At 43.3% G+C, this 57,671-nt stretch carries 54 protein-coding genes (2 of these 54 running past the window's edge); 32 read left to right on the top strand and 22 right to left on the bottom strand.

Annotated elements, in window-relative coordinates:
- Positions 1–274: the 3' portion of a pantetheine-phosphate adenylyltransferase gene (gene coaD / locus ACFQZE_RS07630; RefSeq protein ID WP_379355282.1), read on the top strand. It extends 266 nt beyond the left edge of the window; only the last 274 of its 540 coding nucleotides appear in the window; its start codon lies off the left edge, out of view; its stop codon occupies positions 272–274.
- 2 nt (positions 275–276) lie between these two features.
- Here coaD and ACFQZE_RS07625 read toward each other — a convergent pair whose 3' ends face one another.
- Positions 277–1,509: a nucleoside recognition domain-containing protein gene (locus tag ACFQZE_RS07625; RefSeq protein WP_379355280.1), complete on the bottom strand. Its 1,233-nt coding sequence runs from the start codon at positions 1,507–1,509 to the stop codon at positions 277–279.
- 104 nt (positions 1,510–1,613) lie between these two features.
- On the opposite strand from ACFQZE_RS07625, the gene ACFQZE_RS07620 reads away from it, so the two are divergent.
- Positions 1,614–2,687: a S16 family serine protease gene (locus ACFQZE_RS07620; protein WP_379355277.1), complete on the top strand. Its 1,074-nt coding sequence runs from the start codon at positions 1,614–1,616 to the stop codon at positions 2,685–2,687.
- Here the strand turns inward: ACFQZE_RS07620 and ACFQZE_RS07615 are convergent.
- On the bottom strand, positions 2,684–3,928 hold the full coding sequence (locus tag ACFQZE_RS07615; protein ID WP_379355275.1) for a nucleotidyltransferase: 1,245 nt from the start codon (positions 3,926–3,928) through the stop codon (positions 2,684–2,686). The two genes, ACFQZE_RS07620 and ACFQZE_RS07615, sit on opposite strands and share 4 nt — an antisense overlap.
- Before the next feature lie 157 nt (positions 3,929–4,085).
- On the opposite strand from ACFQZE_RS07615, the gene ACFQZE_RS07610 reads away from it, so the two are divergent.
- From ACFQZE_RS07610 to trmD, 19 genes are all read left to right on the top strand, one after another.
- Positions 4,086–4,607, top strand: coding sequence for a YceD family protein (locus tag ACFQZE_RS07610; RefSeq protein WP_379355273.1), 522 nt, complete (start codon positions 4,086–4,088; stop codon positions 4,605–4,607).
- Between the two features lie 32 nt (positions 4,608–4,639).
- Complete coding sequence (gene rpmF, locus ACFQZE_RS07605) at positions 4,640–4,813, top strand: 50S ribosomal protein L32 (RefSeq protein WP_116043433.1); 174 nt, start codon at positions 4,640–4,642, stop codon at positions 4,811–4,813.
- A gap of 224 nt (positions 4,814–5,037) precedes the next feature.
- The gene (fapR, locus tag ACFQZE_RS07600; protein WP_379355550.1) at positions 5,038–5,634 is read left to right on the top strand and encodes a transcription factor FapR; all 597 of its coding nucleotides are present in this window, start codon (positions 5,038–5,040) and stop codon (positions 5,632–5,634) included.
- Positions 5,618–6,607 carry a phosphate acyltransferase PlsX gene (gene plsX / locus ACFQZE_RS07595; protein WP_379355270.1) on the top strand — a complete coding sequence of 330 codons (990 nt, stop codon included), beginning with the start codon at positions 5,618–5,620 and terminating at the stop codon, positions 6,605–6,607. The genes fapR and plsX overlap by 17 nt, the downstream gene beginning before the upstream one ends.
- A gap of 9 nt (positions 6,608–6,616) precedes the next feature.
- Complete coding sequence (locus ACFQZE_RS07590) at positions 6,617–7,603, top strand: beta-ketoacyl-ACP synthase III (protein WP_379355268.1); 987 nt, start codon at positions 6,617–6,619, stop codon at positions 7,601–7,603.
- Positions 7,604–7,664: 61 nt separating this feature from the next.
- On the top strand, positions 7,665–8,603 hold the full coding sequence (gene fabD, locus ACFQZE_RS07585) for an ACP S-malonyltransferase (RefSeq protein ID WP_379355266.1): 939 nt from the start codon (positions 7,665–7,667) through the stop codon (positions 8,601–8,603).
- A 13-nt stretch (positions 8,604–8,616) separates the two neighbouring features.
- Positions 8,617–9,366: a 3-oxoacyl-[acyl-carrier-protein] reductase gene (gene fabG, locus ACFQZE_RS07580; RefSeq protein WP_379355264.1), complete on the top strand. Its 750-nt coding sequence runs from the start codon at positions 8,617–8,619 to the stop codon at positions 9,364–9,366.
- Positions 9,367–9,455: 89 nt separating this feature from the next.
- Positions 9,456–9,689 carry an acyl carrier protein gene (gene acpP / locus ACFQZE_RS07575; RefSeq protein WP_087572610.1) on the top strand — a complete coding sequence of 78 codons (234 nt, stop codon included), beginning with the start codon at positions 9,456–9,458 and terminating at the stop codon, positions 9,687–9,689.
- A 169-nt stretch (positions 9,690–9,858) separates the two neighbouring features.
- Positions 9,859–11,100 carry a beta-ketoacyl-ACP synthase II gene (gene fabF / locus ACFQZE_RS07570; RefSeq protein ID WP_379355261.1) on the top strand — a complete coding sequence of 414 codons (1,242 nt, stop codon included), beginning with the start codon at positions 9,859–9,861 and terminating at the stop codon, positions 11,098–11,100.
- Positions 11,090–11,791, top strand: a complete 702-nt coding sequence (rnc, locus tag ACFQZE_RS07565; RefSeq protein WP_379355259.1) for a ribonuclease III — start codon at positions 11,090–11,092, stop codon at positions 11,789–11,791. The genes fabF and rnc overlap by 11 nt, the downstream gene beginning before the upstream one ends.
- A gap of 136 nt (positions 11,792–11,927) precedes the next feature.
- Positions 11,928–12,728, top strand: coding sequence for a phosphotransferase (locus ACFQZE_RS07560; protein WP_379355257.1), 801 nt, complete (start codon positions 11,928–11,930; stop codon positions 12,726–12,728).
- Positions 12,729–12,889: 161 nt separating this feature from the next.
- Positions 12,890–16,465 (top strand): chromosome segregation protein SMC, encoded by a 3,576-nt coding sequence (gene smc / locus ACFQZE_RS07555; protein WP_379355255.1) that lies wholly within the window; start codon positions 12,890–12,892, stop codon positions 16,463–16,465.
- 49 nt (positions 16,466–16,514) lie between these two features.
- On the top strand, positions 16,515–17,525 hold the full coding sequence (gene ftsY, locus ACFQZE_RS07550; protein WP_379355253.1) for a signal recognition particle-docking protein FtsY: 1,011 nt from the start codon (positions 16,515–16,517) through the stop codon (positions 17,523–17,525).
- 177 nt (positions 17,526–17,702) lie between these two features.
- Positions 17,703–18,113 carry a putative DNA-binding protein gene (locus ACFQZE_RS07545; RefSeq protein ID WP_379355251.1) on the top strand — a complete coding sequence of 137 codons (411 nt, stop codon included), beginning with the start codon at positions 17,703–17,705 and terminating at the stop codon, positions 18,111–18,113.
- Complete coding sequence (gene ffh / locus ACFQZE_RS07540; RefSeq protein WP_379355249.1) at positions 18,092–19,480, top strand: signal recognition particle protein; 1,389 nt, start codon at positions 18,092–18,094, stop codon at positions 19,478–19,480. The genes ACFQZE_RS07545 and ffh overlap by 22 nt, the downstream gene beginning before the upstream one ends.
- Before the next feature lie 38 nt (positions 19,481–19,518).
- Positions 19,519–19,791: a 30S ribosomal protein S16 gene (gene rpsP / locus ACFQZE_RS07535; protein ID WP_379355247.1), complete on the top strand. Its 273-nt coding sequence runs from the start codon at positions 19,519–19,521 to the stop codon at positions 19,789–19,791.
- A 25-nt stretch (positions 19,792–19,816) separates the two neighbouring features.
- Positions 19,817–20,047, top strand: coding sequence for a KH domain-containing protein (locus ACFQZE_RS07530; RefSeq protein WP_379355245.1), 231 nt, complete (start codon positions 19,817–19,819; stop codon positions 20,045–20,047).
- An 87-nt stretch (positions 20,048–20,134) separates the two neighbouring features.
- Positions 20,135–20,659, top strand: a complete 525-nt coding sequence (gene rimM / locus ACFQZE_RS07525) for a ribosome maturation factor RimM (RefSeq protein ID WP_379355243.1) — start codon at positions 20,135–20,137, stop codon at positions 20,657–20,659.
- A gap of 3 nt (positions 20,660–20,662) precedes the next feature.
- Positions 20,663–21,412 carry a tRNA (guanosine(37)-N1)-methyltransferase TrmD gene (trmD, locus tag ACFQZE_RS07520; protein ID WP_379355241.1) on the top strand — a complete coding sequence of 250 codons (750 nt, stop codon included), beginning with the start codon at positions 20,663–20,665 and terminating at the stop codon, positions 21,410–21,412.
- Positions 21,413–21,466: 54 nt separating this feature from the next.
- On the opposite strand, the gene ACFQZE_RS07515 is transcribed toward trmD, so the two are convergent.
- On the bottom strand, positions 21,467–22,906 hold the full coding sequence (locus ACFQZE_RS07515; protein WP_379355239.1) for an S-layer homology domain-containing protein: 1,440 nt from the start codon (positions 22,904–22,906) through the stop codon (positions 21,467–21,469).
- Positions 22,907–23,109: 203 nt separating this feature from the next.
- Here ACFQZE_RS07515 and rplS point away from each other — a divergent pair, with 203 nt between their 5' ends.
- From rplS to ACFQZE_RS07480, 7 genes are all read left to right on the top strand, one after another.
- Positions 23,110–23,451 carry a 50S ribosomal protein L19 gene (rplS, locus tag ACFQZE_RS07510; RefSeq protein WP_379355237.1) on the top strand — a complete coding sequence of 114 codons (342 nt, stop codon included), beginning with the start codon at positions 23,110–23,112 and terminating at the stop codon, positions 23,449–23,451.
- Between the two features lie 94 nt (positions 23,452–23,545).
- The gene (gene lepB / locus ACFQZE_RS07505; protein WP_379355235.1) at positions 23,546–24,247 is read left to right on the top strand and encodes a signal peptidase I; all 702 of its coding nucleotides are present in this window, start codon (positions 23,546–23,548) and stop codon (positions 24,245–24,247) included.
- A gap of 14 nt (positions 24,248–24,261) precedes the next feature.
- Positions 24,262–25,152 carry a ribosome biogenesis GTPase YlqF gene (gene ylqF, locus ACFQZE_RS07500; protein WP_379355233.1) on the top strand — a complete coding sequence of 297 codons (891 nt, stop codon included), beginning with the start codon at positions 24,262–24,264 and terminating at the stop codon, positions 25,150–25,152.
- A 25-nt stretch (positions 25,153–25,177) separates the two neighbouring features.
- The gene (locus tag ACFQZE_RS07495) at positions 25,178–25,780 is read left to right on the top strand and encodes a ribonuclease HII (protein WP_379355231.1); all 603 of its coding nucleotides are present in this window, start codon (positions 25,178–25,180) and stop codon (positions 25,778–25,780) included.
- Positions 25,781–25,984: 204 nt separating this feature from the next.
- Positions 25,985–28,027: a hypothetical protein gene (locus tag ACFQZE_RS07490; protein WP_379355229.1), complete on the top strand. Its 2,043-nt coding sequence runs from the start codon at positions 25,985–25,987 to the stop codon at positions 28,025–28,027.
- Positions 28,024–28,335 (top strand): EscU/YscU/HrcU family type III secretion system export apparatus switch protein, encoded by a 312-nt coding sequence (locus tag ACFQZE_RS07485; protein ID WP_379355227.1) that lies wholly within the window; start codon positions 28,024–28,026, stop codon positions 28,333–28,335. The genes ACFQZE_RS07490 and ACFQZE_RS07485 overlap by 4 nt, the downstream gene beginning before the upstream one ends.
- Complete coding sequence (locus ACFQZE_RS07480; RefSeq protein ID WP_379355225.1) at positions 28,325–28,696, top strand: YraN family protein; 372 nt, start codon at positions 28,325–28,327, stop codon at positions 28,694–28,696. The genes ACFQZE_RS07485 and ACFQZE_RS07480 overlap by 11 nt, the downstream gene beginning before the upstream one ends.
- On the opposite strand, the gene ACFQZE_RS07475 is transcribed toward ACFQZE_RS07480, so the two are convergent.
- Positions 28,693–29,601 carry a YifB family Mg chelatase-like AAA ATPase gene (locus ACFQZE_RS07475; RefSeq protein ID WP_379355223.1) on the bottom strand — a complete coding sequence of 303 codons (909 nt, stop codon included), beginning with the start codon at positions 29,599–29,601 and terminating at the stop codon, positions 28,693–28,695. The genes ACFQZE_RS07480 and ACFQZE_RS07475 overlap by 4 nt on opposite strands.
- Positions 29,602–29,648: 47 nt before the next feature.
- Here ACFQZE_RS07475 and ACFQZE_RS07470 point away from each other — a divergent pair, with 47 nt between their 5' ends.
- Together ACFQZE_RS07470 and ACFQZE_RS07465 are read left to right on the top strand one after the other, a co-directional pair.
- Complete coding sequence (locus ACFQZE_RS07470; RefSeq protein WP_379355221.1) at positions 29,649–30,050, top strand: recombinase zinc ribbon domain-containing protein; 402 nt, start codon at positions 29,649–29,651, stop codon at positions 30,048–30,050.
- Positions 30,051–30,281: 231 nt separating this feature from the next.
- Positions 30,282–30,497: an alpha/beta-type small acid-soluble spore protein gene (locus ACFQZE_RS07465; RefSeq protein WP_379355219.1), complete on the top strand. Its 216-nt coding sequence runs from the start codon at positions 30,282–30,284 to the stop codon at positions 30,495–30,497.
- A 50-nt stretch (positions 30,498–30,547) separates the two neighbouring features.
- Here ACFQZE_RS07465 and ACFQZE_RS07460 read toward each other — a convergent pair whose 3' ends face one another.
- The 5 genes from ACFQZE_RS07460 to ACFQZE_RS07440 form a co-directional block, all read right to left on the bottom strand.
- Positions 30,548–30,850, bottom strand: coding sequence for a hypothetical protein (locus ACFQZE_RS07460; RefSeq protein ID WP_379355217.1), 303 nt, complete (start codon positions 30,848–30,850; stop codon positions 30,548–30,550).
- 86 nt (positions 30,851–30,936) lie between these two features.
- Positions 30,937–31,803, bottom strand: coding sequence for an N-acetylmuramoyl-L-alanine amidase (locus tag ACFQZE_RS07455; protein WP_379355215.1), 867 nt, complete (start codon positions 31,801–31,803; stop codon positions 30,937–30,939).
- A 108-nt stretch (positions 31,804–31,911) separates the two neighbouring features.
- On the bottom strand, positions 31,912–32,343 hold the full coding sequence (locus tag ACFQZE_RS07450) for a phage holin family protein (RefSeq protein ID WP_379355213.1): 432 nt from the start codon (positions 32,341–32,343) through the stop codon (positions 31,912–31,914).
- Positions 32,344–32,443: 100 nt separating this feature from the next.
- A complete protein-coding gene (locus ACFQZE_RS07445; RefSeq protein WP_379355211.1) occupies positions 32,444–35,848 on the bottom strand; it encodes a hypothetical protein in 3,405 nt (1,134 codons plus the stop codon).
- Positions 35,849–35,878: 30 nt separating this feature from the next.
- Positions 35,879–37,015: a hypothetical protein gene (locus ACFQZE_RS07440; RefSeq protein ID WP_379355209.1), complete on the bottom strand. Its 1,137-nt coding sequence runs from the start codon at positions 37,013–37,015 to the stop codon at positions 35,879–35,881.
- 128 nt (positions 37,016–37,143) lie between these two features.
- Here ACFQZE_RS07440 and ACFQZE_RS07435 point away from each other — a divergent pair, with 128 nt between their 5' ends.
- Positions 37,144–37,773, top strand: a complete 630-nt coding sequence (locus ACFQZE_RS07435) for a stalk domain-containing protein (RefSeq protein ID WP_379355207.1) — start codon at positions 37,144–37,146, stop codon at positions 37,771–37,773.
- Here ACFQZE_RS07435 and ACFQZE_RS07430 read toward each other — a convergent pair.
- From ACFQZE_RS07430 to ACFQZE_RS07400, 7 genes are all read right to left on the bottom strand, one after another.
- A complete protein-coding gene (locus tag ACFQZE_RS07430) occupies positions 37,770–40,538 on the bottom strand; it encodes a phage tail spike protein (protein ID WP_446786078.1) in 2,769 nt (922 codons plus the stop codon). The genes ACFQZE_RS07435 and ACFQZE_RS07430 overlap by 4 nt on opposite strands.
- Before the next feature lie 13 nt (positions 40,539–40,551).
- Positions 40,552–41,331 carry a distal tail protein Dit gene (locus tag ACFQZE_RS07425; RefSeq protein ID WP_379355205.1) on the bottom strand — a complete coding sequence of 260 codons (780 nt, stop codon included), beginning with the start codon at positions 41,329–41,331 and terminating at the stop codon, positions 40,552–40,554.
- 60 nt (positions 41,332–41,391) lie between these two features.
- Entirely contained in the window at positions 41,392–45,222 is a 3,831-nt protein-coding gene (locus ACFQZE_RS07420; RefSeq protein WP_379355203.1) for a Smc domain-containing protein, read from the bottom strand.
- A 213-nt stretch (positions 45,223–45,435) separates the two neighbouring features.
- The gene (locus tag ACFQZE_RS07415) at positions 45,436–46,389 is read right to left on the bottom strand and encodes a homing endonuclease associated repeat-containing protein (protein WP_379355201.1); all 954 of its coding nucleotides are present in this window, start codon (positions 46,387–46,389) and stop codon (positions 45,436–45,438) included.
- An 86-nt stretch (positions 46,390–46,475) separates the two neighbouring features.
- Complete coding sequence (locus tag ACFQZE_RS07410; RefSeq protein WP_379355199.1) at positions 46,476–48,161, bottom strand: phage tail tape measure protein; 1,686 nt, start codon at positions 48,159–48,161, stop codon at positions 46,476–46,478.
- A 69-nt stretch (positions 48,162–48,230) separates the two neighbouring features.
- Positions 48,231–48,842, bottom strand: a complete 612-nt coding sequence (locus ACFQZE_RS07405; protein ID WP_379355197.1) for a transporter substrate-binding domain-containing protein — start codon at positions 48,840–48,842, stop codon at positions 48,231–48,233.
- 84 nt (positions 48,843–48,926) lie between these two features.
- A complete protein-coding gene (locus ACFQZE_RS07400) occupies positions 48,927–49,349 on the bottom strand; it encodes a hypothetical protein (RefSeq protein ID WP_379355195.1) in 423 nt (140 codons plus the stop codon).
- Between the two features lie 224 nt (positions 49,350–49,573).
- On the opposite strand from ACFQZE_RS07400, the gene ACFQZE_RS07395 reads away from it, so the two are divergent.
- Entirely contained in the window at positions 49,574–50,098 is a 525-nt protein-coding gene (locus ACFQZE_RS07395; protein WP_379355193.1) for a helix-turn-helix domain-containing protein, read from the top strand.
- 32 nt (positions 50,099–50,130) lie between these two features.
- Here ACFQZE_RS07395 and ACFQZE_RS07390 read toward each other — a convergent pair whose 3' ends face one another.
- The 6 genes from ACFQZE_RS07390 to ACFQZE_RS07365 form a co-directional block, all read right to left on the bottom strand.
- Positions 50,131–51,339, bottom strand: coding sequence for an acyltransferase family protein (locus ACFQZE_RS07390; RefSeq protein ID WP_379355191.1), 1,209 nt, complete (start codon positions 51,337–51,339; stop codon positions 50,131–50,133).
- Between the two features lie 114 nt (positions 51,340–51,453).
- Entirely contained in the window at positions 51,454–54,858 is a 3,405-nt protein-coding gene (locus tag ACFQZE_RS07385; RefSeq protein ID WP_379355189.1) for a fibronectin type III domain-containing protein, read from the bottom strand.
- Positions 54,859–54,876: 18 nt separating this feature from the next.
- Positions 54,877–55,209: a hypothetical protein gene (locus tag ACFQZE_RS07380; RefSeq protein ID WP_379355187.1), complete on the bottom strand. Its 333-nt coding sequence runs from the start codon at positions 55,207–55,209 to the stop codon at positions 54,877–54,879.
- A complete protein-coding gene (locus tag ACFQZE_RS07375; RefSeq protein WP_379355185.1) occupies positions 55,209–56,315 on the bottom strand; it encodes a hypothetical protein in 1,107 nt (368 codons plus the stop codon). Before ACFQZE_RS07375 ends, ACFQZE_RS07380 begins: the two co-directional genes overlap by 1 nt.
- A 21-nt stretch (positions 56,316–56,336) precedes the next feature.
- Positions 56,337–56,834 carry a hypothetical protein gene (locus tag ACFQZE_RS07370; protein ID WP_379355183.1) on the bottom strand — a complete coding sequence of 166 codons (498 nt, stop codon included), beginning with the start codon at positions 56,832–56,834 and terminating at the stop codon, positions 56,337–56,339.
- A gap of 49 nt (positions 56,835–56,883) precedes the next feature.
- Positions 56,884–57,671, bottom strand: partial view of a hypothetical protein gene (locus tag ACFQZE_RS07365; protein WP_379355181.1) — the 3' portion only. 322 nt of this gene lie beyond the right edge of the window; the window shows 788 of its 1,110 coding nt (coding positions 323–1,110); the start codon falls outside the window, past its right edge; the stop codon is at positions 56,884–56,886.

Genomic DNA, 57,671 nt, shown 5'->3' with positions numbered 1-57,671 from the left:
TTTGCTGGTCCGTTTTATGAAAAGCAGAAACGCGGATGTCATCATTAGAGGAATCCGTTCCGTAACCGACTTCGAATATGAGCTGCAACTGGCTTCGACCAACCATTTGCTGGACGGGGAAATCGACACGATGTTTATGATGACCAACCCTAAATATTCTTATTTAAGCTCTAGCATCGTCAAGGAAATTGCCCAGTTTAAAGGCGAGGTGCGGGAGCTTGTGCCGCCTCAGGTCGAAGCTAGACTGAAAGAAAAATACGACGCCCGAAATTAATTTTATGATATTCGGGAAAAAGTTCGCGGCCGTGCGAGCCAATAGGCCGTTAAAGCGGCGGCGAATAGGATGGCAGCTGCGCCGACGGAATAAGGCCAAATGGCCGGCATCGCGTCCATCGTCATAGGCGCTGCCGGCAAGGCGCTTCCTATCGATGCCGGATAATATTGTCCCGACAAAATAACGGGGAAGCTCCCGTTCGGAACGAGCTTTTGAACGAGCAGCATCATGGGCTCCCATAGGAGCAGTGTAAGCAAAAAAGCATGCAGCGAGTGGTTTAAACGGTGTGCGGCAAAGGGCAGCAGCTTCAAATCCGTTCCAGCGATGGCATAGCCGGTTTGCAGAATGCCGCCAAGTCCGCTCCAAGCAACAATCGCGGCGATTAACGCGCAAGCGAAAGCGATATTTGCGCCAGGCGCATGCCATATCGAGGCGGCGTATGCGCCCAGATGGCTTTCAAAAACAGCGGGGCCGAGGAACGATAGGGAGAATGCGCCTTTTACCAAAGGAGCCAGGAGAGGCTCCGTCAGCTTGGCCAGTACGGAGGCGAAGATCATAAAGCCTCCGACCAGCATCAGCTTTTGTACGCCGGCCGCAACGGAGTCGCCGAGCACTTTTCCGAAGCTGCGGCCATCCTGCTCTCTCCCTTCTTGAAGGGCATGAGCCATCCGCCGGGCAACGCCCGTTTGAGGCGCCTTGGCGGCGTTTTTGCCATGTTCCGATTGTGTAGAGCTATTGCCAAAAACAGAGCCAAGCAGCAGCAGCCATAGTGCGGAAGCCCATACAGAGACCGCTATAAATAGGCCTGCAAGCGGCTTTTGCAGAAAGCCCGCCCCGATCACCACCAGCATGAACAGCGGGTTTGGCATATGAGCGTAAGCGAGGAGCCGTTGCCCTTGCGCTTTGCTGAGCAGCTCGCGTTTGCGCAGCGAGGCGACAGCTTCGGAGCCTGCCGGATAACCGCCCATCCATCCGAACACGATAGCAAGCGCGGCTTCTCCGGGAAGCTTGAATATGCGCTGCATCGCAGGCTGAAGCAACGCTCCGGCAGCATGCGCGAGTCCGAACGCAAGCATGATTTCATACAAAACAAGAAACGGGAGCAGTCCGGGGAATACGATGTTCCACCAGACGGTTAATCCTTGAAGCGACGCTTGGAAGGATGCGTCGGGCTGCAAGATGACGGATCCGACCAACAGGACGGACAATAGGGCGAGAAATATCGTTTTGGGCATGCCGCTTTAACTCCTTTTGGACGAACCTATTCGTTTATTAGTACGTCGCGGCAAGGAGAGATAGACCAGCGTGAGACGATGAGGCATAGAATGGGGGATAGACTATGCGAAATGGGCTCCCGGTTGCAAAGCGGGCGATTTTGTCCGCAGCGATTACAGCGCTCGTGATGTGGGTGCTGCTGTATGCGCCCACCCCGTATTTAGTGTACGAGCCCGGAATTGCCATTCCGGTGCAGGATATGATTGAGGCCGATACGGAGGCTTCAGAACATTCGGATCAAGGACAATTTCTTTTGACGGCAGTCAAGCTAACGGAGCCGAATTTTTGGAACGTTCTAGCGGCGGGCATTGACCGGGATCGGGACGTGTATTTAAAAAGCGACGTGTTCGGCGGTGTTACGCAGCGGCAATATGCGAAGCGGCTGACTGTTATTATGGAAGGCTCCCAAAACGATGCCATCGAGGCCGCCTATCGGTATTTGCATTTGGCTTACGAGGTAGAGACAAAAGCGATCGTCGTCACGGATGTAAAGCGGATTGGAGACAAACCAGTCAGTTCGCTCCGGCCGGGAGACAAGCTTCTTGGCTTAAGCGAAGGCGACGACTTTTTGAATGTGGGAGACGCGGCGCAAAAAGTATTTTCCGCATTGGCGGGATTGAAAGACAACGGAATCATTTCCATAAAAGCGGAGAGAGAAAAAAAGCCGTTCCTTGTCCAATTGGCGAAGCCAAAGTCTCAAGAGGCCGAGCAAAGCGGGGAAGCTTATTTGGCCGCGCTGCTCGGAGTTGCCGGCTTTACAGAGCTGCGGGCAATCGAGCCGCAGGAGCAGGAGCACAGGCTGGCTATTGCGGCGGGCGAGATCGGAGGACCGTCCGCGGGCCTTGTATTTGCGCTTGGAGCCGTCGATTTGCTGACGGAAGGAAGTTTGGCGGGCAGCGCTACAATTGCGGCGACAGGTACCATTGATGGAGACGGCAAGGTTGGAGCTATTGGCGGCATCAGGCAAAAGGTGGTCGCGACGAGCCGCGAGCAAGCGGGACTGTTTCTCGTGCCAAAAGCCAACGAAAAGGAAGCAAGGGCAAAGGCGGAAGCGATCGGTACGGACATGAAGGTGCAAGGAGTAGAAACGCTGCAGGAGGCGATCGAGGCGATCGCCTCCTATAACGGGTCTCGTTAAAGCATAATCGGCTTGTCCCGATAATCGCGGAAAAGGTCATTACAGGTGCCAGATGGGGACATACCCAACCTATAAGCGTTGCTTGCCCGAATGTCCAGCTCCAAATAACGATAGCGCTCCGGAGGCCTTGCGGCGCTCATGAGAACGGGCAAAGAGGCGGATTTGCGCATTTGTTTAAGCAGCATTCCCCCTTTTTCGGTAAAACCGAGTATACGAATATATTGGACGCCCTCCGACAGCATCGCAGGAGTAAAATCTTCCTTGACATGGCCGAGCAAAATAGACAAAAGCGCGCGCTGAAGCTTAGTTCTTGTATAACGTTTTGTTTTGAGAAGCGAAAGCAGCGATTCATAAGTGGGGTCGGGCAGAACGGGCAGCGCATTCAGCACGCGATGCTCAAGCCCTTCCGTTATTTCGTGCAGTTTGGCCATTTTGCCGGAGTCGCTTGTCATTAAAAGATGGAGCAAGGCAGGGAAGTAGTTGTCCCAGCTTACAGGCCGAACCCCCTTTTGAGACAGTTCCCGGAGAACGGAATAGGTGCTGGACGGGATATAGGCTGCTGTATCGTGTACGCTTGATCCTTCAAGAAGCAGCTTGCGAATGGCTGTTGCGCTTGCGATTGCCCCGTCCGTAATTGTATGCTGATGGTATTGGGCCTTTTCTCTGGCAATCGTAAAAGGCTTCATGGCTCCTCCAATTCGGCGAAGCGCAATCAAATAATGAAGCCCGAGCGTATGATTCGGCATATCGAAAGCGAATGAAGCGGCCTCTGCAAAGCCGGCTTCCGTCAAATAGTCTTGAACGGCGGAGCTGTAAGCGGCAGGGTAGTTGATTCCCGTCTCCAGGCGGGCTTTCAGCAGCGATTGGAACTTTGGGGGCTCGCTCGCCATCATTTCGGCCGCCAGCTCAAGAGGCTCCAGAAGCCCGCTTTCCGTGCCGAAGCAGAAGGAATCGACAACGCCGGTCGCTTCAAGCAGCGAAACCGCACCATATGCGAACCATTCCGCCGCTTGGGTCGCATAAGCGACGGGAAGCTCAATAACCAGATCGCAGCCGCCCTGAAGCGCCATTTGGGTACGGGTCCATTTGTCCCACATGGCGGGTTCGCCTCTTTGCAGGAAATTTCCGCTCATAACGGCGACAACCGCTTCCGCTCCCGAAATACGTTGGGACTGGCGAAGATGATAGCGATGACCGTTGTGAAAAGGGTTGTATTCGACGATGAGTCCGACTGCGCGCATAGCTCCCATCCTTTCGATCATTATAGTTGGTTACACTATAACATAGAGTGGGATTGCCTTTACAGAAGATGAGGCGCGGTCAAATACGAAGAGTGAAATTGTTGACAAAACAGCTTTTGAATGGCTATAATAATCTTTGTTTGTTTGGAGTGATGATATGCAGTTTCATATGCAAGAGTTGATGGCCAGAGGGCTGAAGTCAACCGTTCGCAAGGAGCTTGACGTCAGCGATTTGTTTAAGGGACGCGCAGATGTGGTCAGTACAGGCCCGCTGCATGTGTCGCTTGAGGTTGCCGGCCATGAAGGATTCGTTACGGTGGACGGCGAATTGTCCATCGATCTGGAGCTTGCTTGCTCAAGATGTCTGGAACCGACCCAAGAACATACGGTTATTCCGTACTTCGAGCAGTTCAAGCCCGCTTCCGACGCTAAGGAGGAAGAGGACGGGAACGAAGGCGAAGATGATGATTTTGTTGAAGTCAAAGCGGACAAACTGGATCTATTGCCTTACTTGGAAGAAGCGCTGCTAGTCTTTATGCCCTTCGCTCCGTTGTGCGGCAAAGATTGCAAGGGACTCTGCCAAACATGCGGTGAAAACTTGAATGAGCGTGCATGCGAGTGCAAACATGAGCGGATTGATCCGCGGTTTGCTTCGCTGAAGGATTTATTTAAGGAATAACAGCGATTGATTTTGTGAAGGAGGTGGGAAATATGGCAGTACCTCAACGTAGAACATCCAAAACTCGCCGCGACAAGCGTCGTACGCATTTCAAGCTTGCGATACCGGGCATGGTAAAGTGCGAGCAATGCGGAGAGCTGAAATTGGCTCACCACGTGTGCAAAGTGTGTGGATATTACAAAACAAAAGAGATCATTTCCCAATAATAATGATTTCAACGATAGCACTTCATCTAGCGGTGGGGTGCTATTTTTTCATTTCATTGCGCAGAATGATTTTTTTTTATATACTGATTTAGTACCAGGTGATAAAACTATCGGTTTAACATATATCTAGTAAGGAATGCGGTTCGGCTATTGCGATTGCTAGAGGACGCGCTCAGTCATTCCACTACTCATTATCGACAAAAGGGGTGCCGAGCATGGAACGATTGCCCAAGCGTCAGCGACATCAGCAGCTGACCCGTCATATAGAAGACAATCCTTTTGTAACGGATCGGGAGCTAACCCGTTTGCTTAAGGTCAGCATTCAAACGATCCGGCTCGACCGGATGGAGCTTGGCATTCCCGAACTGAGGGAAAGAATGAAGCTGATGGCGGAACGTTCCTATGATTCCGTCCGCTCTCTTCCTTTGCACGAGGTCATTGGCGAAATTGTAGATTTGGAGCTCGACAAAAGCGGCATTTCCATTTTCGAAATACGCGAAGAGCATGTATTCTCCCGAACCTCGATCGCGAGGGGCCATCATGTGTTTGCGCAGGCCAATTCGCTCGCGGTAGCCGTTATCGATGACGCAATCGCTCTTACTGTAACGGCGGACATCCGGTTTATACGGCCTGTTAAGCTGGGAGAGAAATGTATTGCGAAAGCTTACGTCCGCTCCATTTCGGGGGAACGAAGCAAGTCGAAGGTAGAACTGTTTACATATGTAGGCGACGAGATGGTGTTCCAAGGAAACTTTGTCATCTACAGATCTGCTGGAGAAGGGAACAACGGAGGGGGAGAAGAACATGCGGATCGCGATTGACGCGATGGGCGGAGACCACGCCCCTGGGCTGATTGTAAAGGGAGCGCTGGAAGCGGCGGCCGAATGGCCTGATACGGAGCTTGTTCTGGTCGGAGACAAGGCGGCTATTGAACCTTTAATTGGCGGAAGTCTTCCTGCTAACGTCAGCATTGCACATGCGGATGACGTGATCGGACCGGACGATGAGCCGGTTAAGGCAGTAAGAAGGAAAAAGGGAGCGTCCATGGTTGTGGCGGGCCAATTGGTGAAGGACAAGCAAGCCGACGCCATGTTGTCTGCCGGCAACACGGGAGCGCTTATGGCAACCGGCTTGCTTATTGTCGGTCGGATGGAAGGCATCGAGCGCCCTGCACTGGCTCCGATGCTGCCGACTATGGACGATGTCGGCCTATTGTCGCTCGATCTGGGGGCCAATATGGATGCCAAGCCGGAGCATTTGATGCAATATGCTATTATGGGCAGCATCTATCGCTCAAAGGTGCATGGGCTGGAGAGGCCGCGGGTTGGCCTTCTCAATGTCGGAACGGAAGCCAAAAAAGGCAACGAGCTGACTAAGGCAGCTTACGAATTGCTGGAGAACGCACCGATTCATTTTATCGGCAATGTGGAAGCTAGAGACGTGCTTAACCGCAATTGCGACGTTCTCGTGTGCGACGGATTTTCTGGAAATATTATGCTGAAAGCGATGGAAGGTACGGCGGGCATGATTTTCAGCACGCTCAAGGATGCTTTCGGAAGCTCCTTATTGACCAAAATTGCAGCTGCCATTATGATTCCGAAGCTGAAACAGCTAAAAAAGAAATTAGATTATAAAGAACATGGCGGTGCGCCGCTGCTCGGGCTTAACGGCCTAGTCGTCAAATGCCATGGCTCGTCCGATGCGTTTGCGGTCAAAAATGCGGTGCGTCAGGCAAGAATTGCGCTTCAAGGAGATCTCATCGGTTCGATCTCCGCAGAAATTAACGGGAAGTGAGTGTTTAGCATGGGGTTGCATTCTGTCGGTATTATTGGAACAGGCAAATATGTGCCTGAACGAATCATTACCAATCAACAATTGGAGCAAATGGTGGAGACAAACGACGAATGGATCGTGACGCGCACCGGCATTAAAGAGCGCAGGATGGCTGCGGAGGCGGAGGCGACCTCCGATCTCGCTTACCATGCATCCAAGATGGCGATCGAAGCTGCAGGCATTACGGCAGAAGATATTGACCTGATTATCGTATCGACTATCACGCCGGATATGTTTTTTCCTGCGACGGCTTGCTTGCTGCAAGACAAGCTGGGCGCCAGCAAGGCGGCCGCATTTGATTTGTCCGCGGCTTGCTCGGGCTTTATTTACGGGCTTGCCACAGCATCGAACATGATTGCGACTGGCATGTACAAACATGTGCTTGTCGTAGGCGCGGAGACGTTGTCCCGCATTACGGACTATACAGACCGCAATACGTGCATCCTGTTTGGCGACGGCGCGGGAGCTGTTGTTTTAGGTCCAGTGAAAGAAGGACGGGGATTCCGTGCTTTTGAGCTTGGCGCAGACGGAAGCGGCGGCGAACTGCTTAAAGTAAGCGGCGGCGGATCTCGTCTTCCCGCTTCGGAAGACAGCCTCGCCTCCAAACAGCATTATATTCATATGGCGGGCAATGACGTATTCAAATTTGCCGTCCGCATTATGGGCAGCGCAGCGGAGGACGCTTTGGAGAAAGCGGGCCTGACGAAAGAAGACATCGATCTGCTTGTCCCGCATCAGGCGAATATCCGCATCATCCAATCCGCCATGAACCGGTTGAACTTGCCGGAGAATAAGGCGATGATCAATCTGGACAAATACGGCAACATGTCTGCGGCTTCCATTCCTGTGGCTCTGGCGGAAGCTGTTGAGCAGAATCGGGTAAAGGAAGGCGATTGCCTCGTATTTGTCGGTTTCGGCGGCGGATTGACTTGGGGAGCGTCTGTGCTGATTTGGTAATGGGACTTATCCCCGCCTTATTGCGGGAGCCATTTGTTATTGGGTGTAGGAGGAAAACACGTTGACGAAGACGGCATTTGTATTTCCAGGTCAAGGCGCGCAAACGGTAGGAATGGGCAAGGACGCCTACGATGCGTTTGAAAGCGTCAGAGCTCTTTTTAAGGAAGCCGATGATGCGCTTTCCATGGATTTGACTTCGCTTATTTTTGACGGTCCAGAGGAAACGTTGAAACAAACGGCGAATACACAACCTGCGCTGCTAACGGTAAGCGTAGCTTTTCTTAAGCTGCTTGAGGAAAGCGGGCTTAAGGCAGATTACGTTGCGGGTCACAGCTTAGGGGAATATAGCGCACTTGTTGCTGCGGGAGTGTTGCCATTCCGGGATGCGGTGCGTACGGTTCGCGCCCGCGGCTTGTACATGGAGAAGGCTGTGCCAAGCGGGCAAGGCGCAATGGCAGCGGTACTCGGTGCGGAACGGGAAGCGCTCGCGAGCCTATGCGCTTCGATTACGGCGGAAGGAACGTCGGTTGAGCTGGCTAACGTGAACTGCCCCGGACAAATCGTCGTCTCCGGCACGGCGGCGGGCGTACAGGCTGTAGTTGAGAAGGGACGCGAAGCGGGAGCGAAACGAGTGATTCCTCTTGAAGTAAGCGGACCGTTCCATTCCTCGCTTATGAAGCCGGCTGCGGAGCAGCTAGCCGCCGAGCTTGAGGCGTTGGAGTTTAGAGATGCCGCGGTGCCTGTCATAGCGAATGTGACGGCCCGTGCAGTAAGCAATGGAAGCGAAATTCGTAAGCTGTTGGTTGAGCAGGTGTACTCCCCAGTCCTTTGGGAAGACAGCATCCGGTATTTGATTTCCCAAGGCGTCGATACGTTTGTGGAAATCGGGTCTGGTACCGTGCTCACCGGTCTCATCAAAAAAGTGGACAGAAGCGTTCGCGTTATTTCGGTTAACAGCATCTCGGCACTAAACGAGCTGCAGGTTAGCGAGACACTTTAGGAGGGATTTTATTATGTTTGCGAGCTTGGAGGGCAAAAAGGCGCTTGTTACAGGCGCTTCCCGAGGAATCGGCAGGGCGATTGCAATCGCGCTTGCGGAGGCGGGAGCCGATGTTGCCATCAATTATTCCGGCAGCGAGGCAGCTGCAGCGGAAACGGCTGCGGCGGTTGAAGCGCTTGGACGCCGTGCAATCGTGATCAAAGCGAATGTAGGCAAAGCGGATGAGTTTGAAGCGATGGTAAAAGAAGTCATCGACGGACTTGGTTCGCTTGATATTTTGGTGAATAACGCCGGCATCACAAAAGACAATCTGATTATGCGCATGAAAGAGGAAGAATTCGATCAAGTTATCGAAACGAATCTTAAAGGCGTGTTTAACGGCATCAAGGCGGTTACTCGTTCGATGATGAAGCAGCGTTCAGGCCGGATTATTAACATTTCGTCCGTTGTCGGCGTGCTCGGCAATCCCGGTCAAGCCAACTATGTGGCGGCTAAAGCTGGCGTCATAGGTCTGACAAAAGCAAGCGCCCGCGAGCTCGCCTCGCGCGGCATTACAGTCAACTGCGTGGCCCCGGGCTTTATTCAGACGGATATGACCGACAAGCTGTCCGGTGAAATGAAGGACTCGCTTGCGACACAAATTCCGCTGGCCAGACTTGGCGAGGCGGCAGATATCGCAAATGCAGTCCGTTTCCTTGCTTCCGATGCGGCGGCCTATATGACAGGTCAAACCGTCCATGTAGACGGCGGCATGTACATGTAATAGCGCTTGGAAGCAAAGAATTGAGTTACAAGGTAAAGATGGCATTTTAACATCAATTCTCGTATAATACGGTGGAGGAGGTGAACCGGATGTCCGAAGTAGTAGATCGCGTAAAACGAATTGTCATCGACCGCCTTGGCGTAGACGAAGCGGAAGTAACTCTTGAAGCTTCTTTCAAAGATGACCTCGGAGCTGACTCTCTTGACGTGGTTGAATTGGTCATGGAGCTGGAAGACGAGTTTGATATGGAAATCTCTGATGAAGATGCAGAGAAAATCACGACGGTGGGAGAAGTTGTAACTTACATACAATCTCATACCTAAGTTGGACAAGTCCCGTTTCAACAAAACGGGACTTCTCTCCATGTTGGACGTTTTATTCCGATCGAGTTTTCTAAAAAAATGAATGATTAAGCTTAATGGCTATTTATATAGAAATGAAGAGATCCAGTCCCTGGAATCTTCTAAATCGTTGTCAGCAGAGGTGAATGCAATGAAACAAAGAGTTGTTGTGACAGGCATGGGAGTAATGACCTCGCTTGGTTCGGATTTGGAGCAGTTTTGGAGCAATTTGCTGGAGGGCAAGTCCGGAGTATCCGTCGTTGAAGCTTTCGACTTTTCAGAATATCCTACTCGCATTGCCGCGGAAGTTAAAAACTTTAATCCAGAAGATTATGGCATCGACAAGAAGGAATCGCGCAAAATGGACCGTTTCGTTCAATTTGCGGCTGTTGCAAGCAAGCTTGCTGTTGAAAATGCGGGACTTGTCATCGGTGAAAACGCCGATGCGGAAAGAGTAGGCGTTATGGTAGGCTCCGGCATTGGCGGTCTCGGCACTTGGGAAGACCAGCATAACGTGCTGCTGGAGAGAGGCCCAAAACGCGTCAGTCCGTTTTTTATTCCGATGATGATCGCGAACATGGCTTCGGGCCAAGTATCCATGCTAACCGGAGCGAAAGGCCCGAACAGCACTGCGGTAACCGCGTGCGCAACGGGAACCCACTCCATTGGCGACTCGTTCAAAATGATTCAAAGAGGCGACGCGGACGTGATGATTGCCGGCGGTGCCGAAGCGACGATTCGTCCAACGGGCATGGCAGGTTTCTGCTCCATGCGTGCGATGTCCACTCGCAACGACGAGCCGGAGAAGGCAAGCCGGCCGTTTGATTCCGGTCGCGACGGATTCGTTATGGGCGAAGGCGCTGGTATCTTGATCTTGGAATCGCTTGACCATGCAAAGGCTCGCGGCGCGAAAATTTATGCGGAAGTGATCGGCTACGGCATGAGCGGCGACGCTTTCCATATGACTGAGCCAGATCCGGACGGCGCTGCTCGCTGTATGACGAAAGCGATTAAGGATGCGGGCATCGAGCCTTCCGATATCGATTATATTAACGCGCATGGCACGTCTACTCCTGTGGGCGACAAATCCGAAACGACCGCCATCAAAAAAGCGTTTGGCGATCACGCCTACAAAGTGGCGATCAGCTCGACCAAGTCGATGACAGGCCATTTGCTTGGCGCTGCAGGCGGGGTAGAGGCGGTTATTTTGGGCCTCACGCTCAAAAACGGCATAATCGCTCCTACTATTAATCTCGACAATCAAGATCCAGAACTGGACCTGGATTATGTGCCGAACAAGCCTCGCGAGGCGAATGTAAAAGTGGCTTTGTCCAATTCCTTTGGTTTTGGCGGACATAACGCTACGATCGTGATGAAAGCATATGAAGCATGAACATTTTGACGAGCTGCAGCAGAAGCTGCAGCTCGCTTTTAAACGGACGAAGCTGTTAAGGCAAGCCTTTACGCATACATCCTATGTAAACGAGCATAAACGGGGCTCCGTCCAGGACAATGAGCGATTGGAGTTTTTGGGCGATGCCGTGCTCCAATTGCTCGTGTCGGAATATTTATTCGCCACTTATCCAAAACGCCCAGAAGGCGAGCTTACGCGGATGCGCGCATCTGTCGTATGCGAGCCTTCACTCGCTTATTTTGCGGAAAGGCTGGAGCTTGGAAGCTATGTGCTCCTGGGCCGGGGCGAAGAGCAGCTCGGCGGAAGACATCGCCAAGCTTTGCTGGCCGATTTGTTCGAATCGTTTGTCGGCGCGATTTATCTCGATGCCGGAATCGAGCGGACACGGGCTTTTTTGGAAGAGCATATGTTTCCGTATATTGAATCGGGCGACTTCGGCTTGCTCATGAAAGATGCCAAGTCCAAGCTGCAAGAGCGATCGCAGCATTACGGCCTTGGTCCGGTAGAATACCGGATTTTGGAGGAGCGCGGCCCTGCGCATGACCGTGAGTTCATCGTTGAGGTTTATCTTGGCGAAGAGCGGTATGGAGTAGGCGCAGGTCGGACGAAGAAGGAAGCGGAACAGCGTGCAGCGGCGGAAGCTTGGAGCCGGCTTGCGACGGATTCATAAGCATCGTGGCAGGCTTATAAGCATTCTGCGGTTCAACATTTAATCCCTTGGAGCAGTTTTGATCCGGGGGATTTTTATATTTTGGCCAGCATGACCGGTTCAAGTTAAATTTAGAAAAGCAAGGGGAGGAAGTCTAATGACCCAAGAAGAAGTGCTGACAGGCGGCAATGTGAATCATATTGTCCGAATATCGGATACCGTTCTCCGTCCTACAGGCTATTGGAGCCCTTACGTTCATAAGCTGCTCAACCATTTGGAGAAACAAGGTTTTGAGGGAGCGCCAAAGTTTTTTGGCGTGGATGAATCCGAACGTGAAATATTGTCTTTTATTGCAGGGGAAGTTCCAGGGAACGATTACCCTGATCTTGAACCGTATATGTGGTCGGATGAAACGCTGGAGGGGCTGGCCAAGCTTCTGCGCCGTTTCCATGACGCGGCTGAAGGGTTCGAATTCATAAAGGGAGGCAGTTGGCAGCTTAGCTATGCTGACGAAAGCCAGCATGAAGTTATTTGTCATAATGACGCTGCGCTTTATAATACGGTTTTTCAAAACGGGGCGCCGATAGCGCTCATTGATTTTGACATGGCAGGTCCCGGACCGCGTATGTGGGATATTGCCTATACCCTTTATACCTCCGTTCCGCTTGCCGGTTTTGCGCCTGGTCATTGTTCGGGAACAACGGAAGCATACCAAGACGATTTGCACGCGGCGAGTCGCAAAATGCGAATTCAATTGTTTTTTGATTCTTATGGAATGGCTGTTCCCGGTGATTTGAAACAGTGGATTATTCGGCGTTTGGCCGTGCTTTGCGAGACGCTTCGCTATGGCGCCTCCAATGGAAATCCCGCTTTTCAAAAAATGGTGGAAGAGGGCCATTTGGCGCATTACGAAAAAGAAATTCAGTTTGTAGGTAAACATTTTGAGGAATGGATGTAGCATCCAAAAGTCGATCCCTTATCCTGCCCTTGTTTGCAAGGCGATTTTGTCAAGGAGACGAGCGTCTTTTCGTTCTGTTTTGGCTCATAATGGAGGGGGCAAGGGGATTAACGCGAAGGATAAATCTGTGTTACAATGGAGGGTGAGGTGAAAGCCAAGCCATGTTTTTGAAACGGATAGAATTAGCGGGTTTTAAATCCTTCGCCGATAAGACCGAGCTTGAATTTGTAAACGGTATTACGGCGGTGGTAGGGCCGAACGGTTCGGGGAAAAGCAACATCTCCGACGGCATACGCTGGGTGCTTGGCGAACAAAGCGCCAAAAGCCTGCGCGGCGGCAAAATGGAAGATATTATATTTGCAGGCAGCGATGCGCGCAAAGCCGTCAACTACGGCGAAGTTTCGCTTACGCTGGACAACTCGGATCATGCGCTGCCTTTGGAATACAACGAAGTCACGGTAACAAGGCGGGTGCACCGCAGCGGCGACAGCGAGTATTTGATCAATAAGCAGCCATGCCGCTTAAAGGATATTACCGAGCTTTTTATGGATACCGGCATCGGCAAAGAAGCTTACTCTATTATCGGACAAGGCCGGATTGAGGAAATTTTGAGTACGAGATCGGAAGATCGGCGCGGTATTTTTGAGGAAGCGTCCGGTATCGTGAAATATAAGTCCCGCAAGCGCGAAGCGCAAAAAAAGATGGATGAGACGGAGCAAAATTTACTTCGCATTCATGATTTGGTTTCGGAGCTTGAAGATCAGGTGGAGCCGCTCCGCAAGCAGTCGGAGAAGGCCATTCATTTTAAAACGCTCAAAGAAACGCTGAAGACTAAAGAAATTTCCATGTATGTACATAATATTGAAACTGTGCATCAAGCTTGGTCCAGCGCAACCGAAAAGCTGGAGAAGCTTCGGGAAGAGCAGCTTCAGCTCGGAACGGTCGTCAGCAAGCATGACGCTCATCTGGAGCATGACCGATTGCAGCTTCGCGAGCTCGAAGGAGAGCTTGACGCCTTGCACGAAGCGATGCTGCAAATCAGCGAGGATGTAGAGAAGTGTGAAGGCTATGGCGAGGTACTGAAAGAGCGGAAGCGGAATCTGGATCAGAACAAGCGTCAACTGGAGGAGTCCATTTCGGCGCAGGATGGCAGAATTGCCGCGCTTACGAAAGACGAGGCGGAGTTTCGCAGCCGCTCCGCAGCGCTGGAATTGGAGCTGGCCGACCTTCGCACGAAGTTAGTTGCGGAAGAAGCCAACCTGCTCGGTGTAGCGGGAGGCGCTGTCATTGACGCGGAAGAGAGCCTGAAGGGCGAATTGCTGGAAGTGCTGAGCGCAATGGCTCAGCAGCGCAATGAGATCCGTTACGCGCAGCAGCAGCAAGAAACGCTGCAACGCCGATTGGAGCGGATTGGCGATGATGAATCGAAATGGGCCGAGCAACAAGAAAAGCTGAACAAACGTCGTGTGGATTTGGAATCCGCCCTTCGAGATGCTTTGGCAAAGCTGGATTCCATTCGAAACCGGATGCTGGAACAGACGGAAGCGGTCAAGACGCTCGCTGTTCAGCTCGAAGAAGTATCTTCCGCTATCCGAAAGTGGGAGCAGAGGCTCGACAGCCATATTTCCAGACGCGATACGATGAAGGAAATGCAGGATGCGCTTGACGGCTTTATGCAGGGCGTCAAAGAAGTGCTGAAATCGGCCCGACGCTCTTCCGGCGGGATCGAAGGCGTTCATGGCGCGGTAGCGGAGCTTGTGCGCGTGCCGCAGCGAATCGAGGTGGCCGTAGAGACGGCGCTTGGAGGAGCTCTCCAGCATATCGTTATGGAAGATGAGAGGACAGCAAGAGCCGCCATCGCGTTTCTAAAGCAGCGGCAGCTCGGCAGAGCGACCTTTTTGCCGCTTGACGTTATTAAAGGCCGGAGCGTTCCCGAAAGCGAGAAGCGAACCGCCGAAAGCATCGAAGGTTTTGTCGGCGTTGCTTCCGAACTAGTGGGATGCGACAGCCGTTATCAATCGATCGTCAACAATTTACTCGGCAACGTGTTGCTGGCCGAAACGCTTGAGCAAGCGAACCGTATTGCGTCCAGATGCCAATACCGCTACCGGGTCGTGACGCTGGAAGGCGACGTTGTCAATGCGGGCGGTTCAATGACGGGCGGCAGCCTGCAGAAAAAGGGCGCCAGCCTTCTCGGCAGAACCCGGCAAATCGAGGCGCTGGATCAGGAGATCAAAGACGCCAAATCGACGGTGGAGCAGCTGCGGAACAAGCTGAGCGATTTGCGGAAGGACAATTCGATCCGGTCGCAAAATTTGGAAGAGCTGCGTTCCGGGGCGGAGCAGTGCCGGTTCGAGGAGCAGGGCATCCGGGCCGAATTGCAGCAGCTCGGCGTGGAAGCGAAGCTGCTCGCCGAACAGAGCGAGCTGGCGGCATCGGAGAGAGGCTCCTTTGCCGCGGAGCGGAAGCAAATAACGGAAACATCCGAAGCGGCCGAGCGCAAGCTTGAGCAGTTGATTATAGACGAGGCGAGGCTTCAGGAAGCGATCCGGATGGCGGAGGAACGCCGCAAGGCAAGCGAGTCCGCTAAGGAAGAGCTGCAAGGCCAGTTGACCGACATCAAAATTGCGGTCGCCAAGACGGATCAAGAAAAAGCGAGCTTCGAGGATCAAGCCGGACGTGTCCGGTCGGATATTCAGCGTGCGAAGGCGGAGCTAGCCAATTTAAGATCGCTTTTTGCCCAGCAGGAAGAAGAACTCGCAAGGCATAGCGATGAGAGCGTCACCCAAATTGAGCAGTTGAACGCGCTGCGGATCAAAAAGGCGAGCTGCGCTGAGGGGACCGATCTGAAAAGGGCGGCCCGCGCGCAAAAAATTGCCGGACTTGAGCAGGGAGAAAGCGAAACGAAGGAGCAGCGGGTACAGCTTAGAGCTGTGGAGGATCAGCTTCGCGGAACTGAAATTGCGGTGAACAGGCAGGATGTCGAACTCGACAACTTGCTCCGCAAGTTAAGCGAGGAATACGAGCTTAGCTACGAGCTCGCGAAGGATCAATATCCGGTTCCGGACGATGTGATCGGCACGCAAAATGAAGTGCGCGATTTGAGACGCCAAATTTCCGCTTTGGGTGAAGTGAATCTCGGGGCTATAGAGGAATACGAGCGTGTCAAAGAACGCTATGAGTTTCTCTCCGAGCAAAAAGACGATCTCATCGAAGCCAAAACGACGCTGTATCAAGTCATTAAAGAAATGGACGACGAGATGTCGAAGCGGTTCCGGACTACGTTTGAGGCGATTCGCGGACATTTTGTCGTCGTGTTCAGCAAGCTGTTCGGCGGAGGGCGCGCCGACTTGGTTATGGTGGAGCCGGATCGGGTGCTTGATACGGGCATCGATATCGTGGCGCAGCCTCCAGGCAAAAAGCTGCAAAACTTGCAGCTGCTCTCTGGCGGCGAGCGAGCGCTTACGGCTATTGCGCTGCTGTTTGCCATTTTGCAGGTGAAGCCTGTTCCGTTCTGTGTGCTTGACGAGGTAGAGGCGGCGCTCGACGAAGCGAACGTATCGCGGTTTGCGCAATATTTACGGGAATTTTCCGAGCTTACGCAGTTTATTGTGGTCACTCACCGCAAAGGAACGATGGAAGAGGCCGATGTGCTTTACGGCGTGACGATGGAGGAGGGCGGCGTTTCCAAGCTGGTTTCCGTCCGTCTAGAGGAAGAAGAGCCGGTTTCGGCATAAAGCCCGAAAAGGGCAGATCAGGTGAGGTCAGGATGGAGGACAGGCTACAATGAGTTTTTTCAAAAAGCTGAAAGAAAGTATCGCGGCCAAAACGGAAGCGGTCACTAATGTATTTAAAGAAGGTCTTGCCAAAACAAGGACAGCCTTTGTCGAGAAAGTGGAGGAGCTAATTACCCGCCGCAAAAAAATCGACGAGGAGTTTTACGAAGAGCTTGAAGAAATTTTGATCGGGGCCGACGTTGGCGTAACGACCGTTATGAAGCTGATTGACGAGCTGCGGACGGAAGTGAAAAAACGTAAAATCGAGGATGCGGCTGACTTGCAGCCCGTTCTTTCGGAGAAGCTTGTCGGTTTGCTTAAGGGCGATGATCAGGCCGATCTTCGAATGGCTCCAACCGGGCAAACGACCGTTATTTTATTTGTAGGCGTCAATGGCGTCGGCAAAACGACGACAATCGGCAAGCTGGCCCACAAATTCAAAAGCGAAGGCAAATCCGTATTAATGGCAGCTGGCGATACGTTCCGGGCGGGAGCGATCGAGCAGCTTGAAGTATGGGGACAGCGCGTAGGCGTGGAAGTGATTAAGCAGTCGTCCGGCTCCGACCCTGCTGCCGTTATGTTTGATGCCGTTCAAGCGGCCAAGCAGCGTAAAGTGGATGTGCTGCTATGCGATACGGCGGGACGGCTTCAGAATAAGTCGAATCTGATGGAGGAGCTGAACAAAATTTTCCGCGTCATTCAGCGGGAATTGCCCGACGCTCCGCATGAGGTTCTACTTGTGCTGGATGCGACAACAGGCCAAAATGCGCTTAGCCAAGCGAAGCTGTTTGGAGAAAAAAGCGGCGTAACGGGACTTGTTCTGACGAAGCTGGACGGTACAGCCAAAGGCGGCATTGTCATCGCAATTCGAAACGAACTGAATTTGCCGGTTAAGCTTGTTGGACTTGGCGAGAAAATGGGAGACCTGCAAACCTTCGATTCCGAGCAATTTGTACATGCTTTGTTCGCCGGTTTAATTAGCCGCGAGGAAGAAGGAAATTCGCAGGAACAGCAGGTTTAATACGATGTAAGCTCGATTAATAAGGCTATCCGAAGACGAATGGACACTGACAAGGTAAAAGACTTGACAGGGCCATTCGTCTTCATGTATGATAGGTAACGTTGCACGGCTGTAAAGGCTAGCGCCTTGACGGTCGGTAGTGGCTTGAGCGAAAGCGAGATGGAGGGGGCGAAGGCAATGAAGGGAAATGAACCGGATGCCTTGGCGAGAACAACAAGAATCAACTTGCTGTTCGACTTCTATGAAAGCTTGCTGACGGACAAGCAACGGACTATACTTACTTATTATTATCACGACGATTTTTCGCTCGGCGAAATCGCTTCTGAATTCGGCATTAGCCGCCAGGCAGTGTATGACAATATCAAACGTGCAGAGGGCACGCTTGAAAGCTATGAACAAAAGCTGTCGCTGCTGACCAGGCATGAGAGGCTGATGAGATTTACAGACCAGTTGGAGCGGGAAATTGACTCCATCGTGACGAATGAATGGGATAAACAGTCGCTTGTGAATGTCATCGGACAGTTCAGGGCGGCGGAATCTACGGCAAGAGAAGGGGGCGAGGGTTCATGGCAGCATTTGAAAGCTTAAGCAATCGGCTTCAGAATGTGTTCAGCAAGCTGAGGGGCAAAGGCAAAGTATCAGAGGCTGATGTAAACGAGGCCATGCGTGAGGTTCGCCTGGCGCTTCTGGAGGCCGACGTAAACTTTAAGGTTGTCAAAGACTTTATTGCCAAGGTGAAGGAGCAGGCAATTGGCCTGGACGTATCCAAAAGCTTTACACCTGGCATGGTCATTATCGACATCGTAAATAAAGAGTTGACCGAGCTGATGGGCGGAACTCAGTCGAAGCTCGCAAAAGCCAATAAGCCGCCGACGGTCATCATGATGGTGGGCTTGCAAGGCGCGGGTAAAACGACAACCTCCGGCAAGCTGGCGAAGCTGTTGCAGAAAGGCAATCATAAGCCGCTTCTGGTAGCGTGCGACATTTACCGTCCAGCCGCCATTAAGCAGCTTCAAGTGCTGGGCGAGCAAATCAATGCTCCTGTCTTTTCACTTGGCGACCAGACATCGCCTGTCGACATTGCTAAAGCGGGATTGCAGCATGCGAAGGAAAACGGCAATGACTATGTAATCTTCGATACAGCGGGACGGCTGCATATCGATGAAGAGCTGATGGAGGAATTGAAACGAATCCATCAGCATGTTGGGCCCGACGAGGTTTTACTTGTTGTCGACGCTATGACGGGGCAAGATGCGGTCAACGTCGCACAAAGCTTCCATGAGCAGCTTGAGCTGACGGGTGTCGTGCTTACAAAGCTCGACGGAGATACACGAGGCGGCGCGGCTCTATCCGTTAAGGCGGTTACAGGCAAGCCGATCAAGTTTGCGGCCATGGGCGAGAAGATCGATTCGCTTGAGCCGTTCCATCCTGAACGGATGGCTTCGCGGATTTTGGGCATGGGCGATATGCTCTCGCTTATCGAGAAAGCACAAGCGGGCATCGACGCGGATAAAGCGGCCGAGATGGAACGCAAAATGCGCAACGCAGAGTTTACATTTGATGATTTCCTCGATCAAATGGAGCAGGTTCGCAAGCTGGGACCGCTGGATCAAATAATGGATATGCTGCCGGGCATGAACAAGCTCAAAGGCGGCATGAAAGATATGAAGGTCGACGAAAAGCAGATCGGCCGGATTGAAGCGATCGTCCGCTCTATGACGAAGGAAGAGAAAGAAAAGCCAGAGCTGCTTAACCATAGCCGGCGCAAGCGCGTCGCTGCGGGCAGCGGCACGACGATCGTCGAAGTAAACCGCTTAATTAAGCAGTTCGACGATATGCGCAAAATGATGAAGCAATTTTCGTCCATGATGGGTCCAAAAGGCCCTAAAGGACTTAAAGGCGGCAAAAAAGGGCTAAAAGGGATGCTCGGCAACAAAATGAAGTTCCCGTTTTAGTTAGAACCTAGTCTATTTTTCGAAGGAGGTGAATTATCATGGCAGTACGTATTCGCTTGAAACGTATGGGTGCTCACAAAGCTCCATTCTACCGCGTTGTTGTATCGGATTCCCGTTCCCCGCGCGACGGACGTTTTATTGAAGAAATCGGAACTTACAATCCGGTAGCTCAACCAGCTCAAGTTTCTATCGACGAAGAGAAAGCATTGAAATGGCTGCAAACGGGTGCGCAAGCTTCCGACACAGTTCGCAACTTGCTTTCCAAAGCTGGTGTATTGAAGAAGTTCCATGAGCTTAAGCAACAGAAATAACTGTTGAAGAGCGGAGGGCTTTGCGATGAAGGAGTTAATTCTAGTCATAGCGAAAGCTTTGGTGGATCATCCGGAAGACGTGCGCGTAGGTGTGAAAGATGATGAGCGCAGCACGGTTTACGAGCTTTCCGTTCACCCTGACGATATCGGCAAGGTGATCGGGAAGCAAGGGCGCATTGCCAAAGCGATGCGTACGGTCGTCACTTCGGCTTCCGTCAAATCGAGCAAACGCGTCATTGTCGATATTATTTCATAAACCGCGCTAGCCCCAGGGTTGGGACGTAAGTCCTGACCCTCTTTGGTGTGTTATAATAACGGTACTAACCGTAGGAGGACTGATGGCATGAGCGAGAAATGGTATACAGTCGGTAAAATAGTAAATACACACGGCATTCGCGGCGACATTAAAGTGCTGTCGCAAACGGATTTTGCGGATGAGCGCTTTGCGCCCGGCAGCAAGCTGCGAGCGGTAAACGAAGAAAATGGACAGTCGGTGGATATAACGGTGGTAAGCTCTCGCGAGCATAAAAATATGTATTATTTGAAGCTTGAAGGCTACCATAACATCAACGACGTTGAAAAATATAAAGGTTGGATACTTAAAATTGCGGAATCCGACCAAGGAGATCTTGAAGACGGCCAATATTATTATCATCAAATTATCGGCTGCTCCGTAGTAACGGAAGATGGGGAAGCTCTAGGCGTTATTTCGGAAGTATTAAGCCCAGGCGCTAACGATGTGTGGGTAGTGGAAGGGCCAAAAGGCAAAGGAAAACAGGTGCTTCTTCCAGTGATCGACGATGTCGTATTAACCGTCAACGTGCAGGACAAGCTTGTAACCGTGCGGTTGATGGAGGGGCTGATTTAAACGATGAAAATCGATGTGTTGACGCTTTTTCCGGAAATGTTCGAAGGCGTGTTTGGCGCCAGCATATTAGGCAAGGCGAAGGACAAAGGCATTGTTTCCTTGCAAGCGGTCAACTTCCGCAACTATTCGAACAACAAGCATAATACCGTAGACGATTATCCGTATGGCGGCGGCGGTGGAATGGTGCTTAAGCCTGAGCCTGTATTTGCAGCGGTGGAAGATTTAGCCGTGCAGCCAGACGTTAAGCCGCGCGTTATTCTGATGTGCCCGCAAGGTGAAACGTTTACGCAGCGCAAAGCGGAAGAGCTTTCCAAGGAAGCTCATCTGGTGCTCATTTGCGGGCATTATGAAGGATATGACGAACGGATACGGGAGCATTTGGTCACCGATGAACTTTCGATTGGCGATTATGTGCTTACCGGAGGAGAAATTCCAGCGATGACGGTTATCGATAGCGTGGTCCGTCTGCTGCCGGGCGTGCTTGGCAACGAAACGTCTGCTGTTACGGATTCCTACAGCACTGGGCTGCTGGAACATCCTCATTATACAAGACCGCCGGAGTTCCGCGGTTGGAATGTCCCCGATATATTAGTATCGGGCCATCATGCCAAGATTGAAGCGTGGCGGAGGGAGCAATCGCTGCTAAGAACGTTCAAGAGGCGTCCGGATTTGCTTGCGAACGTCGAGTTGACAGCCAAGGAGCGGAAGTGGTTAACACAACTGGCGGCTGAGGAGCAACGGGAACAAAAATAAGGGAATGCGGCTTCCAGAGGAGGCTGCGTTCCCTTATTTGTTTATTGCATGGAACTAAAGTGGCGTATAAAAATCTTGCGTGTAATAAATATTGTAGCGTCCGCCAAATGCTACCCCGGTGCCAAGGCGGGTCAGCTCATCGTTTAGGATCGATTCGCGGTGGCCGGAAGTCGAATTCAGGAGCGAATAATGAGCGTACATGCTGTTTGCAAACCCGGCCGCTATATTTTCCGATGCAAGACGAAACTTGATGCCCTCGTCCCTCATTCGGTCAAAAGCCGTTTCACCGTCCAAGTTTTTGTGGCCGAAGAAATTTTGGCTTCCCATGTCCTTGCTATGGGATCTCGCAGCAGCAGCAGCCATCTTGTCCCACTGGAGCGGTTTAATTCCTCGCGCCGCGCGTTCGGCATTTACTAAATCGAATAATTGCAATTCCAAGGCGTTTCGATGACTGTCCTTTAATTGTTTTACATCGAGCTTTTTGAGCCCTTCCGCTTGCCGGAGGATACCGACCACTTTATTTTTGTTTTGCGTGTCGAAAAACAACGTATCGGTGATGCGATCTTTTGTAAACGTATAGTATGTATCCTTTTGTTCGGGTTTTGTCGCTCCCGCCGCGCGTTTTTTCGCTTCTTCCAACGTTTGGCCGATCGCAATGCCGCCGGGATGGGTCCAAACTTTGGACGAGCCGGAAAACTGAGCGACTATTTTGTTTTGCCAGACGCCAAACATGGCAAATGATGCATATGACCGTTTGGCATCGGTATAAACGTACCAGCTGTATTCATAATCACTTGGTTCAATTCGATCGGGTTTGCCGAGCTGATAAAGCAACTTGTCGACATGATCGCCCATGGCTATGCCAAGCAAGCCGTTTTCTTTTGTTTTGACGGCCGTTGTCGGCAGCTTATCCGTATGCTGCTTTAGCATATAAATAAACGTCAGCGCTTCCGCACGGGTTACGGTGCCGTTGGCGGCAAACCCTTCGATTGTGGGGGATGTTTTTCCTTTAGATATGCCTTCGTCCAGTAGCCATTTAATCGCTGCATTTTCCCCATAAAAAGTGGCGGTTGCCGCAGCTGTCATTAGAGTGGCTGCTTGTCCTCTGCGGAAGCTCCCTTTGTCGTTGTCGAAGGTCAGCGGCCATCCCTTCTCATCCCCGTATTGGTAATAGGGGTCTGCCCAGTCTGAGCCCGTTTTACTTGTTTTGACAATGCCGTACGACCTGAGCAGCATAGCTAAAAATTCCGCTTCGCTTACAAATTTGTTCGGCTGAAACGTTCCATCCGCATACCCTTTGACCATTCCCGATTGTACGGCCCATTGGATATAAGACTCGGCCCAATGTCCTTTAGTATCGGAGTAACTTTCCGCATTAGCAAAGCGTTGCGGAGCGGCGAATGTCATCGCGAGCATGGCGATGACGAGCGCTATCGGTATTCGTAAGTTCCGTATCGGCTTCGCTGTGAAACGAAGACCCTTTTCTAGTTGCAATTGTCGCACCTCCGTATTGACTATAAATGTCATAGACAGTATACATGATGAGGCGCCCCGGAATAAACCGGTTGATTTGTGCGTTTATCTATGGTAAAATTTCTAATGTTGTTCGTAAAGTCGGACGGTCCGCTATAAGCGGTGATTGGCTCCAAGGGAGTCAGGAGCTTACATGAACGTCTATGGTGGAAGGAGTGAACTCAATGAATATCGTACAAGCAATTACACAAGAGCAATTGCGCAAAGACCTTCCAAGCTTTCGCCCAGGCGACACGCTAAAGGTACACGTTAAAGTTATCGAGGGATCGCGCGAGCGTATCCAGCTGTTTGAAGGCGTTGTAATTAAACGTCGCGGCGGCGGAATCAGCGAAACTTTTACTGTGCGTAAAATCTCGTACGGTGTTGGCGTGGAAAGAGCTTTCCCACTGCATTCGCCTAAGATTGAAAAAATCGAAGTAGCACGCCGTGGTAAAGTGCGTCGCGCTAAGCTGTACTACCTTCGCGAGCTTCGCGGTAAGGCTGCTAGAATTAAAGAGATTCGTTAAGATGAAACGTCAAGAGGGGCTTGCGAAATCAAGCTCCTTTTCGTTTTTCAATCGTGCTATTACATACTTTAGCTGAGGAAGGGAAGGCGAGATTATGGATTCAGGGCATCGCAACGATGATGGCAGCACGAATACGGCTGAAGAAAAAGCGCAGTCTTCTGAAGGGCACAACAATTCGGAATCATTGCCGGAACGTTCTTCAAGAAGCGGTAAGGCCGGCAAAAAGGGCGGAGCCTATAAGGAAATAGTGGAATGGGTAAAAGCTCTTGTTATTGCAGTGGTGCTAGTCTTTTTTATACGCCAGTTTTTATTTTCGCCTTTTATCGTCGACGGTCCTTCCATGAAGCCGAACTTTGAAACCGGCGAGCGGCTGATCGTCAACAAAATTTTGTATACGTTTAGCGAGCCCAAGTTTGGTGAAGTTGTTGTATTCGACGTGCCGGAGCAAGGACGCAAGTTTATTAAGCGCGTCATTGGGGTTCCGGGCGACAAGATCCGTTTGGAAGGCGACGAACTTTACATTAATGATAAAAAAGTAGAAGAACCATATATTAAAGAAGCGATCGCTGAAGCCCATGCAAGAGGCGAGCTGTACAACGACAGAGACAATTTCCCGAACAATGCCGTTACGGAATCGGTTGTTCCGGAAGGCACTATTTTTGCTCTGGGCGACAATCGGGGCGACAGCACGGACAGCCGGATGATCGGATTTGTGAAGGACGACGAAATCGTCGGCCGTGCCGACGTCATCTTCTGGCCGCTCGACAAAATCAGCTTTATTAAGCATCGGTATTAAAATGAGGTGGAATAATGGCCATTCAATGGTTTCCGGGACATATGACCCGCGCCAAACGGCAAATACAAGATAAACTAAAACTAATCGACATTGCCATAGAGCTGCTTGATGCGCGTGTGCCGCTTTCGAGCCGGAACCCGATGGTGGACGATATTTTGCAAGGAAAGCCTAGACTTATCGTATTGAACAAAGCGGATTTGGCCGACCCTCGGACGACGGAGCAATGGATCGCTTATTTCATTCACGAAGGGCATACATGCGTGGCGGTCGATTCATCAACAGGTTCAAAAGTGGGCGAAATTCAACTCAAGGCAAAAGAAATTTTGCACGAAAAAATTGCAAGGCAAATCGCAAAAGGAATGAACCCGCGAGCGGTTCGAGGACTGATCGTCGGCATTCCAAACGTCGGGAAGTCTACGCTCATTAATCGGCTTGCCGGCAGAAATATTGCAGCGACCGGCGATAAGCCGGGCGTGACGAAGGGCCAGCAGTGGATTAAAGTTGGAACCGAGATGGAGCTGCTCGATACGCCGGGTATTTTATGGCCGAAATTTGAGGACCAACTGGTCGGCTATCGACTCGCCATGACGGGCGCGATCAAAGAACAGATTTTGAATGTGGACGATATCGCCTATTTTGCCGTAAAAGAATTGGTCGGCCGTTATTGGCCAACGATAAAGGAGCGGTACGAGCTTGTTGGCGATCCGCCATCCGATCTTGAGGACAATGAGCAAATCGTCGCAGTGATGGAAGAGATCGGCCGCCGCCGCGGTTGCCTAATTGGGGGCGGACGCGTCGATTTGGAGAAGGCGTCCGGCATCATTTTGCGGGATCTCAGAGCCGGGAAGCTTGGAAGAATTACGCTTGAAGCCCCTTACGACGATATGCCGGTTCGGGAGAAATAACGGCAGAGCGAATGGGGGAGGAGCCATGCTTGGTTTTGAAAAAGAACTTTGGGAAACCGGTTATGTTCACATAGCGGGTGTAGATGAAGTTGGACGAGGCTGCCTCTTTGGCGACGTTGTAGCTGGCGCGGTTATTTTGCCGCCAGGACTTGTCATCGAGGGGGTAGACGACTCCAAGAAATTGACCGAAAAGAAACGGGATCGTCTTTTCGATATCATTGCGGATTGCGCCATAGCGTGGTCGGTGGCGCATGTCGACGCAGCGACGGTCGATGCCATCAACATTAAGCAAGCCGCAAGGCTTGCGATGAAGCTGGCGGTCGAATCGCTTACCGTAAAGGCGGACTATTTGCTTGTCGATGCGGAGAAGGTTGACCTTGAGCTTCCCCAGCAATCGATCATAAAAGGGGATGCAACAAGCCAGTCGATCGCGGCTGCTTCCATTATGGCTAAAGTGACACGCGACCGTTTGTGCGCGGGTGTTTGGGAAGATCGTTATCCCGAATATGGCATTTCTGTACATAAAGGCTATGCAACCAAACTGCACCGGGAGCGGCTGCTTCAGCATGGACCAAGCCCGCTTCATCGCCGGACATTTCTGCGGAAACTTCTTGGCGAATTGGAATAACGAGTGGATGAATAGAAGTGTAGGCTGAAGAAGAACTGCCAGCTTGATTACCCAGATGATGACCGTCTCCGGCATCGTTAGGTAAGCAAGCTTTTTTTATTTTGCGGGCGCGCGGATGTTGGTCTTCATGGACATGCATAGGGGGCCGATATAAAAGGTAGACGAAAAGGGATCCAATGATCCGTTAGCGGAGGAGACGACAACGTGAATATCGGTCAATTGATGAGAGGGCTGCTGGGGGATGCAGCCGGCGGCGAAACGCGGGCCATGGAGCTGAAAATCGGCCAAGTTGTGCGCGGGGTAGTTCTGCAGTCTTTTGAAAACAATGAGGCGTTAGTTCAAATAAATGGAGTTCAAGTAAGAGCGAAACTGGAAATGCCGCTTGTACCGGGGCAATCCGCAATGCTGCAAGTGCAGCCGGAATCCAGCGGCTCGCTTGTACTGCTCAAGGCGATCGATCTCAGCGCGTCGGGGTTGCTCGACGATACGTTCCGCGACCTGGCCAAGCGGCTTGGCATGCCGGATCAGAAATGGGCGCTCGACATTATAAAAGATTTGCGTCGGGAAGGTTTTGATTTTAACCGGGCCACAATAAAGGCGTTTCAAGAAGCGGCTTCCGTTATGCCGAGCGGGGCGGATCCGGAGCAATGGATGACGGCAACGGCGGCGGCGTTTAAACGCGGATTGCCTATGACGGCGGCCACTATTGCTGCCATGGGGCAAACGATGTTTGGCAAAGGAGCGCACGAGCTTCTGAATACGCTCAATTTGCAGCTTTCCGCATTTATGACTGATGATGCTGGGAACACAACGGCAACTGCGGATGGAGCGCGGCAAGCGGCCGCAAAAGTGTTGGCTGCTTTGGAGCAAGGCGCGGCATTGCTGCGGACGGTCGCTTCCGCTTCGGGCGGGGTGGTCGGTCAAGGGGAAGCAAGCGGTGGAATAAACGATTTGGGAAGCGCAAAGGGATGGGGTGGAGCCCCGCTCAAAGAGGGAGCGATTGCCAGTCCAGACCTGCGGGGTTCTGCAACATCAGGGACGTCGAGCCAACCGGCAGGGGACACCGAAGGAGCAACGAATTCCGCGGCAATGGCGAGCGGCCGTCAAGCGGCTACTCAGACGGGCTCCGGCAACTGGCTTGGCGGAATGCTGAAATGGCTTGGTGTCGATCATGAGCTTCAACTGGCCAAGGCGGCAACGGCTGCGAATACGGCGGGAATCGGCGATGGACCGGACGGAGAGTCGTTGTCAGCTCGTGCGACAACAGATAATAACGGTCCAGTTTTACGCTCCAGTGCGCAGATGGGGACAAGTTCCTCCGAACCCGGGGAAAAGGGAACGGCTGCCGCGGCGGCACAAGGAGCAAGCAGTGCTGGGAATGGGGATAAACAGACAGATACGGCAGCGACTAGGGCTGCTGCGAATGCTCGCGGGGATCATGCGCCCACTTCCTCTTCGCTTGCCGACATAAGGCCGGGCGGCAACGGCGACCAGCGTGCTGCGCAGCAAGTCCCGGCAGGGAACGGCGACCAACGCGCCGCCTTACAAGGCCAAACGGGGAATCTCGCCCTGCAAACCGGGCTTCCCGGCATCGAAAACCGATTAAGCGATGTTCTGTCTCAGCAGATGGCTCAAGGGGCAAACGCCCAGTCGGCACAAGGAGAGTTGCAGGGATCGGAAACGCTAAAAAGCGCTTTGATGGCTTTGACCGGAACAAGCGACATTCCGCCAGCCATTAAAGAAACGGCACAGGGGCTCATTAATCATATTACAGGCCAGCAACTTATGCTTACACCGGAGAGGAACAGTTCTGTCTTTACCCATGTGACGATGTTTATTCCGCTTCAAGATCAAAGCGGCGGGACGACGGCGTCAGTCCATATTCAAACTAGAAGGGGCAAAAGGGGAGAACTGGATGCGGAAAACTGCCGGCTTTTATTCAATCTATCGATGAAGGCTCTCGGCGATACGCTTGTGGACGTGAATGTCGCGAATAAAATTGTCAGCTTGAATATTTGGAACGACCACCCGGCCATTCACGAACTGATGAACGGAGGGAAATCAGGCATGTCGGAGCGGCTTCAAGCTGCCGGTTATCAGTTGTTGTCGCTTCGTACAACGCCTCTGCCGAGCAGAACCGAAAGTGAAGCGGCCGTTATGCCCAGCGGCAAGGGGAAGAACGTGCTGCCCCCCGATCTATCACAATTTGCTTCAACTAGATATAAAGGAGTGGATTACCGGGCATGAGCGCCGATCAAAACAGCAAACAAGGGCGAGTGCCCGCACGTAAAGCGGTTGCGCTAAAATACGAGCCCGGAGAACGGTCCGCTCCTGTTATTGTCGCCAAGGGAGCGGGGCATATCGCCGACCGTATTTTGGATAAGGCCAAAGAAAGCGGAGTGCCGGTTCAAGAAGATGCCTCGCTCGTTGAGGTGTTGTCTAAGCTGGATATCGATCAGGAGATTCCTCCTGAGCTGTATACGCTTGTGGCGGAAATTTTAAGTTTCGTCTATCAATCGGACCGAAAAGCAAGAGAGCAAAGCTATGAGCGCTGAACGTCAAAGGCTTGGACAAATGGGAGAAGAGGAGGCGCGGCGCAGGCTGGAGCAGTCCGGTTATCAACTGCTGGCTGCCAATTGGCGTTCGCGCCTCGGCGAATTGGATCTAATCGCGGAGCACGGCGATCGAATTGTATTTATAGAAGTCCGGGCCAGAAGCGCAGCAAGCTTGGCAAGGTACGGCACCGCCGCGGAATCGGTTGATTTCCGCAAACAGCGCCAAGTTCGCCAATTGGCGCAGCTTTATTTGAAAGCGGTCAATCAGGCCGAAGCGGCGATTCGTTTCGATGTTATTGCCGTTACTTTTGGACTTGACGGAGCTGTGGAGGAGTATAAGCATGTACAATCCGCTTTTTAAGGCAGCTTGCCTTCAAATCTGCGGTATTGAATCGCTTCCGCCACATGCTCCGTTTTTATTTCCTCGCATTGCTCAATATCCGCGATTGTCCTTGCCAGCTTTAATAGACGGTCGTAGGCACGCATGCTTATGCCGAGCAGACGGAATGCGTCTTCAAGCAGCTTCATGGCTTCCGGCCTCAGAGCAGCGGCTTTTTTTAACCCTTCACCAGACAACTGGCTATTGCAAGCGGCACCAAATTTGCGGTTTCTGTGCAGCTGGATGGCTCTGGCCGACTCCACGGTTTGTCTTAGCCATTGCGATGAGACGGGCTTTTCATTTTTTGGATTTTCAAAAGAAAGAGGTCTGGGCACTTCCAGCTGTAAATCGAGCCGATCTAACAAGGGCCCGGATAATTTGGAGCGGTATCTTGCGATGGAGGAATGGCTGCATGTACACTGTTTCTCCCCATAGTCATGGCCATAGTAGCCGCATGGGCAAGGGTTGAATGACGCGGCCAGCAGCACGCTCGCCGGAAACTGAACCGCGGCTCTCGCTCTGGCAATGGAGATGATGCCATCCTCCAGGGGCTGACGCAGAAGCTCAAGTACCGAGCGGGGAAATTCGGGAAGTTCATCGAGAAACAGCACGCCGTGATGGGCGAGCGTAATTTCTCCAGGTTTCGGAACGGGACCGCCCCCTATGAGCCCGCCTACGGAGATGCTGTGATGGGGAGAGCGGAATGGCGGCCGCTCTATTAAACCGTGCGCGCCTTCGGGCAATTTCCCGGTCACGCTGTATATTTTGGTCACCTCAAGCGCTTCCCGTTCGCTCAAAGGCGGCAGTATAGTGGGTAACCGGCGGATCATCATCGTTTTTCCGGTGCCGGGTGGCCCGCTAAGCAAAATATTATGATACATTGTCATGTGTCGGAAATTCAGCTATATCAAGGGTTTTTATGTTAGTATAATATATGAAAGGGGGGAGTCATATAGCTTATCATTTTACAAAAAGAATCAAGTGTCTAGATTGCAATAAAAACTACAAAAGTAAAATTGAGCGGAACGGGAAAATAGTGTACATCTGTTCAGGCTACGCAAATTATGGCTTAGAGTTTTGCTCACGATGGAAGGTTGATCAAAACCTAATCTTAGAATTGATATACAATCATTATGAAATTGAACTTTTGAAGAGTGGTAAAGTTGATGGGAGTAAAAAAGGATTCGACAAGCCTCAGATTGCTGTTGATTTGCTTTTAGATCGTCTGGACAATATCGAGGTAAGTCCAAAGTCAAAGTCCCTTAAAATTCATTTTAGAGATGCTACAAATGTTATGCTAACCCCAGACAGACAAACTTATCATTCCGAAGAGTAAATTTAATGTCCCTCAAGCGAATTTTTGAAGTATTTCATTTTAGGACTACAAATAGATTTGATGAAAATTTACTTGAGGGATGTTAACAGTAGATAAATATTGAGTTTCACTAAAATTCTTAGGTCTACATAATTTGTAGTAATGTGAAGAATTTAGAATGAAAATTACATGAATAATTAACCAATCCACATCACAAAATATAGTCACATCCAACTAAGGAGTGACACACACATGAGCAGAAACAGTTCAAACCAATTGATCGTGCCTCAAGCAAGAGTAGCATTAGAACAGTTGAAATATGAAATTGCACAAGAACATGGTATTCAACTATCACAGGGCTACAATGGCGATTTGACCACTCGTGAGGCAGGTACAATTGGTGGAAATATTACCAGAAGACTTGTTCAAATTGCTGAACAACAATTAAGTGGTAATCAACGCTTCTAAACAAAAAAAGCCCTCCAATTCTCTGAGAACGAGAAAAGGAGGGCTTTAAATTATTTGCTTTGTTTATTGATCCAATCGAGGCTTTCATTTACAACAATCTTGATCAACTTTTGTTCATTTTCGGTCAATTTTACACCTAATTTAACTAAAATTTGGTCAATTACAGCTAATGAAATTGTAGTTTTATCAGCTTCATTTTTCACATATTCAGACACAAAATCTGTGACTTCATCTGCAATATCTAAAACATTTTTAATTGTGCGCTCTACATTTTCATTAAGTTTAACAATTGCCAAAAACGATTCCACAATTTCAATTACCTTATCAGTTCCGATGTCAATATCATCTGTCAACTTTCTCTCCAATTTGAAGTGTTTAATTGAATAGACTGTGCCTAGAGTTGCAACTACAACAATTAGAATTATGTATAGTGTGTCCATTAGATTTTTCCTCTCCCAAATAAACCTTGGCGATATAGAATAGTGACAATACGATAAAACTCATAACTTCCGCCATTAGGAGTATTGATTAGTTTGGCTTTTACTGCTGCTTCAATTGCTTCTTTGGCAAAGTCAGGAATCTTAGATAACTTATCTTTATCTTGAAGTGTCTTAAGACTGTTGCTCAATATTTCAATTGTCTTATTTTGAGATTCTACAGTTTTCTTCAAATCTTCAAATGCTTGTTTTTCATCTTTTGTCATAGGTTCATCCTCCAATATTTTTTCATGTACTCTTTCTTTGAAAATCTTCCATTCAATAGGGTTGTTTACAAACCAACGATGACAATCCTTCCAACCAACAACTTCTTGATGTAGATATAAATCAGTTAGTGGATTTAATTCAAACTCTTTACACAAATCGATGCATCGTTCAATGAGTGTTTGATAAGTTTTTGGTGTCATTGTTCCATCCCAATCAACATGTGTAGCTTCTATGCTGTATGTGCAGTTGTTAGGATATGGCTTAATGTTACGTGGTAAATTAGTATTCAGTCTTTCCCATGCTAATGGAGTATAGATTTGAGTAGAACCTGACTTGTATGGCAATGCAGATCCTGCATGATAAGCTAACTCATTTTTTGGTATACAAAGAACTACATCCCCATCTAGATCTATGATTTCATGAGCCGATCCAAAGGATTTTAATCCACCTTTACGTGATTCAAAGAAGTCTCGATTATTTTTAGCCGAAGTGTTTGGATTTGCAACCCAATGAATGACAATACCTTTAATTTTTCGAATAGTCAGTTGAGGTCTGGAAAATTTGTTGGGTGTTAAAAGCTGTTCGACGATTTGATAATTCATTTTAAATTCTCCTCTCTAATAAACTTGTAAAACTGAAATAACTGTATTAAAATAAATGTGAGACAACCTCCAACTGTGCTAGGGCATAGACCTTTGGAACGTTGTCTTTTATTTATTCTTAGATTTTTTCTCATCAATAGGCTTTCCTTTTAAGACTGCAATTTTATTTTTAATTGGATCTGGTAATGGTAGTCCCATACGTCCATAGTTCTCAATAAGAGATATAGATTCATTTCCATACCAAAAATAAATCGTACCAATCATAACTACATTTGTACTCATTACAATATCAATGTGATGAGCAATTAACACAGAAAGCATCATCAATCCTTTTCTAACGAGTCCCCAAAATGAAACACTACTTTTTAATCCTTTACCTTCCTTTAAACTTGCAAGAAGTCCAGTTAAATAATCTGATCCCATCAGTATTACCAATAGTGTCATTGCAGGACTCCATTCTCCAAAAGCTTGTGTTATTAATATAGAAAATCCGCCATATAGTCCTAGTTCTTTAGTTGTTAATAATTTTATGTAGGTCACAAATAATGCCTCCAGTTTATTGAAGAAGATTTAATAATAACTTTGTTAATTATATAAGAAGAGTTCAACAAAAAACTCTCCCTAAAGTATTTTTTTAGTTTTAACTAATTACTTTCCAGACTGTCCAAGTCACACCATTAAATGTCCTTTGATGTGTTTCATTTGCTGTCACATCAGTAAACTTCTGTATTGCATAAGAGTTTACTTTAATAACCTCTAAAATCCCAACAACATCCAAGACAGGACTGTTTTGATATGTAGAATTAATTACACATTCATACATGCCATTTTGCACAAGAGTATTGAAATCAGTATTATCTTCTGTAGCTCCTCTGGAGCGAAATAAGTCATATTGATTTACAATATTATTGGCTAATGAATCGATTGCTAAAGCAGTAAATTCTACAGAACCATCCCATCTTACAGCAAATGCATTTGATCTATTAAATTCATCTGAACCATTGCCTATAATAAAAGCATGATCTGTTAGTAATTTTTGATCTTTAGTACCTTGTGGAATATTAAATTGACCAATAACTGTCTGTCCCTTGCCTTGAGCAATTGCACCAATATTCTGTGCATGAGAATTGTCTCCTGAAGCAACTGAATAATAACCTTCTGCATGAGCATTTTGACCAGAAGCAATGGAGATATATCCTTCAGAATGACTGTTGTCACCTGTTGCTTTTGTTTCAAATCCTTGTGCATGTGAAGAGCTTCCTGATGCTATGTTACCAATACCTTCAACATGTGAATGATCACCTAATGCAACCGTTCTAGTGCCTTCAGCATGAGAGCTTCTAGCAATTGCTATTGTGTTATCTCCTTCTGCATGTGAAAAATCTCCTGACGCACTAGTGTATCTTCCTTCTGCATGTGAATATAAAGAGCCAGTATAATTATTTTTTACATTTAATTTACCACCTACTTTTGTAGATGAAATAACCCCTGCTGATAAATTAGGGAATGAGGTAAAGGTAATTACTTTTGTTGTATTGTTAACTGAGCTTACTTCTAATTCTGTTATTGTTATATTGAAACGAAAAATAGAGTAGAAGTCTACTTTTGAGCCAACACTTATAGAAGAAAGATCAATACTAGAACCTACTGTTACAGTTTTATTATTGACGTCAATATCTTGAAACCCAAATATTGAAAATCCCGTGAATGTATAATAACCTTCAGCATGACTACTATCAGATGTTGCTGTAGTACCAGTTCCTTCTATGCGAGAATTTAATCCTAATCCAACTAATCCAAGTTGTTCTTTAGTTACATTTACAACAACTGGGTTGATTAAGTTGCCTGTTGGCTCAGTTGAAACAGGAAGTGCATTTTCAGACCAAATAAATTGACCTTGTTCATTTGGATGTATTACTTGATTGTTAACAACAAAATATAAGAATGTATTTATCTTAGAAATTTTAGTATAGAGCTGATAAACATAATCATTTCCGTTGTAACTATAGACAAGTTTAAAATCATTTGATGTAAAGTCTCTTAATGTGGCTCCTTGTAAAACAAGTGATGAACTCATATTTGGAAGTACTCCACCTGTTTCTTGAATTAACCATTGTAATTTTGCATAACCAGAAGTTGCATATCTTGATACACTTCTAAATACTTCAATAGTTGCATTAGCAATGTCCCGTTGAGGTTTAGTTTCATTTACAGCATTAAATTGACCAATTAATACCCATTGATTATCTGCTGTTGTATTTTGTGTTTTAAATCCAACAACTACATTATCTAAATCCACTCCACTGGCAGCCTTTACGTTTTCTGCATTTGTAATAGGGTAATAGTTGTTCCATATTCCCTCATTTAGTTGTTTAATCTCAATATTTTTATTTGGCTTACTAATATCATTTGTATAATCTTTAAACCAGATAAATGGACTGCTTACTGGTTCTGTGTCAGACAACAAAAAATTGCTTTCGATTAAAGTACCAGTACCTGTTCCATCAGTTCCTTTTTGTGCTAAGAGTTGCCATTGTGTTCCTTGAACTGGCGTAACACCTAAAGCGGTAGTCAATGCCATGAATGTAGAACCATTGTATGTAACAATATTGTTTTTCTTATATTCAGTAGCAGAGTTGTATACACCAACCCCTTTTGTATTATCAATAATAGCTTGCACATCATTTTTAATAGCAACAGTATCAGCAATTGCTTGAGATGTGTTTGTTTGACGAGTACTTTCTTGGCTTTGACGTGTTATTTCATTTGATAATCGAATAGTTTCGCTATTTTCACGAGCAGTTTCATTAGTAACTCTTGTAGTTTCTGTACTTATACGAAGCATTTCAGATGCAGCTCTTGAGTTTTCAGCACTCATCCTGTCAGATTCATTGTTAGATCTTCCAGTCTCAGCATTTTGACGTGAGGTTTCATCATTAGTTCTAAGTGCTTCATTGCTTTCTCGAAATGTTTCATTTGTAGTTCTGGCTGTTTCGCTACTGATTCGTGTGTCTTCATTCAATACACGTTGAGTTTCCGCTGTACTCCTAACATTTTCATTAGAAACACGACTTGTTTCAGAAGTGAGTCGAGTTTGCTCCGCACCAATTCTTGTTATTTCACTTTCTTGTCTAAGTTGTTCGGCATCTGTACGTTGAGTCTCTGCATTAACTCTATTAGTTTCTGATGATTCTCTATTTGATTCATTGTTTAATCGATCTGTTTCATTTGTGCTACGAGCAGACTCAGCAGATACTCTTGAATCTTCATTAGTAACCCTATTGACTTCACTAGCTGATCGCTGACTTTCAGCACTAATTCGGGAAGTCTCACTTGAAATTCTAATTGTTTCAGCATCTATTCTTGAGTTTTCTGCAACTTCTCTTGCTGACTCTTCTTGATGGCGAAGTTGCTCTGCTGAAATACGTAAAGATTCTGCACTAATTCTTGCCTGTTCGTTGCTTTCTATTGCAATCCTTACAGTGTCTGTCGCTTGTCCAATTGCATTTACTTCATCACCTTTGGCTTTCGCATAGTCACCTTGAGTATTAGCATAGGCTGCTTTTGCATTAGCTTCAGTTGCAGATGCGTTAGCTGCATTTGTTGCAACAACAGCATTCTGAATAATTGCTTCTGCTCCATTAAGTGATCCTAGAGCATCTTCAGCTTTATTGATAAATGTCTCAAGAGTCTCAACAACTTCACCATTTAAAGTTTTTGTGTAAACGCGAGATGCAGGAAAAAATGCTAATCCTGTACCCCAATATGTAATAAAAACTGTTTTACCGTTTTCACTAGGGTTAAAGAATATTTCACCGTTATTATAGTTGACTAGGTATTGATTGCTTTCAATTGTTGGATTTTCTTCATCTAAAGCAGGTAATTCAACATATCCTTGAACTTGAACTTTTTGAATTCTATCAGGGACTTCTTCGGATAGAATTTTGTTGTTAATGATTTTTGATGTGGCATCAATTCTTGGAAACTCATCTCCTTCTTTTCCTGAACGATACTCATAGATCAATTTTTCATAAGAATTTATCATTAATATTTCCCCTTGTTTTTATATTTTATTTTATTCAACTGAGTTAATTGAATCCCTTAACCTATTGATGTCAGCGGCAGTTATCGTATTGCCTGATTGCTTTATACTAGGAGGAGAAATGGTAGGAGAAGGGTTGTTTATTCCTAAAATTGCATTTACTGCTTGATTAAAAACGGATGCATAGAAAGTATTTCCTGTAGTAACTGTTGTGAACCCATAAGCAGTTTTACCCCTATACACCCTGAAATCATTTATTCTAGTTGTTAGTCCATTCCATTCAGATGCGAGTACATTAAATGGTTGATTAGCTTGCTTTACATTTGTCCATGAGAAATTTTCAGGTCTTAAATTTTGCAAAACAATTTCATTTGAATAAGGACTATATAGACCTGAGTACTCCGATCTCGCACGAAATTTATTATTCGTACCTGCGGGCATATTAAGCCATTGCACATATTGATTACCACTTGGAGTAATTGTTCTAGTGTCAATCAATGATCCTGTTGAACTTAATCGCTCAACAATAATTGTGTTCCAATTACCCAACATTCCACTTGCGTAGACAGTAAAAGTTGTACCATTGGTAACTTGCCCTGAAATCGATGGCTGTTTAGGCTCTGTAGTGGCAGAAGTGACAAAGCTATAGTTGGAGTATCCTCCACTTGTAAGTGAAGCACGTATTCTAAAATCATAAGCAACCCCATATGTTCCAACGCTCAAATAAGCATAGGAGCCAGATGTTGAACCAAACGATGACCATGAAGATGATCCACTCAATCTATATTCAGGGTAATAATAGTTTGCACCAGATAAGGTTGCCCATTGCATCCAAATGCCACCCTGATCGCGATACCATGTAGTCATAGGATTCATAGTAGGTGTTGGTGGAGCTGGTGTTGAAAATGAAGTTGATCCAGCAGAATAAGTAATTCCATCTACAACTGCATAAGCATTTACTGAATATGATGTGCTAGGACTAAGACCAGAAATGCTACCATTTGATGTTCTACCTGTTCCTGATGCAGGTGGATAGTCAGGAGATGAAGATTGACCATTATATGTGATGTAGCAGTAATCATAATATTGTGAGATAAAAGGGTTACTTAGATCACTAATTATCCATGAAGCACTTGTTTGAGTGACGCTTGATATTGATACACTTGGCATTTATTCACCTTCTTTCATTGTTCACCACAATGAATGGTGTTCTATATAGTTAACGATTTTGGAAATTCATGTTATAATATCCTCATACATATTGTGTTTTACTAACATGAAAACTAGGGGGATTCTTCATGAAAAAGTTAACAATTGGAGTTACAAGTTTCATTGCTGGAGCCGTAATAATGTCTTCTATGTCTGTGTTTGCAGCATCGCCAGCTATACAAAAAATTACAGCAAACATAAATAACACCATCCTATTAAAACTGAATGGTGAAAAGGTAAAAACTGAACAACCTGTATTAACTTACAATGGACGCACCTATGTTTATCTGAAGGATATTGGAGAGTTAGTAGGTGCGTCTGTTGAGTGGAATAATAGTGATAAGAGTGTTGAGATTGTTACTGAACAAGTTGAATTACCTAATGAAGAAGGTGGAATAGATGAGGGAAAACTACTAAACATTGCTGCACTAATTGATAAACTAAAAACACTCACACTTAAATATGACATTGATAAAAATGAGGCAAACCTTACAATTGATGACATTGTTTATTATTCATACAATAATTTAACCAAGAATCAAGACAAGCTTTCTTTCTTAATGAATGTGCTTTCTAGAGTCCATTTAGATAATATGGACATAGTAACATCTAAAACATTTGAAACAATGAAAGTCAACATAATACACAAAAATAAAGTGGTGTTGATTTTCACTGATGAAGGTTCAGATAACCACAATAAGGATCTTAGATTTAATTAACCAAATGTTGCTGTGATTCCAGTCACGTTTGCTTGACTGAAATTAACAGCCCCTCTAAAAATAGTACTTGAATTATCAGCAGCACGTATGAGCAAAGAGCCTAAAGTTGTAGTAAGCGTAATGTCGCCACCTAATTGTGTTAACCCACCACGATATTCACCTGCATAATAAAAACCAAGATTTGAGTAATTATCACTAGAAATAGTTACACCATGTTTTCTACCAATTGAATCAAGTGAATTTAGTCCAGTACTAGACAATTCAATTCTATCTTGATTTGTGTCTGCTGTACGCATTGTTCCCTTGAAGGTTCCATTAGAAGCAAATACACTTCCATCCACAGCTACTCTAAATGGGGCTGAAGAATAATTCTGATGACCAAACCAAATGCCTGAATTATTAGCTTTCCAAACATTATTTGTTCCTAGTGATCCGATTTCAATCGTACCACCTAATAAATTTGGAGAGTAAACCATTTTTCCATTGATAAACGTTCCACCATTATAAGTACCATTTGCAATTGCAGAAGCCATTGATTGTGCAGTACTTGCCATACTAACAGCTCCAGTAGCAACAGGGTCACTATTTACATTTGACCAACTAATTGAACCGCCAGTCATATTTATATCTCCACTTAAACTTGTGCCTGATGCAGTAAGCTTGCCTGTCAAATCAACCTTAAATGGCGCATTATTAAAGTTGTTACTACCTAATGAAATTCCGTTTTCATCTGCCTTGAAAATACTGTTTCCAGAGCCAATTGCAACTTTACCTTTAAAGATTACATCGCCATTTGTATCTAAAACAATCTGATCTACCCACACTGGATTTGCTGTAGTTCCAGTGTTTTTTTGTAGTTTAAGGCCATCTGTTGCATTAATGATTACACGACTTTTTTTATCTGAGCGAGTAATAGTTAAATTCATTTCAGTAGCTGTAATACCATTGTCATCAATAGTAAATGAGCCAGATTGATTAGTTATCAATAAGTTATTACCTGCAATCAACTGTCCGAATAAACGCTCACTCACTACACCATCTGGAGTGATTGCAGTTTGCCAGTTCAAGCCTCCGTTTTTTGACAATGCCACAACACCATTTTGAACTATTACCATACGCTGAGGGTCGTTGGAATCAGTGACTATGATTCCTCGTCTAGACATGCTAATAGAATTGTTTAATCCACCTTCAATTTGTCGATCAATTGTACTCCATGTATTGTCTAGAATCTGAGACACTTCATCAGTTCGAGCAATATTATTGTCATATGCATACTTATTAGCAGCAAATGTATTTGAGTTACTAACTGCCGTTCTGTGTTCATTATCAAATTTGTCAGCAAAGGTTTGTGATTTTACAATATTACTTATGGTTAACTTTATTGTGTCACTTTCATAATTTGTACTAATACCGATTATTCTTGCTGTGATTGATATGTCAGATAGATCATAATTGATATTAATGAAGTCACCTAAAACCACTTTACTCCTATCAGAGCTTTCTTCCAATTCAAGCACTTTGAATAAATTAACAATGTCTATATCCGCACTCAATTTTGGTTCTCGAATAGTTTTAAAGTGTTCAATAGCAATTTCTTTTAGTTTGATAGGGTCACTTATAAATTCATTTGTATATTCTGCTTCAAAAATAAACTCATCAAGTTCAAGTATTTGCTCATGTGTTAAGTTATTTTCGATGGAGAGTAGATTGTATAATGTTCCTATCTGCAATGTTACTGAAGCAATGTTTCCTGAAACTGAATTTATTTCTGTTTGTTTAACTGCAATCTGAGATTTTTTAGTTGCTTCTAGAATTAATTCTGCTGTGACATCTTCACTACGTGATTTTTTTGCATCAAGTGTATCTAAAATAACTTCCAGTTCTGCTTTTAAATCACTTAACTCTCCTTGTTTTACAATGAGTGTTGCGCGTATGCTTTCAAGTTGATCTAACAAGTTTCCGAATGTTGTTTCATTATTCGCTTTCAATTGTGACCAAGCTATTAGTGCATCATGCAAACCTATACTCATATCTTCATAGTAATAAGAAAAGTCTTCTAAGTAAGGTGTTCCAGTGGAAGATACTTCAGAAATAGTTAGACCATCTTTTCCACGAACATACAGTCTGGTTGCCTGCTCACTTGAATCAGATTCATATGTAATTGAATCTAAAAGCTTGCCATATGACGTAACAAGACCTTTATTGAATCCATATGCTTTTGGATCATAAAGGTTGATGGTCTTGTTTAATGTATTGAAAAAAACCAAGCCTTCATAAGTTTCAGCAACAGAAAAAACAAAATCCAATCTTGAGCCAGTAAATTCTAAAGAACGAAACTGAGTATTATAGTCACCATGCACGCTTCCAACAGACCATGAAGTACCCATTAGGCCATCATTCAATAATTGAGTAGCTGTCTTGCTGGTAGCTTTATAGTTTGTTATATCTCTATATGAAAGTTGAATTGGCAATCCTGAACATTCTATTTGAAAATAATCATCACTTGAACCATGAGATTTGATTGTTTTTTGAACAAGGAAGTACTCTTTCTTATGTTCATCTTCAAATAAGATTAGATGTTTTTCTTTTAATTTTTTTACATGAATATTTTTTCTTGTTGAGTGCCTAATGTTTAATGTGAATGGAACCTTAAAAGATAACAGAGACAGATCACCGAATTTTTCCTCATAACTTTCATCATAAGCTTCAGTTAGAATTCCAATGATCTCACGATTAGGCTTGCATAATGATAAAGTTGGTTTCAGTTCATTTGTCCTCCTATCCTCTAAGCTGTCCTCTATACTTAAAGGTAATTTTCACATTACCTTTAATATTTAAGTAGTTATTTCCCTTTATAAACGAAATGAATTGACTGTCTAAGGTTCTATTTCCATAGCGATAAGTTAAAGGAATATCAGAGTCTATAGTTTGATTCTGACAATCAATAATCAGCTTCTCACCAACGGCTAATCCCACTAAAGATAACCGTTCACCTTTATTGCTTAGGTTCTGAATTGAAAACTCAGTACCAGAAACTATTTCAACTTCCAGTATGGGTTGAATAGTTAGATCACCCACATTGTTAATTGTGTAATTTGTTCCATCGGTCACATTTGAAGAAAAATCATGAAATTGCGAATATGCTGGTGTCCATGCCCAAGGAGAATCGCACCTAAAGGTGACATCAACATATCCTTGATTAATAGAATTGTGAGTCAAAGTTCCTTCATCAACCAGCAATGTATAATAAATGTGACTTGGCTTAGACTCGAAGATTAATGGAGCATAATTGTCAGTTGTTAGCCAATTAGCCAAGTTTCGCAATTTATCAATGTTAAAATCTTTTTCAAAAACAATTCTAACAGGTATAGTGAGAGGCTCATATTCAACACCTAAAAAATATGGTTTGTTGTTACCTCTTATTTTTTGTTCCAATATTTTTCTAGTTGGCAGAAAAGGTTCTTCTTGCATACCACTATCAAATGTCACATTTAAAACCCCATAATCTGAACTACTCTCAGAATTAAATGTGAAATTCATTGATTCTCTAATTGTCATATAAATTTAATCACCCCAATAGAAAAGAGGAAGCCCAATAGACTTTCCCCTTTTTCATAATTATCTTCTTCGATTGTGATTCTCAAGTGTCTTAACAAATAAATCTGCATCAGACTGAGTAGCCTTTCCACTTAGATTGAAAGTTAAATACTGATTGTTAATGACACTGGCTCCAGCAACCTGTGGTTGTTTTATGATGTTAGAAAAGTCTAGTGTCTTAATTTTACCAATCATGCTTTGTGTCCACTCATGTACTTTCAAGATATCTTTAGTTTGAACTTTATTCATGATTAGTTCTTCTTCATGAAGAATCCCAACTTTCCCATTCGCACCCCACTTAGGAGTCATTCCACCAGACTTGGCAGAAAACATAGGATACTGAGAAGCACTAAGTTCTGGAAAGCTGCCATCACGGAAATTATGTTGTTTACGCAATTCATCGTTACGTTTTTTTAGTGCTTGGAATTCTTTGTTTGAAGGTGTTTTTATTGCTTCGGCTTTCTTTTTGTTGTTCAAGTATTCTTTCCATGCAGCAATTGTTGCAGAATCATATTGGCCTGTGGAAGAATCACTTGGTTGAGTACCCAAGACTGTATCAATAGATTTTCCAACCTCAGTAAATTGATCAGTCATATTCATCTTGTTAATGAGATTCAAATCAATTGAAGCACCAATCGCATCCATGTAAGATTGGATGTTTAAAGAGAACTTTTCTAAAGTGGATCGCATCTTTTCAACATTACCTTCAAGTAATGATTGCTTTAGACCACTATAGTATTGATCTGCATTTAATTCTGCTTGCCATTTTTCTTCCACTTTATCTTTTGCTGCTTGTATTTCTTTTTGTTTGCTATCTAAAAGATCATCATAATTATCACTTCGCTTCTTTCGATTATGATCAAGTTCTAAATCAGCAATTTCCTCAAGTTTCTTTTGAAGTTCTTTATTTAGATCTTCGCGTTTTGACTGAGCTTCAAACGAATTATCAAGCATCAACTTATCAATTTCAGCACGAAGTTCTAATTCTTCTTTTTGCAGCTTTTGCCGATCTTTTTGAAAATCCTCTTCCTCAAATTGTTGTGAAAGTAGCTTCTTTCGTTCATTGATATAGTTCTCATAAGCATCAAGTTGCTTATCTAATGAATCTGATTCTAGGTCTGCTTGTTGCTTATAATAGTCCTCAAGAACTTTCATTGCTTCTTTTGCTGCATCTTTTACTGAGTTTTGCCACTCAATGCTGTATTCATTTTGAGTGATGATGACTTCTTCCAAAAGAGATTTCTGAGCTTTAATAAACTCGTTCAATTCTTTAATTTGCTTGGCTGTTAAGTCGCCTTGCTTTAGTCTTTTTTCAGCCCATGCAATGTCTTTGAGAATCAGCTCTTGCTTATCACTAAGCAACTGAATTTGTTTCTTTGTCTCATCATTGTATTCCTTAGAACCTTCTGCAAATAGACTTTGGATTCTCTTTGACTTTTCAATCTTTTCATCAAATTTCTCAATTGCATCAGAAAGAGATTCAAGGTGCTCTTGTGTTCTTTCAAGTTTAATTTCTTCAATTTGCTTAATTAGTTCAGCTTGAGATGGTAGTAACTCTTCGATTGCATCTTTGTTCTCATTAATTGCTTGAGAGTATTTTTGGTATTGATTAAAAAGCTCTTGCAACTTGTCTTGCTCTGATCCCTTGGTTAGAGAGTTGTACAAGTCAATATACTTCTTAGTTGCTTCACCATTCTTGTCTAGCCACAAAGACATATCATAATTTGAAGTATCATCTAAAGTAGTCATCGCAGTTTTCAAATCATTGTTTGCTTTATTTAACTTGTTTATTTCAGAAGTTTGACCTGCAATTAAATCATTTGTATTTTTTAAGCGAACAGAGAATGCGTCTTCAGATGAAATACTTTCTTTTAGAATTTCATTGCGCTTTTGTTGAGCTTCAGCATCAGCATTAATAGCATTAATCTGGGCATCAGTAGCATCTAAAGTCTTAGGTTCATCTTTAGGTGGCTTCTCTTCTTTTGGAGGTGGAGGAGGAGTGCCTGTAGAAAAATCAATTTTGGAGATGACATTAATTGAATTAATCTCATCCATGATTTTCTTATACTCATTAAACTTCTGTTCAAGATACTGAGCTTCAGCTATTGAATTTGCATTAGACAAGTACTTGGCCTTATCGAGTTTTTCTAATGCTTCAACTTCACCACTATATATGGAAAGTTTAGACTTTAACAGTTTGGCTGACTCTTCTAGTTCTTTTTTCTTTTGATTGAGGCTGTTTGTAAACTCGATGTTTTTTGCTTTGGCTAGAAGTTCAACACCTTCTTTATTGAGTGCCAATTGTCCATTTTCTAAGACAAGATGCTGTTGAAGTTCAGGATACTTTTGAATCAACGAAAGTATTGTATCAAGACTTAGTTTTTCACCTTTGTTAAGTGTGTTGTAAGCATCATAGAGTGAGTAGACTTCGTTGATGGTTTCGCTAATAACTTCAGCAAAAGTTTGCTCTGCTGATGTTGCCTCATCAATTGAATCTGACATTGATTCTGTAGCACTGCTTGCTTTAAGTTGATTATTGGCTAATGCCTGAATAGCACTTTCTGCAACACTTGCACTAATACCAGTTTCTTCTAGACTGGCTTGTAGCTGTTTCCAATCTTGACTACCCTCAGCAACTTTCTGGTTGAGATTGTCCATTGCATCAATTTGCTTCTGATCCATTTTAAGAAGTTCAGCAATACTAACACTTGAACCTGCTGATCCCAATTGACTTCTAAGTTCTGCAATTTTGAATGCCTGTTCTTCAACTGATTTATTGACTTTATCATAAGCACTTTTTTGTTCATCAGAGTTTTTGATTGATTTCAATACTTCTGATTCTTTTTCAGCTAAACCAACTATGTATTTGCGATCCTCATTGGTAAGAGAATCATTTGCATACTTTAAGCGTAGACTTGCTTCAACATTTTTATTAATACTTTCTGCAATGGCTTGATAACTTTGTTCAACTTTATAGTTTTGATCTTCAATATCAAGGGAAAGGTTATCTTCTGTTCCCTGTCCAGCTAGGGTTAATGGACTTTGAGCAAGTCTGAGTTGATATTCAAGATCACTTAATGCTTCTTTTTGTTTTTCTATGTTTGCTAATACGTTATCCCTATTCTTATCAATGTCACGTTTTCTAATCTCATCTTGAATGCGTTGTAGTTTTTCGAGATGCTTTATTTCAATCTCAATGTTCTGTGCGCTACGCAGGTGGGCTTGACCCTGTTCATCAATGTGAAGGGTTAGTGATGGCATCGATTCGTTTAATTGATTTTGGATGGATAGGAATTCTTTGTTTTCTTCTGCTGTTAGACCTGTTTGAGTCGATAATTCTGTGTATCTGGAGAGTAGTTTCCTAATTTCTGTTTCATTGGTTCTAAGTGAAGCGATACTTTTTTCTTGAGCTTCACGATTTTTGTTTACTGCTTCTGTGTGTTTTGCCCAATCTGAAATTAATGTATCTAATACTAATCCGATTGCAACAAAAGCACCGCCTACGACAGAAGCAACTGCAAGACCTCGCATAGCTAGTTTTGCTCTTGTAGCAGATATACCTAGTGCATCAAATCCTCTACCTAGTGTGAGAACTGAGATTGTGGTTGCCGCAAAGTTTTTACTGAGTAGAGCTGCTGTTAATCCTATAATGCCAAGAACAGGGGGGAGGAGGCCAAAGTTATCAACCGTGAAGGTGAGGATTCCACCTAGAGTGGTGAGTGAGTTTGTGATTGCGATTATTGAGTCGCCAATTACGGCTTCTTCCATTGTTAAAGCAAATTGTTGCCAAGCTACCTTCATCTTGTTGATTTTGGCTTCGTAAGAGTCCATATAGGCTTGATTCTCACGCATCGCGGAGCCTTCGGAGTTGATGGCTTTTGCGGTAGCGTCGTGGGCGATGTTTCGGTTATTTACAAGTGCAAGAAACCTTGACAGTTGATAGCGCAATCTGTTACTTTCATCTATTTTTTATAGATTACTGACTATCCAAGTACGGATAGCGGAGAGGGTGCTTCCAAGAGTGTCTTTACACTCGACCCTCTCTCTCATACTTTCGTATGATGCTCAGACTGTTTCTTTCACTCTCATGAGTGAATTGGCGTACAGTCGTTCGGGATTTTGTTTTGTGAGAGGTTTAAGTTTAATATCTAAATTGCGTAGATCGCCTCTAAGCAATTGAATTAGAGGTATGTTGTTATCTTTACATACTTGAATTTTTATATCCATTTTCTTTTTGTAATACGGTTTCTCTGGCATGCCAAAGTATTCTATAATGATGCCAGAATCTAAGTACCAGTCACATCTTTTAAACTTTACTTTTTCATCAGAAACAATTTGATTATAAGGATATTCTTTTGTATATTTTATATTATTAGAAATTAGATATTCTGTGACTGACAGTTCTGCTTTAGACAAACATAGATCACCATTGCTAGCGTAATGCCAAGATTTTTTGCCGAACAATCTCAGGCAATTAATATCAAGGCCTGCCTCTCTACAAGCAATAGAATAATTTCCAAAGTACCGAACATAAGTTGATAAAGATGGGATACTGGGATTGGAACGAATGTCATCTCCTGATGGTGTTCTTCCAATTTCCTTTGAGTATTCAACTAGAAACTTAAGTAAATCAACTTCACAATATTCTTTTCGAGCATTTATTTTTATAAGGTTAAGCTTTTTCGCTTGATCTTGTATCGCTGATGTGCTTCTGTTTGGTAGATATAGTTTTTTTAATTCATTATTTAATAACTTATGATAGTATTTCTTCATAATTTCGTTTTCTGCTTCTGACCATTTTTTTCTTGATTGTAGTCCTAATTTATTTGCCTTACTCATAATAGATGAGTAAGTTCTACTTGATAAGAAATTTTCTCTTAATTTAGTAATTGTCATATGCTCATAATTTTCTTGAAGTGTCTTTAATTCTTCTTCAGTCCAATCACCTTTACGAATCTTTCTATGGTTAGTGTTTCTAATTTTTAACTCCTTGTCTCTCTCACAAGACAATCTTTCCACGGTGTTACCCTCGACTTTACGTTAGGGCTTTCGCCGTTATAGCCAATTTTTCACTACTATGTCACCATAATAGGGGGCCGTTATTGTTAACCCGCTAAAGCAACTGCTGTATTTTGTTTTGTTTCTTCATTAACATCTTTGAATGCAATAGCCACTTCATCTAAAATTTGAGTTGCTGTTTTCAATTCTCCATTAGAGTGATGAATATTGATACCAATATTAGAAAGAGCATCTATTGCAGGCTGCATTGTTGTTAATCGTGAATAAATGGTTTTCAAGGAGTTGCCCGCAACTGAGCCACTTTCTCTTTGAATTTGCATAATGGTAGTGGCATCACCTATCAGCTCTTCCATGCTAACGCCAAAAGTCTTCGCAGCCGAAGCACTTTTTTGAAGTGACACCGCCAAATTCTGGGAAGTTACTGCAAAGTTGTTATCGACATTATTAATTGCGTCAACAATTCCCAGACTCTTATCTGCCTCAATATTAAAAACAACCATAGCTGCTGTAATAGCATCCATAGCTTCTCCAGCTTTAAGATCTGATATATTTTGGGCAAGTGTTGCTGTTTTTGTTAAATCAAGAATCTGTTGTTCATTAAAGCCCTGTCTCGCAAACCCCGTTAATGATTCATTTACCTCAGTAATTGACCTTCCGAGTTCATTTGCAAGATCAATACTACCCTGTAAGAGATTATCAAAATTAGTTCCCTCATCCATTACCCTTTTCAGCTCAACTAGCTGTTTATTCACTGTCAATATCGTGTCAATGGCAGCCTGTAAGCCATGTAGAGGGGCATAAAGGCTCGTCATTGCTCCAGCCCAAAGTAAAGTCTTAGTTATAGCTGTTGAAAATCCATGGTTAAGTTTATCTATATGCGAACCAGATGTATTTGCACTTGCAATTATATTTTTTAATTCTATATCTAGATCTGCCAAGGATTGCTTATAGTTTTTTACATTGTTAAGGTCAGAAGTGTCAATGAATTTAATTGATTTTAATTTTTCTATTGATCTTTCTAATTTTTCACCAGTTTCATTATCGGCTCCGAATCTTCTAATCAAATCATTAATTTTGGCCTGTTTGTTTGCAATAGATTGTTGAAATTCAATATCTTTTTTTTTATTTTGTTGTAGTGCAAGAAAGTGATCTCTCTGTAGTTTCTCTTCTTCTTTATTATATTTTTCTTGAAGCTTAATTTCATCTTCACGTTGCTTTTTGAAATTCTCAACAACACTTTGCCTTACTAGTGTCTCCTTGTCAGGTTGAAGTCTTGTAGTTGTTGTTTCATACCCATCAGTTTCTTTTATAGTGTATCCAGTAACTCTACCAGATTTATTCTTGTCGATTTTAATTGAATCCAAATTAGCAGTATTCATTTCTTCAATTTCATCAGTCAGTTTTCGGGCTGCAAGAGTCTCATCTTGAATTGCTTTTTTATTTGCATCATGTACAGTTTTCGTTTTTTGAACTATCTCGCCATTCTTTAGAACGGTTTCAGTGACAGTTTTTACTGTCCCATCTAATTCTCGATACACATTTTGTGTTTCAATAACTGCTTTAGACTGTTCATCTGCAATCTTTTTCATTTTTGATACACTTGCAATGAACTTGTTGATTGATTGCGTAAATTTGTTGTCTATATCAAGCTTCAGCTTTATTTTCTGGAGGGATGGGTGTTTTTCAAGATTCTTGACACTTTCATTAATCTCTTTTATTGATTTCCCCACATTAATTCCAGCACGTATCAATATTCTTAAATCTTCAGACATTATCTCACTCCTTTTTTAGGCAACAAAAAAGAGAGCGGATATAATCCACTCTCTTAAATCACATTTCAATTATAAAATTGACATTGAATTATCATCAGGAAAATGTTTTCTGTAAATTTCAAAATACACTCCATTTTCTTTTATAGTGTTAATCCCGTCATTAAGTATGTTTAATACTTCAGTGTCACCCTTTGCTACAACAAATGAATGATGGCCTTTGTAGTCAAAGGAACTAAAATTAATTATTACATACAAATATGAATAGCTAAACTCAAAGTTGCTTTGTAAATCACTTTCAAAGTTAAAACCAAAAGCTGTATCAGAATCTCTACGTTCTACTGAGGTTAAAACATCATTATCAGATGAATATGTATTAAATGAGCATTTAGAATTTGTTGCTTCACATATTGCTACTGCAATATCATATTGAAGCTGATTAATCTTATCAATTCTAGTTTGTGTATCTTTATTAGAGTTCACTTCTTTTGATTTTAGATAAGATATTCGCAATTCTTTGCTGGAAACTTGTGCTTCACTTGAGGAAGCAGGCTCTTTACTTGTATTAGTTGAATTAACGACTTCTTTTTTTGAAATACTGTTAGTGTTACTACTATTACATGAAATTAGTATTGGTAATGCCAACATCAAAACAAAGATTTTGACTAAAGAGAATCTTGACATACATTCACGCTCCATTGGATTGGTAAATTTTATTATACCATCAATATGTTAGTGAATGCAGACTAAATTATTTAATCAAATGATTTAGTAATACTCAATCCTCGCCATCGGGTATTTCATATGTAAATCCCACAATTCCCTAAAGTTCATCTCACCAAGTACTTTCTCTAACTCCCAAACTGATCTCTCTCCACCAACTTGGCAAAAATACGTTTCTAAAAAGTCACCTACATCTAATCCCAATAGATCACTTGCTGGTTCATATTCATTCAACCTTTGTACAACTTTCCATTCCCTCAGTTTCCAATTCGCTTCAGCAATATTGTCAGGGTCTCCACTCCAAATCTGAAACCACATTCGCAAGTCTTCATCAGTCTGAATCAGAAAAACAGCATCTTCATATTCCTGTGTTGTGGTATCATGAAAGTAGTTTATGTATTCAAGTAGGTCTTGTTTTGAGTTTGTCATGTTGTCAGATAATGAAAAAATAGATGTACTAAGTTTCATCGCACTTATCTCCTTTATTGTTAGAAGTAAATGAATTATAATGATGTTAGTGGTTATTTAAACATACTCACAAAATTAAGTTTCACTAACTTATGTTAGAGTACTATCATTTGAAAGTTTTGTCAATAATAATGTTAGTGAAAACTGACAACAATGTTAGTGAATTCTTATTGATTTTTTTTCAATATTTTATATTATTGATTTACAAGTAAGTATGATGGGAAGTGAATGATATAGATACAATTGGTACTCGTATTAATAATCTGAGACAAGAAGCTGGATTGACAATGGATGAACTAGCAAAAAGAATATTGTTACCAGTTAAAAACTCTAATGAACTTAAACCAACTACATCTGCGACCATTTCCAATATAGAAAATGGGCGAAATAATCCAAGTGCTGATATCACTATTGCTCTTTCTAACTTCTTCAATGTATCAACAGACTGGATACTTAAGGGTATTGAATTTAATCAATCTAATCGAAATGCTGATTCTTATCTTTCGACTTCTCATATAGTCAAAGAAGATACAGCTCCTTACAAACCTATTCCAGAAAAAATAATAACTAGAGAAGAATACAATAAAATTATTGAATTAGCAGAAGAAATAGCTCAAAACAAAGAACAAATGAAATCTATGGCTGAAGACTTCAGTAAAAAGTTTGAACTCTTCAAGGAAACAGAAGTCAGATTAAATGAAACTAAAAATGTAATACTTAATAACATCAAAACAAAAGCCTCCGACTAAATGTCAGGGGCTTTTGCTATGTCATTATTAAACTATTTCTTCAACCTCGATAAACTCATTACATCAACATTCGCGCCATGAGGAATAGGATTACTTCTCTGTTTAGGTTTACTGAAGCTTAAAATCTTCCCAAGTCTCATCGACGGAACTTCGATTAAATGATACATGATTGCTGAAACAATAAGCGTCACAGGTACCGACATCAAAAGTATGACTGGAACACTGAACATTCCATTCAATACATACAACATCGTCAGCATCATGATTAGATGATACAAATAAATACTGTACGATATCTTACCAATATAATGAACTGGATTGAATAAGAGTACTCTTTTCATCACTACTGAATTCATACTAACAACAATAAATATACTTCCACCAATAGCAATACTCCAATCATTAAAGATGAACATATGAAGTAATGAGTTATCAGGCAGAATCAGCCAATTATACATGTACAAGACCAAACCAACTACCACTAAAGTAAACTTTACAATTAAATTCAATCGCATATAGATTTCTTTAATTGATTCTCTGTACTTTGCAAGGATCGACCCAAGTGTAAAGAAAGCAAGATAATGAGGAGTAAGTATATAAGATGAATAACCACCAGAAAATTTAGTTATGTCATAGTTAAAGACTTTAAGACCAACAACATAGGCCACGAAGAATGTGATTGGAATCAAGATAACTACTGCAATGCGTCTGATTAAATTGAATTTGAACATCAATAACAAAACAAGTGGAAAAATAATTGATATCCTCATCTCATGCACTAATGACCACAAAACAGGATTAAATTGCATGGAATCGATTTCTTGTAATAGTATGAGTTGCTTGACAATCTCCACTGTATTTAATGAATTAGTCCAGATACTATTTCCCCATTCACTAATTCCATTTAACCCTTGAGGATTCAATGTGCTGATCAGTATAAGTACAATTGCCATTGAAACTGCTGCTGGAATCAGTATTCTGAATACTCTTCTTACTAAATAATTTACATAACCCAAAGGGCTAATTCGATTATTTTGAAATGGTAAGGAGAGTACAAATCCACTTAAAATAAAGAACAAAATTACTGACTCATGACCCAACCAAAAGAAATGCAAGGGTGTATTGTTAAACCTTTCAAGAAAGAATGAAGGGATTAGTATTGCTATGTGAGAAAAGACTACTGACAGTGCAGCTAATCCTCTTACTGAATCCAGTTCATCAATTCTGACTTTTGATGACATTATAATCCCCCTATAGTCTTTATAAAGAACAAAAATGTTCGATATAAAGACTATAAACTAAAAGGAGGAATTTGGCAATCTGCTTTACGTTTCAATATGTGAAAACAACATATTTTAGATTAATGTATTGCTTGTGTCTCGAACTTGGTAGCTTGCTCCTAAATGTTGCACTCCTTTTGTATAAGTAACATTCTTTAGAATATTCCTTGCAAAATGTGAGTCAGCACTTGTATTTAGTGCAAGATTTCTGTTTCCGCCTTTACCGTTAAAATAGTTATTGTAAATGCGGAAGTTTGCAACTCTTTCCCAAACATGAAGATTTGAAAAGTTGAATACATTGTCATACAAAGCTATACTATTTCCACCACTAATAATTACACCGCTTGGAGAGTTAAAAGTATTTCCTCTACAAACATCTCCGACAGAAAGTTCCCAACCATCTTCCCAGTCAATATCACAAGAAGGCATACGCTTACCATTTCGTGCAAAGGTATTATCTTCAATGATCCATTCTGTTCCACCTGTAATTGCAATTCCACAACTGTTATTGTCTTCAATTGTGCAATTACGAATAAAACAACCTGTCGGCATCTTATATGATCTAAGCATAGCTACAGCATTAAAATCCGAATCTTGCGAAATAGGCAAGCTTTCTTGATAAATCACAATTTTAGCATAATGTGCTCCTACGGGTTTTGAATATCTATAATATTGTAGTCTGTGTTTGTGAGCAACAATAAAATTATAGTTTTGATCATACCAGTAAATACTATACAATCTCGATCTAAGATGAGTATAAGCAAAGTAACCTTGAGTGTAACCAAGTAGATAATTATCACTTAGGCCGGAGACATTGAGAAAAGTTTTATTTCTGAAGCAGTATGTCAAAACAGAATCATCTGTTGCACCTGTGCTATCGTTTAATTGACCTGCTTCCCAATTATCTTTACTAGGGTGTCTTCCCGGTTGATCAGCTCCCCTTGTATTGTGTCCAACAATGTTAAATCCGGGAGATTTGCTTATTGTACAGTTTTCCAGCCCAGATTTGTAAGCATTGTCAAAATAAACACTAATGCAGGTTTCATGAGCATCTGAAACATTAACTACAGAATCTCTTTCCCCATAAAGGTGCATGTTTAAAATCTTTGTGTAGGACACATTTTCTAATTTAAACATAGTATATCCTTTTGGACTCAAGTTGTTTTGGGCAATGTTTAATGTAGAATCACTAAAATCAATTATTAGATTAGTTGGAGGATAAATTGTTCTTGCTTCTGGTGTGATGAGATATGCGCCTTTTGGGAAAACAACTTTTCTAAATCCATTACTTGAAGCGTGATTCAATGCATTTTGTATACCATTTGTGGTGTTTTTAGCGTCTGAGTTATTAGTACTAATGCCAAAGTAAATTGCGTCAACATGGAAAATCTCCGAAGGTTGAATTGTAGTTATGGAAGGAGATACAACATTAACAGTAAAGCTTTTTGAAAAAGTTTTGGTTCCATCATAAACTGTAATCGTGGAAGCACCCTCAGAAATCCCTTTTAATACGCCAAAATTGACAGTACATACAGATGGGTTCGATGATTCCCAAATAACGATATTGTCATTGAATACATCGAATGGAAGCGTAGTAGCCATTGCTGGATAACTTTGACCAACTTCTAGGGTTTCAGTAGTTTTATTCAAAGAGATGCCATTAACTGTTCTCGCTGATGTTGGCGCTGTATCTGCTATATTTCCAACAGTAACAGGAACATAGTTCTGAAAAGACTGACCATTTATTGTGGAAGTAACAAGAACTTCGGTTTGTCCATTATTGATGCCAGTAAGTAAACCGTTTGAATCCACAGTTACATACCCTTGATTGCCACTTGCAAATGTATTACTTAACATACTTGTAAACCTTGCAGGCGTTGCCGATACTGCGAGAAGTTGATTCTCTCCTGACTTCAACAATACACTACTTGGAACCACTTTAACCTCTTTGAGAGGCTCTAGTTGTTTCAAGTTATTGTATCGAGTCAAAGCATCAGCGTTGCTTACCACCTTGTTAAAAATAGAGAAAGACTTGACCAAAGTAGGAGTGGTATTTGCACCTAAATGATTACGTCTAATGAAGAGTGATCCATTTGCAAGTACATTTGCATAACGCAAAAAGTCAGTTGGTTTGTTTTTCCCTAGGCTTGGTCTGCCATTTACAAGCATGTCAAATTCACCATTAGGGTAGAAGCGAACTGTAATCATGTTTAACTCGTTAGTTCCATTTAAGGTATCAGGAATTGTTCTGTTTCCTTCAGGATTAACATACCAGTACTGACCAGTAGAATACGTCTTTTCAGTTGTATTGTCAGTTGCTATGTATCTACTAAAAGTATTGCTAGATGTGCCACCAATGTAATTCTTAAAGTTCCCAGACTCATTTCTAAAAATGACACCATTCACTTCATAAGCAACAAATTCGAAGGTCAATCCCTTCTGATTCATATCAACTTTCTCCAAAAAGGTTGCTGTATTTGTTGGGATGGCAACATAATCTGATGCTGCTAAAGTTAGTCCAATATTATCAAGATAACCATCTGTAGCTCCATCATGAGATACATTATGTAATGTACAAGCAAGATTACCAACTGTATCATAAACAATATTTGAGTTTGTGCTTTTCTTGTTACTGAAATCCACATTAAATATTAATCCATCAGTAATAGGAGTTTCTGCTTTAACTGTTTTTGTTGTAATTGTTGTTGCATAAGAAGTTCCTGTCACATTTTTTGAAGCAACAGAGAAATTGTATGTGGTATCAGGTGTTAAGTTTGTGAATGTAAACGAAGTTTCAGTAGTTGTTGTGATAAGGCTATTATTAGAATAAATTTCATATTCAGTTGCATTGTTAGAACTTGTCCAGCTCAATACAACATTTGTTTCTGTGACATTAGAAGCAAACAAATTAGTAATTGGACTGGGCATTGGAATCTGAACTTGCAATGTAGTTGCTGTTATATTAGATCCAACAGTAGTAAAAAACTGATTTTTTGCTTTAACTAATACTGTATAAGAAGTATTAGGTTGTAGATTAGAGAAGCTATATTGGCTAACAGTAACTTCTGTTTGAGTGCCATTAATCTCAACTATATAACTATTTACATTGGCTGAATCAGACCAATTTAAATCAAAAGAGGTTTGAGAAATATTTGAAACTTGAACTCCTGTCACTTCACTTGGTGAAAGATAATCAGATATCTTTTGGTTAATCAAGGCCTGAATCTTACTTGAAGATAGTGTAGAAGTTGTGCTTTCTAAGTGTTGATCATTAATTAATGATAATTCTTCTGGAATGTATTTTTGCCAGTGATCAGTTGCTTCCAAGGAATTTCCTATGTTGTTATCTGTGAGAGATATAAAATATCCTTCAGGGGTTGTGACAGTATCGCCTCGATAGTAGATTGTTGTTAAGTTAAACTCCCCACGTTGAACTTTATTAGTTTCAATATATCCCTCAAAATACTGTCTATTATACAATTTACCTAATCCTTTCTCTCACAAGCCTTTAATAGTGATAAATCCAATAAAAACGGTAGATGTATTTTCAGCTACATCTGTAATTTTGCATAAATGATAGTACTTCCCACTTAAAGGAAGTGTGTCAATACTCTTTAAGTGAATTGTTAAAATGCCTTTTGAGCCTAAAGTAATTCCTTCCGATCTAGTCTTTTGAATTACATAATTATTGTTCTTGAGGGATGACCGTACTTCCCAAATTATTTGTGCTCCATTTAAATCAATTAAGTTTCCATCTTTATCTTTAATTTCTGCTTCTATATACTTTGTATCACCTGAAATTATTTCAAAGTTTTGATTTTCAAAACACATTAAACTTCGCCTCTCAATCTAATTTTTAAATCGGAAAGCCCATTTAGTTTGATTTGCGAATCAAGTTTTCCTGCAAGCTTCACTTTTCCAATTATAATCAGGCTATCATCAATAAAGATTATTCTTAATGGTGAGCTAGATGAATCGAATGAAACTATATAAGTCATTAAATCAGATTTCAGATGGCTAACATCAAAAATGGATTGTAGAAGAGGAGATGCTAAAGAATTAGAATCATGTATAGACTGTAAGATATCAGCTAAATTCTGTTCTTCTGCAAAAATCTGTTGCATCATTGAATTATTAACTAAACTTGAATCATAAATGAACTGCATTAAAGGTGATGTGTTTGAATCAATTGAGACTATATTTTGCATTGTGTCAACTACACTAGATGCTCGATTAAACATTTTTTGAAGTAGGTTAGAATCTACTTTTGATATCTCAAATAAACATTGTTTAGTTTCGAATGCAATTGAGCTATTATCATACATTCTCTGAAGTGTTGAATTTGCAATCGAACCTGTATTACTAATAGTTTGTTTCAAAGAGTGATTAGTAGACTTTGCATCGTATAATACTTGTTTCATTGAATGAGTAACAGAGCCAGCAACTCCACTGCTACCATCTTGCAACCATGTTCCACCAATAAGTGTCGCATGTCTTCCATTGCCTGATTGATCCTGAATATTACCAAGAGTCATATCATAATGAGCAACTAGTGTTGTATTGTTGTATAGTTTTATATTATATATGTCCCCAGAAATAAAGGAATTTGCAGTTGCTGTATTGTTGCAAAATACATTCCCATCATCTGTTCCAAGTGTAAATGTGTGTTCTATAGTCACTCTTGTATCATTTGGAATGAAGGCTGTTCCATTACTAACATTATTTCCATTTATCTTCACTGAACCACTACCAATAGAGTCTGTACCATTAGTTTGTTGAATAATGTATGTGAATGATATTCCAGAACGGAAATCCCATAAAACACGAATAGCATCTGCTCTTCTTCTGATTTTTACATCTGCAACAATTTTATTGATTGTTAAAGAGGGAAGTTTAATATAATCAGTAGTACCATTTAAACGGAGATAATAAGGCATAGTCGATCTTCCAATCTAAAATTATAGTGCAAACTCCGTAAAATTTGTTGTCAACTTAATGTCTGTTTTATTTTGAGATTCAACCACACTTGGAGTTGTAACTCTTATCCAAAATGGCTTTGCTACATTCCAATCATTAATATTTGCAATGGTTAGTGGCGCTCCAACAGATAGGAATGTTCCTGCTGAACCTGAGCTATCGGGGGCAAGCTGCACATAAGTTGATTCATCTGTACCTATTGAATCAGTTGGATCGATACTTATTCCTTCATAACGTTTTGCTGATTGATCATTAAATAGCCATAACTGTAGTGTTGTGACTTGACCAGTTTTTTGATGTTGAGTTGTAATTGGATTGTAGGCTGGATTTGGGTTATATAAAGTCATATCAGGACTAGAAGGGTAATTGAGGATTTCATGATAATCAACTTGAGCACCATCTGACTTTCTAAGGAAAGGTTTTTCGTTTAATGATGAAATATCAGTTAATGCCAAGTTTTTAGAAATTCTAAGAGCCATTACAATGCACTCCTTTCTTTTTTATATTGCAGCTTATAAAATGGATGTTTCATGGAGTTATAAGAAGATTACCTAAAATGTCATCAATCTTACTCATCTTCCAATAGGGTATTTCGATTAAACTAATACTGTTGAGCTGACAATAATTCCTTTTGATTTGATCGTTCTCTTGTTGTTTTAAAAAGTATGCTTTATTTTTTTCTAAGTCACTAGACCATCCGAACTCATCAGAATAATGTTGCTTACCTTGGAATTCGATCAGACACAATAGATTTGATTTTTCTCTGTCTGAGAATACTGCAAAATCAAAAGGTAGTGGTTTTTTGTTCCTACATTGAGTAAGTCTGTACTGCCCAATGAAAGAAATATTGTTATCTTTGAGAAATTGAGTTATTATATCTTCTCCATGAGAGTTTGATTTGCATCTGCACCCCATATGCCCATCCAATAGGTGAGCTGCCTTTGACGAAAAATGAGCATCACAATCTCTACAATAGATCTCGACTTTTCCATTGGTTTTTGTATACTTACTTTTTAAAATATACTTGTCACCAAATACATTAAATAACTCTGCCTCAAAAGTCTCTTGTGGTTTTGTTTGTTTTTGAATCATATTCTCTCTACCACAAAACCTGCAACCTTTTCCATTGATGAAATTTCCCCAAGTTAGGGACTGTTCACCTTTATCGGTATGCTTGTTGCATACATAAGTCAGAGGGATATCATTTGCTTGATAAGTTTCTGAGATTAAAAAATACCCTCTTTGTAAAAATGCCTCTCTGACATCTTCAATGGAGTTTCGTTTCTTATCGCTTCTGATCAAAATTCCACAATCAG

Source organism: Paenibacillus sp. GCM10027627, from assembly GCF_042675505.1.
In the GTDB taxonomy this organism is placed as follows: Bacteria; Bacillota; Bacilli; order Paenibacillales; family Paenibacillaceae; genus Pristimantibacillus.
This window is presented reverse-complemented; position numbering and strand designations above follow the sequence as displayed.

Coding starts and splice junctions, on each gene's coding strand:
- ACFQZE_RS07625 (WP_379355280.1), bottom strand. CDS start 1,509: ATGCCCAAAACGATATTTCTCGCCCTATTGTCCGTCCTGTTGGTCGGA.
- ACFQZE_RS07620 (WP_379355277.1), top strand. CDS start 1,614: ATGCGAAATGGGCTCCCGGTTGCAAAGCGGGCGATTTTGTCCGCAGCG.
- ACFQZE_RS07615 (WP_379355275.1), bottom strand. CDS start 3,928: ATGCGCGCAGTCGGACTCATCGTCGAATACAACCCTTTTCACAACGGT.
- ACFQZE_RS07610 (WP_379355273.1), top strand. CDS start 4,086: ATGCAGTTTCATATGCAAGAGTTGATGGCCAGAGGGCTGAAGTCAACC.
- rpmF (WP_116043433.1), top strand. CDS start 4,640: ATGGCAGTACCTCAACGTAGAACATCCAAAACTCGCCGCGACAAGCGT.
- plsX (WP_379355270.1), top strand. CDS start 5,618: ATGCGGATCGCGATTGACGCGATGGGCGGAGACCACGCCCCTGGGCTG.
- ACFQZE_RS07590 (WP_379355268.1), top strand. CDS start 6,617: ATGGGGTTGCATTCTGTCGGTATTATTGGAACAGGCAAATATGTGCCT.
- fabG (WP_379355264.1), top strand. CDS start 8,617: ATGTTTGCGAGCTTGGAGGGCAAAAAGGCGCTTGTTACAGGCGCTTCC.
- acpP (WP_087572610.1), top strand. CDS start 9,456: ATGTCCGAAGTAGTAGATCGCGTAAAACGAATTGTCATCGACCGCCTT.
- fabF (WP_379355261.1), top strand. CDS start 9,859: ATGAAACAAAGAGTTGTTGTGACAGGCATGGGAGTAATGACCTCGCTT.
- rnc (WP_379355259.1), top strand. CDS start 11,090: ATGAAGCATGAACATTTTGACGAGCTGCAGCAGAAGCTGCAGCTCGCT.
- ACFQZE_RS07560 (WP_379355257.1), top strand. CDS start 11,928: ATGACCCAAGAAGAAGTGCTGACAGGCGGCAATGTGAATCATATTGTC.
- smc (WP_379355255.1), top strand. CDS start 12,890: ATGTTTTTGAAACGGATAGAATTAGCGGGTTTTAAATCCTTCGCCGAT.
- ftsY (WP_379355253.1), top strand. CDS start 16,515: ATGAGTTTTTTCAAAAAGCTGAAAGAAAGTATCGCGGCCAAAACGGAA.
- ACFQZE_RS07545 (WP_379355251.1), top strand. CDS start 17,703: ATGAAGGGAAATGAACCGGATGCCTTGGCGAGAACAACAAGAATCAAC.
- ffh (WP_379355249.1), top strand. CDS start 18,092: ATGGCAGCATTTGAAAGCTTAAGCAATCGGCTTCAGAATGTGTTCAGC.
- rpsP (WP_379355247.1), top strand. CDS start 19,519: ATGGCAGTACGTATTCGCTTGAAACGTATGGGTGCTCACAAAGCTCCA.
- ACFQZE_RS07530 (WP_379355245.1), top strand. CDS start 19,817: ATGAAGGAGTTAATTCTAGTCATAGCGAAAGCTTTGGTGGATCATCCG.
- rimM (WP_379355243.1), top strand. CDS start 20,135: ATGAGCGAGAAATGGTATACAGTCGGTAAAATAGTAAATACACACGGC.
- trmD (WP_379355241.1), top strand. CDS start 20,663: ATGAAAATCGATGTGTTGACGCTTTTTCCGGAAATGTTCGAAGGCGTG.
- rplS (WP_379355237.1), top strand. CDS start 23,110: ATGAATATCGTACAAGCAATTACACAAGAGCAATTGCGCAAAGACCTT.
- lepB (WP_379355235.1), top strand. CDS start 23,546: ATGGATTCAGGGCATCGCAACGATGATGGCAGCACGAATACGGCTGAA.
- ylqF (WP_379355233.1), top strand. CDS start 24,262: ATGGCCATTCAATGGTTTCCGGGACATATGACCCGCGCCAAACGGCAA.
- ACFQZE_RS07495 (WP_379355231.1), top strand. CDS start 25,178: ATGCTTGGTTTTGAAAAAGAACTTTGGGAAACCGGTTATGTTCACATA.
- ACFQZE_RS07485 (WP_379355227.1), top strand. CDS start 28,024: ATGAGCGCCGATCAAAACAGCAAACAAGGGCGAGTGCCCGCACGTAAA.
- ACFQZE_RS07480 (WP_379355225.1), top strand. CDS start 28,325: ATGAGCGCTGAACGTCAAAGGCTTGGACAAATGGGAGAAGAGGAGGCG.
- ACFQZE_RS07475 (WP_379355223.1), bottom strand. CDS start 29,601: ATGACAATGTATCATAATATTTTGCTTAGCGGGCCACCCGGCACCGGA.
- ACFQZE_RS07470 (WP_379355221.1), top strand. CDS start 29,649: ATGAAAGGGGGGAGTCATATAGCTTATCATTTTACAAAAAGAATCAAG.
- ACFQZE_RS07465 (WP_379355219.1), top strand. CDS start 30,282: ATGAGCAGAAACAGTTCAAACCAATTGATCGTGCCTCAAGCAAGAGTA.
- ACFQZE_RS07455 (WP_379355215.1), bottom strand. CDS start 31,803: ATGAATTATCAAATCGTCGAACAGCTTTTAACACCCAACAAATTTTCC.
- ACFQZE_RS07445 (WP_379355211.1), bottom strand. CDS start 35,848: ATGATAAATTCTTATGAAAAATTGATCTATGAGTATCGTTCAGGAAAA.
- ACFQZE_RS07440 (WP_379355209.1), bottom strand. CDS start 37,015: ATGCCAAGTGTATCAATATCAAGCGTCACTCAAACAAGTGCTTCATGG.
- ACFQZE_RS07435 (WP_379355207.1), top strand. CDS start 37,144: ATGAAAAAGTTAACAATTGGAGTTACAAGTTTCATTGCTGGAGCCGTA.
- ACFQZE_RS07425 (WP_379355205.1), bottom strand. CDS start 41,331: ATGACAATTAGAGAATCAATGAATTTCACATTTAATTCTGAGAGTAGT.
- ACFQZE_RS07420 (WP_379355203.1), bottom strand. CDS start 45,222: ATGCGTGAGAATCAAGCCTATATGGACTCTTACGAAGCCAAAATCAAC.
- ACFQZE_RS07410 (WP_379355199.1), bottom strand. CDS start 48,161: ATGTCTGAAGATTTAAGAATATTGATACGTGCTGGAATTAATGTGGGG.
- ACFQZE_RS07405 (WP_379355197.1), bottom strand. CDS start 48,842: ATGTCAAGATTCTCTTTAGTCAAAATCTTTGTTTTGATGTTGGCATTA.
- ACFQZE_RS07400 (WP_379355195.1), bottom strand. CDS start 49,349: ATGAAACTTAGTACATCTATTTTTTCATTATCTGACAACATGACAAAC.
- ACFQZE_RS07390 (WP_379355191.1), bottom strand. CDS start 51,339: ATGTCATCAAAAGTCAGAATTGATGAACTGGATTCAGTAAGAGGATTA.
- ACFQZE_RS07380 (WP_379355187.1), bottom strand. CDS start 55,209: ATGTGTTTTGAAAATCAAAACTTTGAAATAATTTCAGGTGATACAAAG.
- ACFQZE_RS07375 (WP_379355185.1), bottom strand. CDS start 56,315: ATGCCTTATTATCTCCGTTTAAATGGTACTACTGATTATATTAAACTT.
- ACFQZE_RS07370 (WP_379355183.1), bottom strand. CDS start 56,834: ATGGCTCTTAGAATTTCTAAAAACTTGGCATTAACTGATATTTCATCA.